Raw genomic sequence first — 57,671 nt, forward strand, 5'->3', positions numbered from 1 at the left:
TAGAAAAGGCCCTGCGCCTTTCTTTATCGTCTTATTTGACTCAAGCAAAGCACCTATGGCGACTATGGAAGGCATTGAGTCTTCGTTTGAAAAATACGTGGCGAAGTTCTTTTATTTTTAAAGTGCCAACTAGAGACGCAATCATTACCCAATAAAAAACCCCGCTTTTAATAAAAGACGGGGTTTGTCAGCGATCTGAGGCTGATCATCTCAGCCTTTTTATTTTTCCAACAAGTGTTAAGTATCACACACTTAGTTTACACGCCCAATAGTTCCACTTCGAAAATCAAAGTCGCATTCGGAGGAATCACGCCACCAGCACCTCGTGGGCCATAGCCAAGTGCTGCCGGGATCGTCAATACACGGGTGCCGCCAACTTTCATACCTTGCACGCCTTCATCCCAACCTTTGATGACTTGACCTGCGCCTAGAGCGAATTCAAATGGTGTGCCACGATCTTTGCTGGAATCGAATTTTTTCCCAGCGCTGCCATCGGCGTTTTGTAACCAGCCAGTGTAATGCACTAGAACATTGTTGCCGGCTTGGGCTTCGGCACCAGTGCCTTCGACTTTGTCTTCGTATTGTAAGCCGCTGACGGTAGTGATTTCAGACATAGGTTTTCCTTGAATAGAATAAGGTTAAATGAAATTTCCGGTCTGCATTTTAGATGAAATCTGCCGGGCTTTGGTTTTTTTGACTCGTATCCTTGTCGCCAAGGCAAGGTAGAATAGTCCTGTGGCGATTGTCGCTTGCGTATTTTTATGTGACTACAAAGGTTGATTGATGAATTTATCTGCGGTAATGCGTTCCTGGGCACGTGCAATAGCAACGCAATTTCGTTTCAAGATTCTACTCTTGAGCATTATTCCCCTGATTGTATCTTTGATAGCTTGGGGTGGTTTGATGGCATGGCGCCTGCAAGCAATATTCGATTTTTTTCAAGATTACTTTTCTAATCATGAGAGCTTCTCCAGCATTAGTCAGATATTAAACTCACTTGGCTTACTGGCACTGAAGACCGTCATTGTGCCTTTAATTTCGATGTGGGTATTATTGCCGTTGGTGATCTTTACTAGTCTCTTATTTATCGGTGTGTTGGTGATGCCTATCATTGCTAAGCATGTCGGTGAACGCGATTTTCCTACTGTAGAAAAAGTGCAGGGCGCATCGTTTTTGCGTAGCCTGGGATTTTCTCTTGGCTCATTCTTTTTATTTGTGTTTGCCTGGGTCGTGACTCTACCACTGATTTTTATTCCACCCATTTATGTCTTGATTCAGCCTTTGTTATGGGGATGGCTGACCTATCGTGTGATGAGCTACGACGCATTAGCCATGTTTGCCACGAAGGATGAGCGCGTCGCACTGGTGGCAAATCATCGAGGATCTTTGTTGTTGATCGGTTTAGTAGGGGGTTGGTTTGGCAGTTTACCGTCGATGTTGTGGATGGGTGGCGCCATGTCGCTAGCCTACGTCGCATTTTTTCCGATTTTCGTCAGCTTGGCAATTTGGACATATCTGTTAATTTTTATATTCACAGGTTTGTGGTACCAGCATTATTGTTTAGAGGCTTTGCAGCAGATGCGTCAACAGGCAAAGGCAACACAGAGCGCATTGCAGGAAAATGACAAACTCATCGCGTTATAGGAGAAAAGTATGGCAATTGGATTAATCGTCATTGGTGATGAAATTTTATCTGGTAAGCGAGTTGATCAACATTTACCCAAAGTGATCGCTTTGCTCAAAGAGCGTGGCCTAAGCTTGGATTGGGCTGAGTATGTTGGCGACGATAGGGCGCGCATTACTGCCACCTTGCAACGCAGTTTTGCCAGCGGCGATGTGGTATTTAGTACTGGTGGTATTGGCGCTACCCCTGATGATCATACTCGTCAGTGTGCGGCAGCGGCATTAGGTGTTCCTGTGGTTTTGCATCCGGAAGCCAAAGAGTTGATTCATCAACGGATAGTTGAAATGAATTTGACCCTCGATATGCCAACGGATTTGAATGGACCGGATTACTTCCGTCGCTTACAAATGGGTGAGTTTCCGGAGGGCGCCGATATTATTCCCAATCCATTTAATAAAATTCCCGGGTTTGCTATTAAGCAGCATTATTTTGTGCCCGGCTTTCCCGTGATGGCGTGGCCGATGATTGCTTGGGTTTTAGATACCTATTACGCACATCTGTTTCATCAGCAGCCACAAGCAGAACAAGCGGTGCTAGTGTTTGAAATTGCAGAGTCGACCTTGACGCCTCTGATGGAAGCTCTGGAAGCAAAATATCCTTTGATTAAAGTTTTTAGTTTGCCTAGTGTCGGGAGTGACAGCATGCGCCGACATATCGAGTTGGGTGTGAAAGGGGAGCCCTCACAAGTCGCACTAGCTTTTGCTGAAATGCTGTTAGGGTTGGATGGGTTCAGGGCCGAATATCAGATCATCGAGCGATCAGATTGATTTAATGAAATGGAGTAAGTATGCCTAAGATTACATTTACGCTAATTTCGACTAAGGACGCATTAATTGCGTTTGGCCCCATAGCCTTAATGGTGATCGCAGTCATTTTTGCAGCGTATTATGTGGTTGATCCCGCTCCGGGGCGAACTTTGGACTTTAGTGCCGGACAAGAGAATAGTGCATACGAGTCGTTTGCCAATCAATATGCAGAAGAACTTAAAAAAAATCAGATTAATCTCCGCGTACATGAATCGCAAGGCTCGCAAGAAAATCTACAAAAAATCGCTGACCCAGATACGAATATTGATATTGGCTTTGTACAGAGCGGTTCTACCAACGAGACTGAGGCGCAAGCACGCGGCTTGATTTCTTTAGGAAGTCTGTTTTATGAACCGATCTGGATTTTTTATCGAGCTAAAAACGAAATCAGTAATTTGTCCTCATTTAAAGGCAAACGTATCAATGTTGGCCCCGATGGTTTTGGCGTGCGCCGATTATTTGCTCAAATTCTGTCGGTCAATAATCTCGAGGAAAGTGACATCTCGATTCAGCAACTAGAAAATACGCCAGCAACTGTTGCATTTCTGAACTCGCAAGTGGATGTGTTGGTGATGAGCTCGGCCTCTGATTCTGTATTGGTTCAAATGCTTTTGCAGACGCCTGGTGTGAGATTGTTTGATTTTGTACAGGCCGAAGCATACACTCGTCGCTTTCCTTTCCTGTCCCATGTAGTTTTGCCACGTGGTATCGTGGACATGGGCAAGGATATTCCAGCACGCGATTATCATTTGATTTCGCCGACCGCGACCTTGGTCGCGCACGAGAGTCTGCATCCCGCCTTGATCAGTTTATTTTTGCAGGCGGCCAAGAAAATTCATGGCAGTGGCAATTGGTTTAGTAAGCAGGGCGAGTTTCCTTCGGATCGCTATACTGAAATCGCGGTTGAACCACAAGCCGAGAAATTCTATAAAAATGGCCCGCCATTTTTGCAGCGTTACATGAGTTTTTGGATGTCCAATTTTCTGGAACGTATGTGGGTACTGCTCATCGCATTTGGCGCCCTAGCTTTGCCTCTCTCGAAAATCATTCCTCCTCTGTATGTGTGGCGGGTTCGTTCACGCGTGTATCGTTGGTATGGCCAATTACGTGCAGTTGAACATGCTCTGGATGAGGCAACACCCAAGCAGCGTAAGCAAATTGCGCAAGAGCAGTTGCAACGATTGGATGCGATTGAGCGTAAAGTGAATCAGATTTCAATTCCCTTATCTTATGCAGAGGAATTGTATGGCTTACGTAGCCATATACAGTTTGTACGCAAACGTTTGATGGGAGATTGAAATAGCCCCATCAGCACAGAGACACACGAAACGACAAGATGGAGGGGAGTATCTTGTCGTTTCACAGGTAAGAGTGTGTCTCTGTACGTCAGTGGTTCGGTGCTGATTGTTGCTAACTACTGCAGATATTCTGTTGATATTGATGGTCTTAGCAGTTTGTTGCTGGCGTCATCAACTTGGGATGCAGTGTCGGTACTTTCGCGAAAGAACACCAAAATTACTTGTGCGGTCTTATAGGATTGCATGCTAGGTATAGCATGTCGGTACTTTGTTTGCATTTTGAACTTTTTTGTTCAAAGTTTTCGCAAGGGTAGAAGTAAGTCGCGCAGATTGTTGTGATCGATTTCATACATCAACGCCAGCAGATGCCCAAGCTCGCCACGTGGAAAACCTTCACGGGCAAACCAACCCAGATAATGACCCGGTAAGTCCGCCAGCACCCGACCTTCATATTTGCCAAACGGCATAGTTTTTGTAACTAGTGACATGAGATCTTCGGTTTGCATAGCGCTTCATTCGGTTGAGGTCGAGCTTTAACGTGAAAAATTTTGATGTGCGGATGCTACAATTCTTGCCAATCTCCCCATTTTATAGAAACACGCTCATCATGCCTATTCAATCGACTTCCTCCTACCCAACCCCTTACGAGTTGGGTAATCAAAACCAAACGACGACGTGGGAAAACTGTATTCCTTTTTATGAAAAATTGGCTCGTGATTTTCCACAGATCTTACGTTTTGAACAAATAGGAGTGTCGGATAGTGGCGTTCCTATGCACGCTGGTGTGATTACTGCGGATGGGGTCTTTGATCGTGAACTGTTAAAATCTACAGGGCGTCCTGTCTTCTTCAATAATAATGGTATTCATCCCGGAGAGCCTGAAGGCATCGATGCTTGCATGGCCTTGGTGCGCGATTTCTGTTTGCAAGCTGAACGTCGCGCGGCTTTAGGCGATACAGTATTTTTGTTTATTCCGATTTATAACGTGGACGGTAGTTTAAATCGTCAAAACACCTCGCGTGTGAATCAAGATGGTCCTGAAATGTTTGGCTTTCGTGCCAATGGTCGTAATTTGGATTTGAACCGTGATTTCATTAAATGTGACAGTCTCGCGGCGCAGGTGTTCAATCAGTTTTTCACTATGTGGGATCCAGACGTCATGGTCGATACTCACACGTCGAATGGTGCTGACTATAGCTACACCATGACCTTGATTCAGACGCAAGCCGACAAATTGGGGGATGGCCTGGGTCCCTTTTTGCGGCATAGTATGTTGCCTGCAATTTATGCTGAAATGGAGCAGCGCGGCTGGCCGACTTGTCCTTATGTGAATCCGGTCAAAATTACACCAGACGACGGCATCGAAGACTTCCTGGAAGTACCACGTTTTTCCACTGGATTTGCAGCCTTGCATCACACCATCGGTTTCATGCCCGAAACACATATGTTAAAACCATATGCCGATCGTTATGAATCCATGCGTGCCTTGGTCGAAGTGGTACTCGACTTTACCATTGCAAACGCTGCACAAATTCAAACTTTACGTGCGCAAGCGCGTCAGGCAGCGGCGCAAAAAACACAATGGCCGGTGAGTTGGAAAGTAGACCGTTCGCGTCCCTCAAGTTTCAGATTTCGAGGCTATCAAGCGGTATATATCCCAAGCAAAATCGGTAGTTATACGCGCTTGTCTTATGATCGCAATCAGCCTTGGGAAAAAGATATTCCATACTTTGATCATTTTGTTGAAGATGTGGTGGTTAAAACACCGAAGGCTTATTTGATTCCTCAAGCATGGCGCGAAGTGATTGAACGCTTGCATTGGAATGGCGTGGTTCTGCAACGGATTACTGTGGATCAGGAAATGCGAGTGCAAACTTATCACGTCAAACATGTCACATCGCGGGCGTCCGCTTACGAAGGACATCTATTTCATGATGAGATGGAGTTGACGACGCAAGTCGAAACCCTGCAGGCGCGCGCTGGTGATTACTTGGTCGATCTTGGTCAGCCAAATGCCCGATACGCCATAGAAACACTGGAGCCTCAAGCGCATGATAGTTTTTTCCGTTGGGGTTTCTTTAACAGCGTGTTGGAAAAGAAAGAAGCGTTTTCTGACTACGTGTTTGAGGACAGCGCCTATGAGATGTTGCAAACAGAGCCAGAATTGGCGGCAAAGTTCGAACTTTGGAAGGCTAAGCATTCAGAAAAGCTAGCGAATCAGGAAGAAGTGTTGAATTTTATTTTCGCGAATGGACGTCGTTTCCATGAACCAGAATGGCGTCGTTATCCAATTTACACGGTTATTTAAGATGGCCATTGTTTTCTTCGAATACATGTTGCAACCGAGGTTTTGGATTGCCCATGATGAACATGGCTATTGGTTAGTGCCTGCCAAAGAGGGCGGTTGGCACGAACGGTCACCGTTTGTCGGGCATGCCATCAATTTGATACCGTTAGTCGATTTTGATGGTATCGATTTAGACTTGCCAGATGAAGAGAAAACCTATTAATTCGATGACAGAATTAGTCACAATAAATTGAAAATCCAATTTTGTCGTAAATCCAGAACACAGCTTTTGTCTGAATTTTAACTTCGAAAACTTTTTCTGCATTTTTCGCATTTAATTCTTTGCACAGGAAGAAGAACTCACTAGAATCAAGCTGTTAGGCAAAATTGTTTGTCGAATTTAGGAGACTACTATGAAGAAAATGTTGGTTGGTGCATGCTTGGGTTTAGCCTTGCTTGGAAATGCTTGCGCTGTTGAGGCGGCAAAGCCTGTTGATACCTCTGTTGATGGTATTTTTTCTGCTTTGACAAATAGCCGTAATTTGCAAAAAACAGTGGATCAATTGATTGCCAATGGCGCGAATCAACATTCTGTGATTTCAATCGCAGCGGCTGCTGGTATTCCACAAAGTAAAATTATGAAGTTGCAAGTATGTGTGAACTCTGTTTCAGCAGACGCTACAACTTTAGGCGCAACTTGCATGCGTCCAAAAACAGTTATGACCGCTTACGAAAGTGGTTTAAATGATCCATTGGCTTACTTGCCTGCAACGGCTGCTGGCAAAAAAGCGAAGAAGTAATGTGAGTCGTTTTAAGAAAAAAGCAGCTTCGGCTGCTTTTTTTTCGTTTTACATTTTTAAGTTTATTGTTATTGAAGCTTTTTGCTGATCGCAGATCAAACAATGCGCTTCAATCAGTTACAATGAATTCAATATTTTTTTTAAAACACCCACATGTTTAGAGCTGTACGCATTTTTATTTTGTTGTTCATTCTGGCAACTGTTAGTTATTCTGCTTATCGCGCAAAAGCGCAATCGGTGGAATGGAAGTACACCTTAATGGTGAATATTTATCCGATAAATGGTGATGGTAGTGCCTTGAGTGATGCTTATATTAAGTCATTGACGCTGGATGAATTTCAGTCGATAGAGCAATTTATGTTGAGTGCCGCCGAGCACTATGGCAAAAAACAAAATGCCTCAATTCAGATCCGGTTGCAAAATACACTAACGAGCAAACCTCCAGCCCCGCCTGAATCCTCGAATGTGTTGGAGGTGATGTGGTGGAGTCTGCAGTTTCGTTGGTGGGCCTATTGGCATGCAAAGGTTCAAGGGCCAGGTACGCAAGTGCGCTTATTTGTGCAGTACTTTGATCCGCAAAAAACACAAGTTCATCGCTCAACCGCTTTGCAAGAAGGTTTGATTGGGCAAGTCAATGTGTTCGCCAGTAATGACATGCGTGAAAAAAATAATGTGATCATTGCTCATGAATTTTTACACACCTTGGGCGCGACTGATAAATACGATTTACGTACGGATTTCCCGAATTTTCCGGATGGCTATGCTGAACCTGAGAAGCAGCCTTTACATCCGCAAAATTTGGCTGAAATCATGGGTGGACGGGTTCCAGTTAGTGAGTATGATGCTGTCATTCCCAGACACTTAAATCGTGTCGTGATCGGTGCAAAGACCGCTCAAGAAATTAATTTTTTACCGAAATCGAATTAATTAATTGTTGAACTAAGAGGAGTAAATCATGAGTTCTCCAGAGATGTTATTAGACGTTTTGCGCACGGAATTGCGTAGAGTGGGTATGACCTACAAGCAGTTAGCGCGCTTGATCGAGATGAGTGAATCTAGCATTAAGCGCATGTTTGGACAAAAGGATATGACCTTATCGCGCATGGCGCAGATTTGTAAGGTCTCTGATATTTCCTTGGAAGATGTCTTGCGTCAGGCCGCCGATGTGACGCCACAGGCTGATAACCTGACCTTGGCGCAAGAGCGGGCGTTGATGGATAACCCGAAGTTATTGTTAGTCGCTATTTCATGTCTTGGACATTGGACTTTTGAACAAATCATTGAAACTTACACCCTCACAGAAGCGGAATGTATCTTGTGCATGATCGAACTCGATAAGCATGCATTGATAGAATTGAAGCCAATGAATCGTTATCGCCTGCGCGTCTCTCCAGCTTTCCGTTGGCGGGCAGATGGACCAATTCAAGCTTTCTTTAAAGAGGTGGTCGTGGCCGATTATTTCAATGGGAGTTTCGACGGGCCGGGTGAAACTTTGATGTGTGTGCCGGCCCGTTTATCCAAAAACAGTGCACAAGAGATTCAGCAAAAACTTCAGCAATTGACGGCAGAGATCGCGCGCTTACAGCACGAAGATCGCCGCCTGCCGGCTGAAGATAGAGATGGATATACATTGATGCTAGGTTTCCGTTCTTGGGAATTTTCTGCATTTACAGCCCTACGTCGTCCTGCTACGATGGCCAATACTAAAGGACGGGTGGTTCACCAAATTGGTCCTAAGAACAGGTAAAAACTAGAGCCGCTGCCCTGCGTCGTGCCTGCACCAATATAGAGTGGACCGAAGCGCGTATCAAACGCCACAAACGTGCTGGCTGCACGTTTGATTTTACTAAATTTGACGGCTTCTTTTTCGCCAAAGGTACCACCAAGTTCGGCAGAAAATCCGAGTCGAACCGCGCCACCAAGCGCAGCAGGCATACGTCCGATCCGATGTGCCATTACGAGTCGACCGAGAGCGACCGTCTTATTGGACAAGGAATCTGCTGGCGTACCGGATAGTCGCAAAAAACCTCCTAGCGATAGCGGTGCAAAATCGCCTTGCGAACGTGACCATTCTCCGTAGATATGACCAGCCCATTCGCCGCGTTGAAAGGCAGACATGCCCACTATTGATGAGTTTAGAATCGCTTTCTTATTTCGGTCTTGATCTAGGGCGCGCTCAGATTCCCAGGTCAAGTAGTGGCCTCGGGTCGGGTAAGCCAGTGAGTCTAAAGAGTCGATTCGAAAACGTAAAAATTCAGTGGTTTGAAACACTCTGAGCTCTTGTCCTGTTTCTTCTGGCAATATTTTTTTAACTTCAATTCTTTCGCGCCTGACGCCGAGTTGTACATCACCCCAATTGCCGATCTGACGCCCAATTGGCAAAACAACACCGTTTGTTTTATAGCCATATCGTAGCTGTTTTCTTCCTTCTGTGAATAGGTCAGCAGAGGAAGAGTTGCTTTGAAATGATGGCGCAAAATACCATTCACTTCCGACTCCAAGTGGTTGGAAAAATTGTGCCCCGAAAATTCGATCTGATCCGACTTTCGCAATGAAGCGCGCTTCTCCACCCCAACTGTTTTGCGATGCGGCGACGTGCATGGCACCAAGAGAAAATTTATGGGTGTCACTAAAATCGCTTGATAATTCCATACCAAGTCGCAGTCGGTTTTTGCTCCAGACCGCTTCATGTGTCTTGATAACGACATCACGCTCATCAAGTCTGTCTTCGATTTCAACTTCAACATGGTCGAGGTCACCGCGTCCATATAATTTGCCAGTCACTTGTCGTATTTTTTCTTCGCTGGCGACTTCGTTTAATTGCAGACCTGACTGCTTCAAAAGAATATCGGGATTAATTCTCTGCGTTCCCTGAATTTCGATACTGGTGATTTTGAGTGCCTTATCTGGCGTGCTACTTTCCGCTGTACGTAGTTGTTCGTAGCGACGATAGTCTTCAGGTGAAGCTTGTAGGTGTCGAAGTTGGGTTTCCAATTGTCTTGTGGCGATATCGCCTGCCAGCATGGCATTGTGATGTTCATCGAAATCAAGAAAGTCGATGCCATTTAAATTTGGCGCAATCAAAATATCTCTTGCACGCAGTTCTTTGAGAGATCGCTGCACATTTTGTTCTGTCAAGATCTGCAGCATTTGTTGTGCGACACTAATTGCACTTCCTAATTCTTTTTCCTGTGCTAGTGGCGTTCCGACATTCACGGCAATCACGATATCGGCTCCCATTTTTTTTGCCATATCAATTGGCAAATTGCGTACGAGTCCGCCATCGACTACCAAGCGTTTGTTGATATGCACCGGAGCAAACATACCTGGTACGGCTAGAGATGCACGCAGCGTGATAAACAATGGCGTATCCGTGAGTTCGACCATTTCACCTGTGACCAGATCGGAAGCGACTGAGCGAAACGGGATTGGTAAATGATTGATGTGTTCGCTTTTCATGCCGTTTGGCAGAAGGCGGGTAAGAGCCAATTCGAGAGCCGAATTGCCAGCAGCAGATGGTGGAAGTGTGATGCCCGATCTGGTCACTGCGAACTCGATGCGAGAAGGAAGATTCACATCTTCTTCGCGACGCCGAAAGTCTAGTGCGTCACGCGCTGGGCGATCGGCAAGCACAGTTTCCCATGAGGTATTTCGCACGATATCTTCAATATCTTCGACTTTGCGTCCAGCAGCATAGGCGCCACCGACCACTGCGCCCATGCTAGTTCCCAAGACAAAATCAATCGGAATGCGCATTTCTTTTAATACCCGTAAAACCCCGACATGCGCGAAGCCGCGTGCACCACCCCCAGATAGAACTAATGCGACTTTTGGTCTTTCCTTAATCGCAGGTGTGTGTTCCTCTAGCTGTCTGATCTGAGCCTGGACTCCACTATGCAATATGCAAGAACCGCAGAGAAGAGCAGTGATAGTCACATTTTTCAAGCGTGGATGGATTGCCATGGTTACCTACTTCGAAAAACAATAAGTTGAAGAAAAATCAATCGGAATGATGCGAGAAAGATCAGTGATGCGATCGGATTGCCAAGATCGACTTGGTTGAATCGCTAAAGTCTAAAACAAATTTTGCATGCTTTCTAGAAGCTGCCAGTGAATTGATATCGACTGCCTGGATGCCACATGGTCACGATCGTGGCAATTTGGTTTTGTGATCTGGTCTTTCGGTGCAGGACCAGACAAGCTTCTTTGCTCGAAATGTGCAACATATCGGCAATTAGTTTTGGTGGCATTACAGCTTCGATGCTGTAGTCCACTCCTTGGAGAGGGGCGACTGCCATTAAGTATTCATTTGGTGTTTTGATGGCAAAATCTTGGGCTAAATAATCTTGTGCCAATATCGAATTGACCCAGCGGTCTTCAACCTGAATCGCGACGTCATTTTCAAAATGGACAATCACCGAATGGAATAATTTCTGTCCAAGCTCCACTTGAAATTGTTGAGCAAGTGATTCGCTTGCTTCGACTTCGATTAATTCGTGTAGTTCGCTTCTGTGTGCATGACCTCTGGCTCGTACTTCCTCGGCGATGCTTTTGATGGCCACTAATGTTGCTTGGTATTTTTGTTGGGCGACGTAAGTGCCGGATCCTTGTATGCGATTGAGAATTTGTTCGCTGGTTAATTCACGAACTGCGCGATTGACTGTCATTCGCGATACCTTGAACTGTTGCGCAAGTACGGCTTCGGACGGAATAGCATCGCCCTCTTTCCAAGTGCCAGCTTGAATTTCTCGCAATAAAAAATCTTTAATTGTTTGAAAGGCGGGTATCGCTGTGGGCACGTTAATCATGGTGATGACAATTCTTTAGATGTATTTTGCTAAGTAAAAAGGTTTTCAACATTTTCTCACACAATCAAAAAAAGTCGCTTGCAAAAGTTGTATATACAACTTAAACTGCGCAGCATACATAGTTTTTGTCCTATTCGCCTTGATTTCATATAGCGTTAGAGTATCGAGGCGTTTTTAAATTTGACCCTTTAATTTGACCCTAAGGAGATGAAATGAATAATGATCCACGCTGGGATGCAAGTCGTGAAATCCGCGCACCACGCGGCGCTGAAAAAGTGTGTAAAACTTGGGTAGCCGAAGCGGCCTACCGCATGATTCAAAATAATCTCGACAAAGAAGTTGCAGAAAATCCTAAGCACTTAGTCGTGTACGGCGGTATCGGTCGCGCTGCACGTAACTGGGAATGCTATGACCAAATTTTGGCAAGTTTAAAAGACTTGGGTGAAGACGAAACTTTGTTGATTCAATCGGGTAAGCCAGTCGGGATTTTTAAAACCACCGAAGACTCTCCACGCGTGTTGATTGCGAATTCTAATTTGGTACCGAAGTGGGCGAATTGGGAACATTTTAATGAGCTCGACCGCAAGGGCTTGTTTATGTATGGTCAGATGACCGCAGGCAGTTGGATCTACATCGGCACCCAAGGTATCGTGCAAGGCACCTATGAAACTTTTGCGGAAGCCGGTCGTCAGCATTTCGGTGGTGATTGGGGCGGTCGTTGGATTTTGACGGCAGGCTTAGGTGGCATGGGTGGCGCGCAGCCATTGGCGGCCAGTTTCGCTGGTGCAGTCTCTTTAAATATTGAATGCCAACAATCAAGCATCGATTTTCGTTTGCGTACTCGTTATGTTGATAAACAAGCGAAAGACATCGACGATGCGATAGAACTGATCAAATATCACACCGAGCGTAGAGAGGCGATCTCGATTGCATTGTTGGGTAATGCGGCGGAAGTTTTGCCAGAGTTGGTCAAGCGTGCCAAGGCTGGCGGTATTAAGCCAGATTTGGTCACAGATCAAACTTCGGCACATGATTTGATTAATGGCTATTTGCCTATCGGTTGGACTGTTGATCAATGGAAGGCAGCACAGCACGATGTGAGCCAACATGCGAAATTAACGGCGGATGCAGCGCAAGCATGTGCGGTACACGTGCAAGCCATGTTAGATTTCCACGCGATGGGCATTCCTACTGTTGATTACGGTAACAATATTCGTCAGGTCGCCTTCGATACTGGCGTTAAAAACGCTTTTGATTTCCCAGGTTTCGTGCCGGCATACATCCGTCCTCTGTTCTGTGATGGCAAAGGCCCATTCCGCTGGGTAGCGTTGTCTGGTGACCCAGAAGATATTCGTAAGACTGATGCCAAAATTAAAGAATTGTTCCCTGAAAATAAAGGCGTGCATAAATGGCTGGATATGGCGGGTGAACGGATTGCCTTCCAAGGCTTGCCAGCACGTATTTGCTGGTTAGGTTTGGGTGAGCGTCATATTGCTGGTTTAGCATTCAATGAGATGGTGAAAAACGGTGAATTGAAAGCACCGATCGTGATTGGTCGTGACCATCTTGATACCGGTTCTGTCTCTAGTCCAAATCGCGAAACTGAAAGTATGAAAGACGGTACGGATGCGGTATCTGATTGGCCGTTATTGAATGCACTGTTGAATACTGCAGGTGGCGCGAGCTGGGTTTCTTTGCATCACGGTGGTGGCGTAGGGATGGGTTACTCGCAGCACTCAGGCATGGTGATTGTTGCTGACGGCACAGAAGCAGCGGCAAAGCGTTTGGCACGCGTCTTGGTTAATGATTGCGGTTCTGGCGTCATGCGTCATGCGGATGCAGGTTACGAACAAGCCGTGGCATGTGCTAAGCGTAACGGCTTGCAATTGCCGATGATTAAATAATTTGTTTTCTGCCACATAGGCGCAGAGTACGTAGAGAAAAGCGATTAGCGCGTTAGTGTCATTCCCGCGAAGGCGGGAATCCAGTGACTTTGGTGGAGCAATCGAAGACACTGGACTCCTGCCTACGCAGGAGTGACCAACAAAAAACTCTGCGTACTCTGCGCCTCTGCGGCAAAAAGAATGTAAAGATAAAGGACACCAATATGAGCACAACATTCACCATCCAACCAGGTCAATTCAAACTCGCCGACTTGCGTGCGATCTGGAAACAAGCTTTTAAATTAGCTTTGGCCGAATCTGCCTACGCGGCCATCAACGAATCATCTGCGACCATTGATCGTATCGTCGCAAAAGGTGATGCGGCTTACGGGATTAATACCGGTTTTGGTAAACTCGCGAAAACCCGTATCCCTGATGAAGATTTAGAACTGCTGCAAAAGAATTTGATCCTGTCGCATTCGGTTGGTTCCGGCGAATTGATTTCTGATGAAGTCGTGCGCTTGATTATCGCGATGAAAATTGCGAGTTTAGCGCGTGGTTTTTCTGGCATTCGAGCATCCGTGATCGACACCATGATCGCGGCTTATAACGCGGGCATCATGCCGGCGATTCCTGTTAAAGGTTCAGTGGGTGCTTCTGGCGATTTAGCACCTTTGTCACACATGACTTTAGCGATCATGGGCGAAGGTCAGGTACGTGTAGATGGTCAGATGGTCGATGCCAAAGCAGCGTTGGCAAAAGCAGGTATCACACCAGTCGTATTGGCAGCGAAAGAAGGCTTGGCCTTGATCAACGGTACGCAAGTTTCAACGGCATTGGCATTGAATGGTTTATTTTTGGCCGAGCGTTTGCTAGAAGCTGCAACCATCACTGGTGCTCTGTCTGTCGATGCAGCAAAAGGCAGCGATGCGCCATTTGATCCACGTATTCATGCAGTGCGTGGCCAGCCTGGTCAAATCGCGACCGCGAATATTTATCGTACTTTGTTGAACGGCAGTGAAATTCGTCAATCCCATTTGGTGAACGATGAACGTGTTCAAGATCCATACTGCTTGCGTTGCCAGCCACAGGTAATGGGTGCATGCTTGGACATCATCAATAATGCCGCGAGTACTTTGCTGACAGAGGCGAATGCCGTCACCGATAATCCTTTGGTATTTGTTGATACGAATGAAGTGATTTCTGGCGGTAATTTCCACGCTGAACCAGTGGCGTTTGCCGCTGATACTTTAGCGTTGGCAATTGCAGAAATCGGTTCCATTTCCGAGCGTCGTATCGCCTTGTTGATTGATTCATCTATTTCTGGTTTGCCACCATTTTTAGTACCGTCATCTGGTTTGAATTCTGGCTTCATGATTGCCCACGTAACAGCGGCAGCATTGGCATCCGAGAATAAATCGCATGCGCATCCAGCTAGCGTCGACACGATTCCAACTTCTGCGAACCAAGAAGATCACGTCAGTATGGCAACGTTTGCTGGTCGTCGTTTGCACGAAATGGCACACAATACCGCGACGATCGTTGGCATAGAATTGCTAGCGGCTGCTCAGGGTGTAGATTTCCATCAACCATTGAAAACTTCGGATAAATTGACGATTGTGCACCAGTTGTTGCGTACAAAAGTTGCGTTTTACGATAAAGATCGTTTCTTTGCACCAGATATTGAAGCGGCGAAATCTTTAGTCGTCGAAGGTGCTTTGAGCGCACAATGCGCTGACTTGTATTCGCATTTGTATTTGGCTTAATTTTCCGCTTTTTTTACCGCAGAGGCGCAGACTAAGTAGAGTGATTCAAAAAACTCTGCCTTCTCTGCGCTTTTACAGTTTACATATTGATCTGAGTTGACTTTTTTTGAGAGTAAGCATGCGCAAATGGACCGCAAAAGATTACCGCACGATGCCGTGGAAAAACGGTGGCGGCAGTACCACCGAATTAGCGATTTTCCCTGAAGGCGCGGGAATGGATCACTTCGTTTGGCGTTTAAGTACCGCGACTGTTGCGCAGAATGGACCTTTCTCGCATTTCGCACAAATCGATCGAAGCTTGGCAATTTTGACTGGTGCAGGATTGATGTTGAAAACTGACGCGGGTAGCCACGCAGAAAGATCGATCACGCTGACGCAAGAAAGTTTGCCGCATCGTTTTTCTGGCGAAGATAATATTCTTGCCGAGCTATTGGATGGTACCGTCGTTGATCTGAATTTGATGACGCGGCGAGATGCGTGTCAGCATTACATGCAACGCTTGAGTGCTGGTGAGCATCTGATCAATGCAGAAGATGCTCAACAGATTTTGCTCTTCTGCGAAAAGGGGCGTGCGCAATTGATCAAGCAGACACAACTGGAAGCGGGTGATTTAGTTTTACTGGAAGAGGAACATGAAGCCAGTGGGATTCGTTGTCATATTGAAGCGGAAGAGGGCAGCCTTTTGTATTTAATGCGCATTAGTTTTTTAAATCATCATGAACAGCGTGGAGGCTTGCATGGGCTTGTTTAATTGGGATAGCCTTTGGCTCAATGTGCATCTTGCCACGATGGAGTCTGGCAATGGTTACGGCATCATTCGTGATGCGGCAATTGCCGTCAAAGATGGCAAGATCGCTTGGTTAGGTGCAGCGAAAGACTTACCAAACGACTACGCAGCGCCAATTACGCACGATGGACAAGGATGTTGGTTGACACCCGGTTTGATCGATTGCCATACGCACATGGTGTATGCAGGCAATCGCAGCAATGAATTTGAAGCACGATTAAATGGCGTCGCCTATGAAGAAATTGCACGTCAGGGTGGCGGCATCGTGTCGACTGTTAAAGCCACACGTGCCGCCAACGAACAAGAATTAATGCAAGCAAGTTTGCCACGTGTACTCAGTAGTTTGCGTGAAGGTGTGACGACGTTAGAAATTAAATCTGGCTATGGACTCGACACCGACACAGAAGCAAAAATTTTGCGTGTTGCGCGGCAAATTCAACGTGATTTGCCCGTTAGAGTTACTACGACATTTTTAGGCGCACATGCTTTGCCACCTGAATTTGCTGGCCGTGCTGATGATTATATTGATGAAGTCTGTGAACGCATGTTGCCGGCGATTGTGGCGGAAGGATTGGCGGACGCGGTCGATGTGTTTTGCGAAAAGATAGGTTTTACGCCAGAGCAAACTGAGCGTGTGTTTCAAGCTGCACAAGCGCATGGCTTGCCGGTGAAGTTACATGCAGAACAATTGTCCGATCAGGGCGGCGCAGCATTGACCGCCAAGTATCGAGGACTATCTGCCGATCATTTGGAGTACTTGAGCGTTGAAGGCATTGCCGCGATGCAAAAGCAGGGTACCGTCGCTGTTTTATTACCTGGCGCATTTTACTTTCTACGTGAAACCAAATACCCGCCACTAGCTGCTTTGCGTGAAGCGGGGGTGGCAATCGCTTTAGCGACCGATTGCAATCCAGGAACTTCTCCAATGACGTCGCCATTGCTCACGATGAATATGGCGTGTACCTTGTTTCGTATGACACCTTTAGAAGCTTTGCAGGGAGTGACTCTGCACGCTGCGCGAGCCCTTGGACTGTATGAGAAGGTTGGCAGTTTGCGTGTCGGAAAACAGGCTGATTTTGCGCTTTGGAACATTGAGAGACCGGCAGATCTGGCCTACATGATCGGTGTGAATCCTTGTGCAGGCAGCGTTTTTGCTGGGCAATACAGAGCCTTGAATAAATGATGGCGAGCGATCATATCGTGGACTGCAAGACCCTGAGCCTGTGGATATTGTAAATACTGCGATGTTTCTTGTTGGAAAAAATTCACGGCTAAACAAAATTGCTTTGATAACATTTGTCGTCGGGCTATCATGAGGGAATTCGGCTTTATCGCTAATTTGTAGTACAGGTGAATTTTCTTGCTGGTTTGGTATTTTTGTTAGGGGACGAATATGACTGGGAAGTCAATCAGTAAGATCTTGTATGTGGAAGACGATCTTGATATTCAAGCGGTTGCACAGATTGCTCTGGAAGTTGTTGGTGGTTTTACCTTAAAAACTTGTAGTTCTGGCGCTGAAGCCATCGCCGCAATCGAGCAAGGTTTTGTCCCTGATCTTTTATTACTTGATGTCATGATGCCAAACATGGATGGCCCTACGACGTTGGGAGAGCTTCGTAAGCAGCAGACGACGTTGTCAACCCCGGTGATTTTCATGACGGCCAAAGTGCAGTCTAGTGAACAAGATTATTATTTTACGCTTGGTGCGATTGGGGTGATAGCAAAGCCGTTTGATCCTATGACTTTAGCAAGTCAGGTACGCGCGTTATGGGAAAAGGTGAGTTAATTGACAGATCGGGATCAGGAGCTAAACGATGCATTGAAGGCACTCGCGCAGGTTTATATCGCCAAGCTTCCTGCTAAATTGGAAGAAATCGTAGCCTCCACTCAGCAATTTCAGCATGATCCTTCTGATCGGGAAAACTACATTTTGTTGCATCGTTTACTTCATACGATGGCTGGTTCGGCTGGTACTTTTGGCTTTCCTCAAATGGGGGAGTTAGCCCGTGAGTTGGAAAAAACAATCAAAGAATTTATCTTCGGGAAGGCTTGGAATTCAAATCAAATAATAGACTTTTGTCAAAAGGTGAAGAACTATGTCGATGAATTTATGCCCTCACAATCGAAAATTGACGAACTTGATAATCAGATTTCCGGGGCCAAGAGTATTAAGCAGGAAGCTGAGCGTGAGGCTCATAAAAACTTAATTTTTTGGGCGGATCAGGAGGATGACAAAGTCACTGAGATTATTCAAATGTTGGAACAATTTGCATTTGAAATTCAGCATATCCATGATCTTTCACAACTTGAAAGACTTTTGCAAGAGCGACAGCCAGCATTGTTAATTATTGATGCGGATTTTCAAAATCAACATTTTGCTGGTACCGATGAAATTCTGCGTCTCAGAGCGCGGGGAATGTTTTTACCCCCCGTTTTATTTACCTCAAAAACCAATAGTTTTTTGAGTCGCTTACGATCAGTGCGTGCCGGTGGTGATGCGTTCTTTTTAAAACCTATCGATTTGTTGGCATTGACGGAATGTATCGAGGAGATTTTAGATCGACCCAATCCTCCTTTGTATCGCATTATGATTATCGATGATGATGTGGATTTGGCTCAGTATTACAGTCGTGTACTCAATGGCGCGGGCATGGTGACTCATGTCCTCAATGATCCCGAACTGGTGTTGGAGGACATGGCAAATTTCCGACCAGAGTTGATTTTGATGGACGTTTATATGCCGACTTGTGATGGCGTCGAACTTTCAAGAGTCATCAGGCAAGACCCTTCTTATCTTGATGTCCCGATTGTATTTTTGTCGAGTGAAAATAACTTGCAAAAACAAATAGCCGCAGTGAAGGTTGGCGCGGATGACTTTCTGAATAAGCCGATTTCTCCTGAGCTTTTAACCTCATCCATCTCGACACGTGCCGAGCGCTATAGGGCGTTGCGCACTTTGGTAATGCGTGACGGTTTGACTGGTTTGTTTAATCATACAGCTATTAAAGAAGATCTAATCGCAAAAATGTCTAGCGCAAGTCGCAGCGTCACTTGTGTAGCCGTTGCGATGTTGGATCTGGATAACTTTAAAAAGGTGAATGACACCTACGGACACCAAATTGGGGATCAAGTATTACGGACTTTGTCACACTTATTAAGACAGCGCCTACGTAAAAGTGATGTGGTGGGGCGTTATGGAGGCGAAGAGTTTATTATTATTTTCCCCAATACGACCTCAGATGTGGCGCGTATGGTTTTAGATAAGGTACGAATAGCATTTGGCAATATCCATCATGCAGCGGAACAAGGCGAATTTTGTGTGGGATTTTCTGCAGGGATTGCCGACTCTCGTCAAACCATTAGCCCAGATGATTTGTTGGCGATTGCAGACGCCGCTTTATATCGGGCAAAACACAGTGGCAAAAATAGGATTGTACTGGGCGACCAATAGTGTTCAACGCCCATAAAAAAGCCCATGCATTGAACAGCATGGGCTTTTTTGAGGGAGTGAGCGGCCAGATCTAGTTTTTAAGCAAATGGCTTGCTTTGATTTTAGACTCTAACACTTTCCCTTTACGCGCACGCTTACCTATGTGTAGTGCAAGCCCACTTGCGCTCAGACTCACTTCTTGAGGTTTGGCCGCACGACCAATGCCTGTGACTTTGACACCTTTTTGACTGATCGCAGTCGCAGCAATCAACTTTTCTTTCGCCTCCAATTCCATCAAAATTACGCCACGTCCACCGCTGGATAATTGTTTGATTTCGGTTAAACCAAATACAAGCAAACGGCCTTTTTCAGACAAGCAGGCAATTGCACTGGCGTCTTCAGAAATTGTTGTTGGTGCCAATGGTTCATCGCCTTCATCTAAAGTCATAAATGCTTTACCCGCCTTCATACGACCGACCATGTCACTGAGTTTAGCAGTGAAGCCATAACCTGCTGTGGAAGCTAATAAGAGTGCAGTGTCAGCTTTTCCAGCAAAGTAATGCAAGATGCGCGAACCACTCGCTAAGTCGATCAAAGTCGTGACCGGCACGCCATCACCCCGTGCGCCAGGCAGGGCAGAAACAGGCACGGAATACACGCGACCGTTTGAGCCAAATACTAAGAGCTGATCAACAGTACGGCATTCAAAGGTACCATACAAACTATCACCGGCTTTGAACGTGAATTGAGCAGGATCGTGTTCATGTCCGGTGCGAGCGCGTACCCAGCCTTTTTCGGAGATCACTACTGTCACTGGTTCATCGATGACTTTCTGTTCGATAGAAGCGCGTTGCGCTTCTTCAATCACCGTGCGGCGTGAATCACCAAACTGTTTTGCATCGGCTTCGATTTCCTTGATGATGCATTTCTTCATTGCTGAAGGATCATCCAAGAGATTTTGCAAGCTGGTTTTTTCGTTGCGTAAATCTGCCAATTCTTGCTGAATTTTGATAGCTTCCAAGCGTGCCAATTGGCGCAAGCGGATTTCTAAAATATCTTCGGCTTGGCGATCCGATAAGCGGAAAGCGTCCATCAACGCAGGCTTAGGCTCATCCGATTCGCGAATGATCTTGATGACCTTATCGATATTTAGCAGTACCGCTTCACGGCCTTCCAAAATATGAATACGGTCATTGACTTTTTTTAGCTTGAATTGAGTACGGCGCGTGACAGTCTCAAAGCGGAAAGTGATCCATTCGGTCAAAATATCGGAAAGAGGTTTTTGACGTGGACGACCATCGCCACCGATCATCACCAGATTCAGTGAAGCTGAGGTTTCGAGCGACGTATGTGCTAACAACATTTGCATGAATTCGGCTTGATCTTGATTCTTGGATTTCGGCTCCAAGACCAAGCGCACCGCCGCATCCTTGCCAGATTCATCGCGCACGGCATCGAGGACCGACAACATCACTTGCTTCAAACTGACTTGTTCTGGCGACAGAGATTTCTTACCCATTTTAATTTTAGGGTTGGTAATCTCTTCAATCTCTTCCAATACTTTTTGTGAGGAGGTGCCTGGTGGAAGCTCAGTAATCACCGCTTGCCATTGACCGCGTGCCAGCTCTTCTATCTTCCAACGTGCGCGCACTTTCAGACTGCCACGACCGCTGGCATAAATATCGCTGATCGCAGCTGCTGGCGTAATGATCTGTCCACCGCCCGGGAAGTCCGGACCAGGGATGAATTCCATTAACTCAGCATGTGTGGTTTTAGGATTGCGAATCAAAGCGACCGCTGCCTTCGCCACTTCGGTCAAATTGTGCGAAGGAATTTCAGTCGCCATACCGACCGCAATACCAGATGCGCCATTCAGTAGGACGAAAGGCAAACGACCTGGCAATAAAGTGGGCTCTTCATACGAGCCATCATAGTTGGGCTGAAAATCAACCGTGCCAAGATCTATTTCATCGAGCAATAATTTAGAGATAGGTGTGAGGCGCGCTTCGGTATATCGCATCGCCGCAGCGCCGTCGCCATCACGTGAACCGAAGTTACCTTGCCCATCAATCAATGGGTAGCGCAAGGAGAAATCCTGCGCCATACGCACCATCGCGTCATACACAGACTGATCGCCATGTGGATGCAGCTTACCGAGTACGTCACCAACCACGGTTGCCGACTTGCGTGGCTTGGCTGTTGAGTTTAAACCGAGTTCATTCATCGAATACAGAATCCGACGTTGCACAGGTTTTTGCCCATCGCTGACATCGGGTAGCGCGCGACCTTTGACCACAGAAATCGCGTAATCAAGATAAGCGCGCTCAGCGAAAGTCGCCAGCGTCAAGGTCTCGCTATCACCATCATTGCCACCATTATTGTTCGGGGCTTCGTCAAATAAATTTGCTTGTTCGCTCATAATTTGCTTTTGAGTTTATTCTTTAATTAATTCTTTTTGCTTGATTGAGAGATATTTAAAATCATGTTTTGCCGCAGAGGCGCAGATTACGCAGAGAAAAACTTTTGAGATCTCTTACGTTCCCGAAGAGTAAAGACACTCATAAAAAAACTCTGCGCTATCTGCGCCTCTGCGGCAAAGTCTTTTGACCTAAATGTCCGCCTCAACTTCATTTCCGTGTTCTTCTAACCATGCTTTTCTCGCAGAGGCTTCGCCTTTGCCCATCAGCATATTAAAACGTCCTTCAGAAAATTCTTGATCGAATTCGCCAAGAGATACCGGCAACAAACGGCGCGTATCAGGATTCATCGTGGTTTCCCACAATTGGTTGGCATTCATCTCACCCAAACCTTTGAAACGGGAGATTGCCCATGCACCATCTTTGACGCCGTCTTTACGCAATTTATCTTCGATCGCCGTTAGTTCACCCTGATCGAGCGCATAAATTTTTTGTGCTGGTTTTTTACCGCGCGCTGGCGCGTCAACTCTAAATAGAGGAGGGCGGGCGATACAGATATGGCCGCGCGCAATCAACTGCGGGAAGTGTTTGAAGAACAGTGTCAATAACAAGACTTGAATATGTGAACCATCGACGTCCGCATCAGAAAGAATGCAGATTTTGCCGTAGCGCAGATTCGTTAAATCGATTGTATCGTTGACGCTGTGTGGATCAACGCCGATTGCGACCGCGATATCGTGAATCTCATTGTTCGCGAACAGGCGATCTCGTTCAGATTCCCAAGAATTCAAGACTTTACCGCGTAGTGGCAGAATCGCTTGGAACTCTTTGTCACGCCCCATTTTTGCTGAGCCACCTGCGGAGTCACCTTCGACTAAAAATAACTCATTGCGCGTGATGTCATTTGATTCGCAATCGGTCAATTTTCCAGGCAAAACCGCGACACCAGAGGATTTTTTCTTCTCGACTTTTTGCAGAGAACGCAGACGGGATTGCGCTTGCTTGATCACTAGTTCGGCGAGTTTTTTACCTAGCTCTACATGCGAATTGAGCCAAAGCTCTAAAGGTGGTTTGGAAAAACTCGATACTAAACGTACTGCATCACGTGAATTCAAACGCTCTTTGATTTGTCCTTGGAATTGCGGATCTAAGACTTTGGCGGACAACACAAAAGAGGCGCGGGCGAACACGTCTTCCGGTAAAAGCTTTACGCCTTTTGGCAGCAGGGAATGCATTTCAGCGAAGCCCTTTACCGCACCAAATAAGCCTTCACGCAAGCCAGATTCATGGGTGCCGCCAGCCGGCGTTGGAATCAAATTCACATACGATTCACGAACGACGCCACCATCTTCGGTCCATGCTACGACCCAAGAAGCGCCTTCACCTTCAGCAAAACCATCAGCGTCAGCATTGGCAAATTGTTCGCCTTCAAACATAGGGATCACTAAGTCGCCATGTGAAGCTTGCGTTAAGGCTTCAGTTAAGTAACCACGCAAGCCCTGGTCGTATTGCCAAGTTTGGCTTTCACCGGTTTTTGCGTTAGTGAACGTGACTTTAACGCCTGGCAGTAGAACCGCTTTGGAGCGCAGTAAGCGTTGCATTTCTGGAATAGAAATCGCCGGCGAATCAAAATATTTTCCATCTGGCCAAACTGAAACGCGGGTACCATTTTTCTTGTCGCCACGACCTAAAGGCTGAGTGCTCAATGGTTCGATCACATCGCCATTGGCAAACACGAGATTATGCAATCCACCTTCACGCCAAACGGTAATCTCTAGACGTTTGGAGAGCGCATTGGTGACGGAGACACCGACGCCATGCAAACCGCCGGAGAAGGCGTAAGCGCCGCCTGAGCCTTTGTCGAATTTGCCGCCAGCATGCAGGCGAGTGAACACGATCTCTACCGTAGGCACGCCTTCTTCTGGGTGTAATCCAACTGGAATGCCGCGGCCATCATCCTCTACGCTGATGCTGCCATCGGAATTGAGCGTAACTTGGATATTCTTACAATGGCCACCCAATGCTTCATCCGAGGCATTGTCGATAACTTCTTGAATAATATGCAGAGGGTTTTCGGTGCGGGTGTACATCCCAGGTCTTTGTTTGACCGGCTCCAGTCCCTTCAGGACACGGATGGATGATTCGCTATAGTCGGATGGGGTTGTGGTTTTTTTAGTTGCCATGCGATGAAATGGGTGAAATATTAATGTATTAACTTGCTTATTTGCTTTTGTCCGAGTCCAAGCGACGAGTTTCTTTTTTTATCGTACACGGAAAACTGAGGATTTGACGAATTATTGTAATGTGAAACACTGGTTTTATGTACAGTTAATTTAATTCTTTGTGATGTGAAAGCAAAAAAGAAGGTCAACATGATGTGTTGTTTGCGTAGGTTGGTGCTGAGCGAAGCGAAGCCCAACAATGACTCGCAACGGTAGTCTTCTAATTCCGAGCTAAATAGTTCAAGCAACATGAATGATTTGCGTTAAGAAAAAATTACTTGCTTATCTATTTACTCAATAAACGCATCCCCTGCTCCAACCCAGATAAGGTAATCGGAAACATACGATTACTCAGCAACTTGCGCATGATATCGATCGATTGGCGATATTGCCAAATGCCTTCCGGTTCGGGATTGAGCCACAGATACTTAGGAAAATGCGAAGTGAAACGCTGTATCCAAGTGGCGCCAGCTTCTTCATTGTTGTACTCGACTGATCCACCGGGTTGGAGAATCTCATACGGACTCATCGTCGCATCGCCGACAAAAATTAACTTGGTATCGGGGGTGTATTTGCGTAGTACGTCCCAAGTTGGGAATTTTTCTGAATGTCGGCGGTGATTGTTTTTCCACAGATAGTCGTAGACGCAATTGTGAAAATAATAGAACTCCATGTTTTTGAATTCTGTTTTCGCTGCGGAAAACAGTTCCTCAATCTGCGCGATGTGATCATCCATAGTGCCGCCGACATCGAATAACATCAGAACTTTGATATTGTTTTTGCGTTCGGCTTGCATTTTGATATCGAGGTAGCCCGCATTGTTTGCCGTCGCTTTGATCGTTGCATCGAGGGCTAATTCCTCCTCTGCTCCTTGTCGTGCAAATCGACGCAGGCGGCGCAGAGCTACCTTGATATTGCGTGTGCCCAGTTCACGTTCGGTGTCGTAATCTTTAAACGCGCGCGCCTCCCAAACTTTCACAGCGGAGCGCCTTTCGCTTTTACCACCGATGCGTATGCCTTCAGGATTGTCACCGCCATTACCAAAAGGCGACGTGCCACCTGTGCCTATCCAACGATTACCACCCTCGTGCCGCTCTTTTTGTTCTTCGAGTAATTGTTTAAGCCTGTCCATCAGTTTATCGTAGCCGAATTTTTCTAATGCGGCCCTTTGTTCATCCGTCAGTTCGCGCCCAAGACGTTTCTTGAGCCAATCGAGTGGAATCTCAGGATGTTTCTCAAAAATTGTGTTGATTCCTTTAAAGTACAGACCAAAAGCGCGGTCAAACTTGTCGTAATTTGCTTCATCTTTGACCAAGATAGTACGCGACAAAAAATAGAATTCGTCGACCGAAGTGCCAACCACGCCTTCTTGCATAGCTTCAAGCAAAGTCAGAAATTCCTTAATTGACACCGGGATTTTGGCGTCTTTGAGAGTGAAGAAAAAGTCGATTAACACGGGTTATTCTCTCAGGTTGATATGTCGGAAGCTGCGCGCTTGAGTTTAAATTCCAGATTCGCTTTCACGCCAATCCATTCGTGTTTGAGTATGCTGTAGACCACAGTGTCGCGTACTCGGCCGTCCGGCAAAACCATATGACTTCGCAGCACGCCATCGCGTTTGGCTCCCAATCGTTCAATGGCTTTTTGTGAACGTTGATTCAACCAGTCGGTGCGAAACTCCACTGCATTGCAGCCAAGTATTTCGAATGCATGGGCTAATAACAAAAGTTTGCATTCGGTATTGATTGCGCTGCGTTGATAGGATTGTGCATACCAAGTGTAACCAATCTCGAGTCGCTTATTGGCGCTATCAATATTGCAATATCGTGTTGTGCCGATTACTGTGTTTTGAATCTGATCAAATACCGTGAAGGGCAGAGCTAGTCCTTTATCACGTTGCTCAGAAGCGATCGTGAACCAAGCCGTTAGATTTTCTGGCGAAGGCACTGAGGTGAAGAACAGTTCCCATAGCCGACCATCGCTGGCTGCTGCTTGAAGACCGGTAAGATGATCTTGCGTAAGTGGCGTAAGTCTGGCGTGTTGGCCGGTAAGTGTGATGCTGCCTGGTGACATCGTAGCTCCTATGGAAAGCCTGGGTGCTTGATTGCGATTGGGTTCTGCAGCGCTTATTGTAATGCTTGGGATAATCTCGTGAGTTGGTAGTAAGTTTCGGTTTATTATTGATTTTGCAGTCTTATGGCGCTTGGAATCAATAAAAGCGAGAAGCGGCTTGCGCATGGTTTTAAAACCAGTTATACTGCAAAGCTGTACAGAATTTTGCGGCGCGGCCATGTAGGTAGGAACTTACATCTTGAACCCGTCGCGTTGACCACGTTTAGGAAATCTCATGGCAAATACCGCACAAGCACGTAAACGTGCTCGTCAAGCAGTTAAACAAAATGCACACAACTCTAGTCAGCGTTCGACTTTGCGTACAGCGATTAAAGCTGTTCGTAAGGCAATCGAAGCTGGTGATAAAGCTGCTGCTGCAGTGATCTTTCAGAACTCTGTTTCTACGATCGATCGTATTGCTGACAAAAAAATCATCCACAAAAACAAAGCAGCTCGTCATAAGAGCCGTTTAGCTTCTGCATTGAAAGCATTGGCTTAATTGTTTTTGCCTTGCGCCGACATCGTTAGTGCAATTGTAGTAAATAAGTTGACTGCCTTGTAGTCAACTTACGACATAAAAAACCGCAATTTTTATTGCGGTTTTTGTCTTTTCTGCTGCGTTGGAATTTGCTTTGATAAACAAGAATACGTGTGTTTTTGCTTATTGAGCATTTGTTGCCAACGGAAGCCCATCTACTTTTTGTCCGGCCATAATTTGACGCTGGTTGTACCAACCTGCGTTCATTTCTAAGGCATATCGCGCTTTGCTTTTTGCGCAGGTGGTTTGTTCGCTATTGGCTCGCATTTCTTCAATGTTGATGATTTTGCCATGCTCATCGATAAACGCAATCGATAGTGGAATTAAGGTATTTTTCATCCACATGCAATAGTGATCCGCTTGTGTGAACTGGAACATCATTCCTTGATTTTCAGCAAGCGATTCGCGGAACATTAGACCACGTTGGCGTTCTTCCGCGGTGCGTGCAAGTTCTGCGTCGATTGCATAGGTGCCAATTTTGAATTGTTGCCGTTCTAAAGTTGACTCTGCCGCTAACGCTTCACGAGCGCAGACTATTGAGCAAAATAAAAGTAGCAAGTTGTTGTAAGGGATCTTCAGCATGGATAGTTTTGACGTATGGTAAAAATGGCTTGTAGTCTGACTATCCTCATAAAAAATCGTTCAATTTAATTGTGATCGGGTTTTAGCCAACGATATCTATTGCTTCACCTGGCAATAACGGATGGCTGGCAAGGCTATATTCCCCGATGCCACTGCGAATCAAGCGCAATGTTGGTAAGCCAACAGCGGCTGTCATGCGTCGAACTTGGCGATTTTTTCCTTCGGATAAAATAATGCAGAGCCAGCTAGTTGGGATGTTTGCCCGCTCACGAATAGGTGGATTGCGTGGCCAAATCCATTCTGGTTCAGCGATTCGCACAGCCTTGCAAGGAAGCGTGGTGAAATCACCGAGGTCGAGTGGTTGTGTAAGACGAATAATTTGTTCAGGTGTCGCATTACCTTCGACTTGCACTAGATAGGTTTTAGCTTCTTTCCAATCAGGGTGACTGATCTTATGCTGTAGTTTTCCGTCATCCGTCAGTAACACCAAACCTTCGCTGTCAGCATCAAGTCGACCCGCTGGATAAACATTCGGCGTTTTAATGTAATTTGCTAAAGTTGCGCGAGTCGGATGTGATGAAAATTGACACATCACGTCGAAGGGCTTGTTAAATAAGATAAGTTTCATTGATCTAATCGGTAATTCGGTAAAAATGCACGCTAAAAGCGTTCGAAAAGTGGAATCGCGAGTGTCGCAAAATTATGGCATCAAGTAAAATAGTAGTGCATAATACGAAATGGTGGTCTTCTGTCTTATATAAGAGTTTGCGTTTTTAGTGTTGTTATAGCGCGAATTTTGTATCTGACATCGAGACATGTTAACAGTAAAGCGCGATTCTACATTTACCAATGCATAGTGTAGCGCTTGATCGCACGTATCCACGGAGAAAACGATGTATCAACATATTAAAGTGCCTGCAGAAGGTCAAAAAATTACCGTCAATGCAGACTTCTCATTGAACGTTCCTGAAAATCCAATTATCCCTTACATCGAAGGTGACGGTACTGGTGTTGATATCAGCCCAGTCATGATCAAGGTTGTTGATGCAGCGGTAGCAAAAGCGTACGGCGGCAAGCGCAAGATCAGCTGGATGGAAATCTACGCGGGTGAAAAATCCACTAAAGTGTATGGTCCAGACGTCTGGTTGCCAGAAGAGACTTTAGGCGCGTTGAAGGACTACGTTGTTTCGATCAAAGGTCCTTTGACAACGCCGGTTGGCGGCGGCATCCGTTCTTTGAACGTGGCTTTGCGTCAAGAGTTGGATCTGTACGTTTGCTTGCGTCCAGTGCGTTATTTCAAAGGCGTTCCTTCACCAGTACGTGAACCAGAAAAAACTGACATGGTCATCTTCCGTGAAAACTCAGAAGACATCTACGCTGGTATCGAATTCGCACAAGGCTCTGATCAAGTCAAAAAACTGATCAAGTTTTTGCAAGACGAAATGGGCGTGAAGAAAATCCGTTTCCCAGAAACTTCTGGTATCGGCGTAAAACCAGTGTCTATCGAAGGTACGGAGCGTTTGGTACGTAAAGCGATCCAATACGCAATCGACAATGACAAGCCATCCGTGACGATCGTTCACAAAGGTAACATCATGAAGTACACCGAAGGTGGCTTCCGTGATTGGGCATACGCATTGGCGCAAAAAGAATTCGGCGCAGAATTGATCGATGGCGGTCCATGGTGCAAATTCAAGAATCCAAAAACAGGTAAAGACATTATCGTTAAGGATTCCATCGCTGACGCGTTCTTGCAGCAAATCTTGTTGCGTCCAGCAGAATACAGCGTTATCGCGACATTGAACTTGAACGGCGATTACATCTCTGATGCATTGGCTGCGCAAGTTGGTGGTATCGGTATCGCTCCAGGTGCGAACTTGTCTAACTCTATCGCCATGTTTGAAGCAACTCACGGTACAGCGCCGAAGTATGCTGGTAAAGACTATGTGAACCCAGGTTCATTGATTCTCTCCGCAGAAATGATGTTGCGTCACATGGGTTGGTTGGAAGCGGCTGACTTGTTGATCTCTGCAACTGAGCGCGCGATCACAGCCAAGAAAGTGACTTATGACTTCGCCCGCTTGATGGAAGGCGCTACGCAAGTGTCTTGTTCTGGTTTTGGTGATGTAATGATCGAGAACATGTAATTTTAAGCGTCGTTAAATCCAATTCTAGGGTGTAGCTCGTTGTTGCACTTGCTCGCCATACTTAGGTATGGCTGCGCTTTGTGCCTAGATCTGCATCCCGATAATTGAATTTTCCGAAGCTTAAAACTTCTGATATGTTCCATTTAAAAAAAGCCGACTTCTGTCGGCTTTTTTGCTTTTGATGAGTGATTTTGATGTTAGCTTAGAGATCGCTTGCTGTTGTTGTTGTTGTTGTGGATTCTTCTTTCTGCTTCGGGACGATCCAAAGTGAAAGTATGAGTACCGGAATCGCTGAGATGATTACCCACAAAAAGAAATTTTTGTAGCCGAGAGCTGCTTGAATATCTCCGCTAAACGTGCGGAATAAAACCAAACCTAGCGCCATAAAACCAGTGCCAAAGGCATAGTGCGCTGTTTGATATTTGCCGACGGATAGAACCTGCATCATGTAAAGAATGAGGCCCACAAAGCCAAATCCAAAACCAAAATTTTCGATAAAGATAGCGCCGGTGATGATAGTTAAGTCACTGGGCATCGTACTTGAGAGGAAGTAGAAAGCTAGGTTCGGAAGATTCATGCCGATAATTAAGAAAACCATGCCCCTCCGTAAGCCCAACCATCCAGCAAAATAGCCGCCTATGATACTACCGACAATAAAAGCGATTGTGCCTGCAGCACCATAGGCCCAGCCTACTTGAGCGGTGGTTAAGCCAAGTCCACCTGCCGCACGTGAGTCTAGAAGAAATAATGGCGCAATCGTTGAAACTTGAGCTTCTCCGGCACGGAACAATAAAATAAATAATATGCTTAACCAAACGCCGGGCTTCTTGAAAAAATCAACGATGACTTCAAGCAAAGTTGCGAATCCTTCTTTGATTGATGTCGGTGCCGAGTTTGTTTTTGGATTCGCAGGTAATGCCCAAAGATGATAGAGAGCGATGAGAATCAAGCCAACGCTCATGATGGCAAAAATGATTGACCATGCTTGCTCGGGGGGGAGTTTCATTTTTGTTTGAAGATCTCCAGCAAGAACGACGAGACCTCCTGAAATGACGAACTTTGAAGCATTATAAAAAGCACCTTGCCACCCGGCAAATGCAGTTTGTTGTTTGGTTGAAAGGCTAGCGATGTAGAGGCCATCGGCCGCAATATCGTGGGTAGCCGAAGCGATGGCGACAACGCCGAGTAAGGCTACTGTCACCGCAATGGTGTTCGGAACTTGTAAGGTCAATGCAATTAGTCCTAGTGCAACGCCACCAACAATTTGAAACAGCACTACGAAGAATCGCTTATTGCTAGATGTCTCTAGCAATGGGCTCCAAAGTGGCTTGAATGCCCACGCCAGCACCAAAGTGCCGGTCCAGTGTCCTATCTGTTCATTCGAAATTCCCATGCTTTTCAACATGACGCCAGCGACTATCAGTACTACCCACAAAGGAAGCCCCTCGGCGAAATATAAAGTGGGCACCCAAGTCAGTGGGTGGCGGGCTTTGCTATCGTTCATGTAAGAAATCTCCGGTTGAATTTGCTGTACGACATCGATGTCAAATACTGTCGATGAAATTTAGGACTTGTCTGTAAATAGTTGGAAAAGGTGGATCAATGATGGCAAGTGGATTTGCTGACTTCCCGCCAGCATCGATTTATCGTTTTGACTCCAGTTTCGGCGTGACAAATTTCGAATAGCTAGCAACATACTAGGCTCGCATGTCGAGGTCAACTGGTTTTACAAAATTAATGCCACTTAAGTACCAATATACAACTATACTTTAGTCAGCTATTATTTTAAATACGAAATTTCGCTGTGCTTTTGATTGCCTTGCTTGTTGAAAAACGCTTTCGGTCGATGCTGATTGTGGTTCGAAATTTCCCTAGTTGTTGATGATTTTTAGGAATATAGCGCAACTGGTATTGGTAGGGATTTCATTTATTTGATCGTAGGTGATCGGTTTGGGAATGCAGAATAGGGCTTTTGGCCCAGCGGTACTGAAGAGAGGTAAGTATGATTTTTTTGATGAATTGGAATTGACATGAGTTTGAGTAAGCAAGCAAGTCCACGATTTTTATCGATTGATGCATTGCGCGGCTTAGCCGTTGCAGCAATGTTGTTGGTGAATAATGCCGGTGACTGGAATCATGTGTATTGGTGGCTAGAGCACGCGACTTGGCATGGTACAACGCCGGCCGATTTCATTTTCCCAGTCTTTTTAGTGATTGTCGGTGTGTCTTTACATTTGGCGATGACACCAAAATTGGAACGAGGTGTGCCTGCGAACGACATGGTGGTAAGTATTGTGTGGCGTGCCAGTAAAATTTTTGCGCTTGGGATTGCATTGCATTTAATTGCAATGGTATTAATCCCAGGGCGTGAATTTCGATTGCTTGGTGTGCTGCAAAGGATAGGAATATGTTTCTTACTGGCTGGTATGGTCATGATCTACATTCGATCCTTACGGCTGCAATGGATGCTTATCATTGGCCTACTTTTAGGGTATTGGGCCTTGTTGGCCTTTGCTGGCTCTTACTCACCGCACGCGAATTTGGCAGATCAAATTGACACCAGAATTTTGGGGCAACTTGCCTATAGTTTTGATCCAAAAACTGGGCTCGCACAAGAACCAGAGGGTATTCTTAGCACATTACCCGCCGTAGTTTCTGTCCTCTTGGGTCTGCAGGCTGGCGCAATGTTGAGACAGGCTAAACCGCAAAGGTTGTGGCAGATTGGCGTACCCATGATTCTCTTGGCATTAATATGGGCCACTGCCTTGCCCTTAAATAAGAATATGTGGACGTCTTCTTTTGTTCTCTGGACGGCTGGTTTCGCATTTTTGTTGATTTGGTTGATGCATCAATTGATTGATATCGCCAAATTCCCTGCATTTGGTTTGAGCTTTGGTGTCAATGCTATCGCCGCATACGCTGGTTCTTGGGTTGCGACTTGCCTGTTGGCCGCCACTGGTTTGATGGATGTCTTTTATGCAAATTACTTTACTAAATTCTTGAGCCCAATTTTTGGTGCCTATATGAGTTCTCTTTTGTTTGCTTTGATGTTTACTGGAATCTTTGCAAGCTTGATGCTGATTTTGCGCGTTCGTGGATGGCGTTTTTCAATTTAGAATCGAAACGTAGATAGTCTTGGCGGGGAGAGGAACGTCGCGTTGATATGTTTGAAAGTGTTGTGAAGATTGATCTTGGACTTGAATAAAAGCAGGCATCTTAGTCATACTCTGCTAGGATAATAGTAAGTGCCAATGCCTTAGCCCGATCGGCACACGCGTCGTTCACCTATATCTCTGGGGTAAGACATGTCGAATAAACGCATTTCGATGTCAGATATTGCGCTGGGACAGCCATTGCAATGGGATATCTTTGGCGTTGATGGTAATTTATTGCTCCGGCGGGGCTTTGTTGTGAATAACAGCCATCAGGTTGAAGCTCTCATCGCACGTGGGTTGTTTGTTGATGGCGAAGTCCTTGACCAGATTTCTCGTGACAAAAAAATTCCCAAGAACGTAGAGCATCCTTCAGTCCTCAGAATAATTTCTCAAGTTCGTAATGATTTACGTACCTTATGCTACAACATTGTGAGCGAAGAAAGTGCAAGAGAAAAAATCTTAGTACTCGCGAAATTACTCTTTGTCGCGACGCAACTCGATACCGACGTTGCTTTGGGTTGCATCCTATTGCACCAAGAAGGCAATTATTCTGCGCGACATTGTGTGGATAGCGCTGTGGTGTCGATTGTCGTTGGTAAAGCTTTGAAGAAAAGTGAAGAAGAACTGATTTATTTGGCCGCCGCATGTTTGACAATGAACTTGAGTATGCTCAGGCAACAGGAGCGATTGCAAGAAAAAAGCGGCAGTTTGAGTGCTGAAGATCAAGAACTTATTTTTCGTCATCCTCAAGAGAGTGTGCAGCAGTTGATGGCGGCAGGTATTTGTGATGAAGGTTGGCTGTCTTGGATTTTGCATCATCACGAAAATGAAGATGGCAGCGGTTATCCGTGCAAAAAGCGCAGTGCAGAAATACCCCAGAATGCCAAGATCATGTCCATCGCAGATCGTTATTGTGCCCGCGTTTGTGCTCGCAGTTATCGCAAATCGATGTTGCCCAATGCCGCTTTACGCGATATTTTAATCGGAGGTAAAACGACAGTGGATTTGATGCTGGTGACGCTGTTTATCAGAGAATTGGGGACGTATCCAATTGGTACCTTTGTCAAGTTGGAGGATGGTGAGATTGGCGTAGTGACGAGCAAAGGAGGGACTACCACAACACCCTACGTGCATAGTTTGATTGGTCCTCGTGGCGCCCCATTATCTATGCCAATTAAACGCGATACCCAAAAAACTTTGCATTCGATTCGTGAAGTATTGCACCGTGATCAGGTTTTAGTTCGTTTCACCATGCGACATTTGTGGGGCGAGATCGCGGCACAATAAGTTTATTGAGTACTATTCAAATCCGCACAATTTTATTCAGAGCAGATAATCAAATGATGCAAAATAATTTTGAAAATAATGCAGAGACTGACAGTGATGGTGGTGCCGCAACGCAAGGAAGATACTTTGATCTTGTGTACATCTTCTCTGCAGATCCACAGTACGCACAAGACGTCGCAAATGCGTTGAGTGTCTACAATCATGAAGTGCTAGGGTTTTCTGATTTGGATGAATTGCGTTCAGCGATTTTGGTGCGGGCACCAGCAGCGTTGGTATTGGATGTTGATTCCGATAGTGGGAAAGTTGTAAAAGAGTCGATGGCGTTAAGAGTCATTACGAGTTTTCCAGTGATCTATATTTCTTCCAATGATCAATTTGAAGATCGTCTTTTGGCTGTTCGTGAAGGGGCTGAAGGCTACTTCATCAAGCCGATCGACCCTCAAGCTTTGAGCGTCAGAATAGACGAGAAAATAGCGCAAAATACCGTCCGTTCTTATCGAATTTTGGTGGTAGACGACGACGAGTTTTTTTTGAGTTTTTTTGATGCTGTATTAAGCAGTGCTGGCATGCACGTTAAAGCATTAATGGATCCAACACAGATACTTGATGCGATCAAAACCTTTAAGCCAGAGCTCATTCTCACAGACTTGTACATGCCTCTGTGTAGCGGTATAGAAATGGCCAAAGTCATTCGCCAAAATAATCATTATTTGGATATTCCTATCGTATTCTTATCTTCTGAAACAGAAATGCAGAAGCAATTAGGTGCGCTCGAAACTGGTGCCGACGAATTTTTAACGAAGCCAATTGATCCGGAAAAGTTAATTTCTTCTATTTCGATACGCGCAGAGCGCTACCGTAATTTGCGCAAGAAAATTTAACCCAGGTAAAGATTTATGCAAAGTTAAGCTTCATACAGGCAAGGCGTTAAGGATAAAAAATCCCAACCGAATAGTTGGATGCCTTTATTGTATTCAGTTCAAAGTGCAATTTATGATCACTTTCACTGCGCGCAGGAATACCTTTGACCACTTCAGCACTATTGTTGAGGTATTCGATTGGCGGTATGAACTTGTGCAGGACGATTTTGCCGCGTGCATCTTTCAGAACCAATTCTGCAACTGGCCATTCTTGTGAGGTGGTACTCTTGTTTTGTATCTGAAACGACAGGGTATTTATTTTTAATTCATCGTGTAAAACCAATAGTTCGCTACCTGTGATTTCCAGCATGCGACGTTCGGCAGGTAATTTGATCTGACAAGATAGTCGCTGGCAAGCTTGAACTAGATACGGTTTAACTCCTGGAAATTGAGCGGCGATTGCGGATCGAAAAAAGAAGGTGCTTTGTGCTAACGCGCCAATGATCAATAATACGCAGCCGACTGAGTAGCCTAAGGTTTGCCATTTGCCATAACGTCGTTTTTTCTCAGCAAGTAAGACAAAGCCAGGTGTGGCGACTTCAGGATCTTCCTCGAGTTCTACCTTGTTATCTGTGGTGCTTTCTAACAGTTCTTTATGACGTGATACTGTTGGTTTCTTAGTCAGCTGAACCGTCTCAGTCGCGTTGAATTCCTCAGAAGGCTGCGGGGATTCTAGTATAGATTCTTGATCAAAACTCGGCTCATCTTTCGACCACTCTTTGCTATCTTCATCAAGTATTGCTAATCGGTTTTCTATTTCTAATTGATGTAGCTGATCGGCCTGCTCAACTAAATCACGTTCTTCCTGAGTCAATTCAAATTCAATTTTGCTAGAAAGTCGTGTTTCGGCATTCGTTTTTGTAGCTTGTTCAAGGCCTAGTGTTGGCTCTATCGTTTCCAGATGTGTGGAAACCTGTTGAAGCATCGCGTCTTTTTGCATAGCTTCGTTATCACTGTCTGATTCATCAGGATCGAATTGTTCGACAAAATCAAAGTCACTTGATGTTGTTTGTGCAGGTGTGGTTGTTTCTGAATCGTCTTCTGGTAAAAACTCACTTGTGGTTTCAGATGTCAAGTCTGTATTGGTAGTGAGTGGGTTTTGCTCAGATTCGAGCAGCGCATCTTGTTCCTCATTCACAACGACTAGGGTTTCTTGAAGTGTGTTTGGCAGTTCTTGTGTTGGTGGCGTGTCTGACGGTTCTGGTGCTAAAGCCGCAGCAGTCGCGGTGCTTATGATGCTGAGATCCGGACTTCGCAAATCTGAATCGATGGATGGGGTGTGACCCGCTTCGCCAATTGTCTCAATTATTTGTTGTTCTTCTGGCACTTTGGTTATTGGCGCCTGACGAGGTGCTTCGCCAGGCGCTAATAGATGCTCGATTCCATTGAAGGTTTGTTTACAGGAGCCGCAACGCACTAAACCAGCATGCAGCTTGAGTTGGTCATTTGCGACCCGGAAGCTGGTGTAGCAGTGAGGACATTGGGTTGCGAGCGCCATGATGTAGTCTGGGTTGAGAATAATTAACTAGCTATCGCGTCAAGGCGGCCATGCAATGCTACCCAGCCTTCACGTTCTTGCCAGACACTTAATTGAATGAACGGCGCATACGCTGCTGCAACTTCTTCCGCCTGACGCGCTAACACGCCAGATAAAATCAACGCACCACCAGCGGCAACTCGTCCCGACAACATTGGTGCCATCAGTTTTAATGGGCTGGACAAGATATTGGCGACCACCACGTCGAACTGTTGTGAGGCTGGATATTTTTCGCCAAATTCTTCTGGCAAAGAAAACTCAATGTCACATTGATTGCGTTCTGCATTGAAATTGGCTGACTCGATTGCTTGCGGGTCGATATCGACACCGATGACTTTATCTGCTTGTAATTTCTTTGCGACCATTGCCAAAATGCCTGAGCCGCAGCCGTAATCGAGTACGGATAAGTTTTGTGGTGCGTGTGCTTCCAGCCATTCCATACATAAACGTGTCGTTGGGTGGCTTCCCGTCCCAAATGCGAGGCCAGGGTCCAATTCCAGCACTAAGGCGCTAGGATCTGGTACTTCATGCCAGCTAGGCACTACCCAGATGTTTTTGCCGATATGAATGGGCTCGAATTGGGATTGGGTTAAACGAACCCAGTCTTGTTCTTCGACATTACGAGTGGTAAAGGCGGGTACTTCCGCAAGCTTTATTGAGGCTGCTGCAGCTGCGACTAATGCAGCATGATCAATATCGGTATCGGCAAGTGCGACCACACGGCTGCGCTCCCACGCGCGTTCGGTGATTTCCATACCTGGCTCACCGAACAAAGGTTTTTCAGCATCGGTACCTTCGTCCGCATCTTCGACGGAAACCGATAAAGCACCCGCATCCATTAACGCATCGGATAGATTTTCCGCATGATCGCGTGCAACTTCAATGATGATTTCTACCCAGGCCATAATGTGCTCTCAAATTCAAAAAACATGTTCGTGCGCGACAAAGTGGCGACGATTTAAATCAAAAAACGCGATTGAATATAGTATCTCAATCGCGTCGTGGAAACTACCTGACTAGCTATGCACTACAAAGTTTATTTTGCTTTCTTTGATAGCACAGGCATATCTGCTAATTTATGTTCAAGGTAGTGAATATTCGTACCGCCTTCGATAAAGCGTGCATCGACCATTAATTCGCGATGCAATGGAATATTAGTTTGTATTCCTTCCACTACCATTTCAGACAAAGCAATTTGCATACGACGAATCGCTTGTTCACGCGTTGCGCCGTAAGAGATAACTTTACCAATCATCGAATCATAATTTGGCGGCACGAAGTAACCAGCATAAGCGTGTGAATCTACGCGAATACCAGGTCCGCCAGGTGTGTGCCAAGTTACGATACGACCTGGCGATGGCGTGAACTTAAACGGATCTTCGGCATTGATACGACATTCGATAGAGTGACCACGCAATTCGATATCGGATTGTTTGAAGCGTAGTTTGTCGCCGAAGGCGATGTGAATTTGCTCTTGTACAATATCCACGCCAGTAATCATCTCAGTTACTGGATGTTCAACCTGGACGCGGGTGTTCATTTCGATGAAGTAAAATTCACCATTTTCATACAAGAACTCAAACGTACCAGCGCCACGGTAGCCGATCTTACGGCAAGCTTCGGCACAACGGTTGCCGATTTTCTCGATCGTTTTGCGTGGAATGCCAGGGGCAGGTGCTTCTTCGATGACTTTTTGATGGCGGCGTTGCATAGAACAATCGCGCTCACCTAACCAAACTGCATTGCCGTGTTGGTCCGCTAAAATTTGAATTTCCACGTGACGTGGATTTTCCAAAAATTTTTCCATGTAGACTTCAGGATTGCCAAATGCAGCACCCGCTTCAGTCTTGGTCATCGTTACCGCATTCAATAGCGCTGCTTCGGTATGAACCACGCGCATACCACGACCACCACCGCCACCAGCTGCCTTAATAATGACAGGGTAACCAACTTTTCGTGCGGTTTGCACGATGACTTTTGGGTCATCTGGCAAGGCACCTTCAGAGCCTGGTACGCAAGGTACGCCCGCTTCGATCATGGCATGTTTAGCTGAAACTTTATCACCCATTAAGCGGATAGATTCAGCACGTGGGCCAATAAACACGAAACCAGATTGTTCAACACGCTCGGCAAAATCAGCGTTTTCGGATAAAAAGCCATAACCCGGATGAATCGCTTGCGCATCAGTCACTTCTGCAGCACTGATAATCGCAGGCATACTTAAGTAACTGAGGTTGGATGGTGCAGGGCCGATACAAACAGACTCATCGGCTAACTTGACGTATTTGGCTTCGCGATCAGCTTCAGAATGAACGACCACAGTCTTGATACCCATTTCGCGACAGGCGCGCTGGATACGGAGGGCAATTTCGCCACGATTGGCGATCAGGATTTTTTCAAACATAATATATTTTGCTTTGGCAGAGGTTGCAGCCCGGGAGCTTAGGAGCAGTCAATGTTGATTTCGCCAGAAATCCTAGTAATGTAGTAGCTGGCGAAGCAAACAGCATCATCAAGCTGCGCGAGCAGATATTAACCAATGATAAACAGTGGTTGACCAAATTCAACAGGTTGGCCATTCTCGACCAGAATTTGTTTGATGCTGCCAGTGAAGTCACTTTCGATTTCATTCAATAATTTCATCGCTTCGATGATGCACAAAGTTTCGCCTGCGCTGACGTTTTTGCCAATATCGACAAACGGAGCGGAGCCCGGTGAGGCAGCGCGGTAAAAAGTACCAACCATCGGTGATTTAACCACGTGACCTTCGATTGCGGCAGGTGCAGCTGGTGCCACAGGTGCGGCAGCTGCTGCTGGTGCAGCCGGTGCTGGCATTCCTTGTTGCATCATGCCTTGCATTTGTGGTTGCATCATGACCATTTGGCTTTGTTGCACTGGTGCAGATTTCACGATACGAACTTTACCTTCGCCTTCGGTGACTTCTAATTCTGAAATGTCAGATTCAGCAACGAGATCGATGAGGGTCTTGAGTTTTCTTAAATCCATGTGAAATCTCCTAAAAGTGGTGCATCTGAGCGTACTTTTGGTCGCTTAAATGCTGTTGTTGGAATAGACGCAATTCATGTTTGTGTGATGAATGTATGTTAATTGCGTGAAGATGCGAGAATTTAAAGGTTTTTTAATGCAAAGTCAATCGCAAAGCGATATCCATCCGTGCCTAGGCCACAGATAATACCTTTTGCTATATCGGAAAGATAAGAATGATGTCGAAATGCTTCTCTTTGGTGAATATTGGAGATATGCACTTCAACAAATGGAATAGCGACTCCCGCCAAAGCATCTCGTAAAGCAACGCTGGTATGTGTGTAGCCGCCCGGATTGATTACAATTGCATCGATTTTTTCCGTGCGTGCTGCGTGAATTCGATCAATCAAAGCGCCTTCGTGATTACTTTGAAAGCACAGAAACTCACCGTTTGCTGCCTTTACTTGTTGCTCTACTGCATTTTCTATGTCACTAAGTGTTTGTTTTCCATACACTTCTGGTTCGCGAGTGCCTAATAAATTCAGGTTGGGACCATTGATGAGCAAGATCTTGCGTGCCATAGAATTTGATGAGTTTGCCGAAGTTGCAGGCATTTTGCCGTCAATTGCTCCTAATTGGCAAGCAAAAATCCAGTATCTTTTTATTTTTTTGTATTCAGTCTTTGAATATCTGCTCGTAATTCAGGCATTTTCAATCGCCCTGTATAGGCCTTCAAAACCTTTCCTTCGGGTGAGATCAAGACTGTAAATGGGAGTCCGCCCGCTTTGTTGCCCATCGCTTGTGACAAGCTTGTGCCATCCATTCCTGCCGCAAAAACAGGATAGCTAATTTGATACTTTTTTGTGAAATCGGCAATGTTGCTGGGTGTGTCGATGCCTAGTCCAAGTAATTGTACGTTTTTACTCACTAAATCTTTTTGTAATTCGACTAACTCTGGCATTTCTTCTACGCAAGGTTTGCACCAAGTCGCCCAGAAATTCACCACCAGAAACTTTCCTTGCCATTGTTTTATGGCTTGTGGTTTCGCGCTAGCATCATTGAGCGTGAGTCCGAACAATTGTTGAGCTGCACTATCGGTCGCTGGTGCTGGTTCGAATTTCTTGGCACCTAAAGTCGCGCCCAAGCCAGTAAAAATTAAGCCAATGAAGATAGCAGAAATGGTAAAGCGTTTATTCATGATGTGGTTTCGGTCTCTGTTAATGTTTTATTGTTGATCAATTAATGTTTGCAAGTTGGCTAAACTGCCGCGTTCATTTTTATCTGTGTGACGAAGGTCATCGATGTCATGCACTAATAAATGAACGCCTTCATTTTTATAGAGGAAACTCAAAGTCTCCAACGCTTCGCCACGTTTGCCCTGATGTTCTGAGACTTCGTAATCAATCCCCAAATTCAGTAAAAAGATAGCAACATCTTTGCTATTGTCCGTGTAAAGATGTAGGTGGATGTCTGAATGTTCGCCTGCGGTGCCATTGAAAACTGCACCAATCACATAGGGGTTGAATTGAGCCAGTTCTTGCATCAATAATGCAGCTAGTTGTCGCAAATGCAATAGTCGTGCTGGTTGACTGTCGGCGAAGAACAAGGCTTGATACTCACGCACTTGCTGTTCGATCTGTGCATTGTCGGGCAAGATATTGCCGTTTAATTTCTGATTGCCAAGCAGCTGTTTGACGGCACGGCGCTTGGCCGTGCCATATTCCGCACCTTCTTCAGCGATAAACTTCGCCGCCAGTGAGGCGATCTCATCGCGTATTTGGGCAACTGAGTCGCCATCATTGAAAATAAAATTCGTCATTTGCGCATCATATCGCATTCGGTTTAGTCCTGTCTGTCAGGCAGCTCAGGTAGAATTGCGGCAATTGAAAAAAATTGGTCAAATTGAATCGGATGAGCAGGTGCGCACTTGCCGCGTTCTTGATCATGCATCTTGGAAAGTTGGCATTGTTTTATGCATATTCATATTTTAGGTATTTGCGGTACCTTCATGGGCGGACTGGCAGTATTAGCTAAACAAGCTGGACATCGTGTTACGGGGTGTGACGCGAACGTGTATCCGCCGATGAGCACGCAGCTAGAATCCCAAGGTATACAGCTGATCGAGGGATTTGATCCAGCGCAGCTTGATTTGCAACCTGATTTATTTGTGATCGGTAACGTGGTGTCCCGCGGTAATCCTTTGATGGAAGCCATTCTGAATCGTGGCTTGCCTTATGTTTCAGGTCCGCAGTGGATCGGTGAGCAACTCTTGCGCGACAAATGGGTGTTGGCAGTGGCGGGTACGCACGGCAAGACGACGACCTCATCGATGCTAGCTTGGATTCTCGAATATGCGGGTTATGCACCGGGTTTCTTGATCGGTGGCGTGCCGTTAAATTTTGGCATCTCCGCGCGTTTGTCTGGTGATACCGTTGAGGGCGCTGGTAATACATCGGATTTCTTTGTGATCGAAGCCGATGAATACGATACGGCCTTCTTCGATAAGCGCAGTAAATTTGTGCACTACCACGCAAAAACAGCGATTTTAAATAACCTGGAATACGATCATGCGGATATTTTTCCAGATGTCGCGGCGATAGAAACACAGTTCCATCATTTGGTTCGTACTGTACCCAGCATTGGTCGCTTGGTCGTGAATGCGAAAGAACAAACTTTAGAACGCGTAATTCAACGCGGCTGCTGGAGTGAAAAAGAATTTTTTACTGATGTTGCCTCAGATGCGAATGCGGAATGGTCATTAAAGCTAGGCGAATCAGAGGATTTTGAAGTGTATTTCAAATCCGAGTTACAAGGGACAGTGCGTTGGAATCTCAATGGTGCACATAATCGCTTAAACGCTTTAGCGGCGATCGCTGCGGCACGTCATGTCGGCGTTGCACCAGCGACTGCTATTGCTGCTTTGTCTGAATTCATTAATGTGAAGCGTCGCATGGAAGTGCGTGGCGAAATCGCTGGTATTCAAGTGATTGATGATTTTGCACATCATCCGACGGCAATTGCAACGACGGTTCAAGGACTGCGTCGCAAAGTTGGTTCTGCACGTATCTTGGCTGTGTTGGAACCGCGTTCGAATACCATGAAAATGGGGGCGATTAAGCAAGCTTTGCCCTTAAGCTTAGAGGACGCAGATTTGGTTTATGTGTACGGCGCACAGAGTGGTAAAGATGCGATTCATTGGGACTTGGGTGAGACCTTTTCCTCATTGGGCAGTAAAGTCAAAGCACATCATCAATTGGATGCCCTTGTCAGCGACATCGTCAGCGAGACGCAGGAGGGTGACTCGATTCTAGTGATGAGTAATGGAGGTTTCGGTGGTGTGCATCAGTTGTTGCTCGATGCCTTGGCGCAGAAATTTCAGACTCAGAAGCCAGAATAAGCTGATAGACATCAAGATGATTTTGTATTTACACGGATTTCGCTCTTCTCCTAGCTCGTTTAAAGCGCGCTTGTTAGCACAGCATTTTGCTGCGATTGGGCGTGCGGATGAGTTTATATGTCCGCAATTACCAGCTTCTCCGGCCCATGCGATAGCCTTAGCACAGCAATTGATTGATCAATATCGCGGAGATCGTTTGGTCTTGATTGGATCTTCCTTAGGTGGCTATTACGCGACTTATCTGGCTGAGAAAAATCATTGCAAGGCAGTTTTGGTCAACCCAGCCGTAAAGCCCCCAAGAGATTTGGAAAAATATGTCGGAGTGACGACCGCATTTCATAGCGACGAGCCGTTTGAATTTAAACATGCCTATGTCGATGAGTTGAAGCAATTTGTGGTCGACAGAATTTCGCAGCCAGAACGCTATTTCTTGATCGCAGCAACTGGGGATGAAGTATTGGATTGGCGTGAAATGGTCGCGCATTATCCAATGGCGAGACAATTGGTTATTCAAGGTAGTGATCATGGTGTTAGTGAGTTCGCTGATTACCTTGAGACCGTGATGGCGTTTTGTGATGCTGAGTAAAACCTATGTGACAAGACCAGCGTTTGCCCGTTGGCAGCGCCATATCAATGCGGTACAGGCTTCGCCCGTGATGGTTGATTGGTTAACGAATAGAGCATCGCTCACGGCACGTTTGATTGCGCATAGCAGTCAGTTTCGGGTGCAGCGTCTGTATCAGGGGCGGGCAATGTGCTTGCATGATGAATACGCTGAAATTGGATTGCTCAAGCGTCAGCAAGTTGTAGAGCGCGAAGTCTTGTTGCGTTGCGATGAAGAGGTTGTTGTGTACGCGCACACGATTTTGCCTTTGTTCGCGAATGCGCACGATTGGCCTGCTTTTGCTAGTTTAGGGAATCGATCATTGGGGACGACTCTGTTTAATGATCCCTTGGTAAAGCGGGGTGAATTACATTATGCGCGATTAGGTGCATCACATCCATTGATGCGGCGAATTGCAGGTTTACATTTGTTGCCAGTGGCCTCGGAAAGTTTGTTGGCACGGCGCTCAGTATTTATCAGACACGGCGCAAAATTATTGGTGACAGAAGTGTTTCTGCCATCAATTACGCAGTTGCGGCGAAAGCCAGTCTGAAGACCCGCAAACTATCTAAAAAAGAACAATTGAATTTTTAAAAGACAGACAGAATGAATTTATTTTTTGAAGAATCTGGTGATTTCAAAGCGGGCAGTGTGTTATCGCAAGCCGGTGAAGCGTATCAAGTGGAATTAGCCAGCGGTAAGCGAACCAAGGTGAAGGCTAAGGATGTTTTGCTCCAATTTAATTCGCCCGATCCAGCTAGCTTACTTGAGCAAGCCAAACAACAAGCAGCGGACATTGATCTGGAGTTCTTGTGGGAAGTCGCGGGTCAGGAAGAGTTTGGTTTTGCTGAATTAGGAGCGGAATATTTTGGTCATGCTCCGCAGCCAGTGGAAGCGGCTAGTTTGATTTTTGCCTTGCATGGCGCGCCATTTTATTTTTACAAAAAAGGTCGTGGTCGGTATAAGGCTGCACCAGAAACTGCACTCAAAGCGGCCTTGGCCGGGATTGAAAAGAAGAAGCAACAAGCGATCATTCAAGCTGCCTATGTAGAAGAATTGAAGCAGCTACGCTTACCTGATCAATTCAAAACACTGGGTTTGCAGTTATTGTTTAAGCCTGACAAAAACAGTATCGAATACAAAGCTTTAGTGGAAGCCTGTTCTGCATTGCAAATGAATCCTGCGCGTTTGATGTTAGCTAGCGGTGGTTTGAAAAATGCCAAAGACTTTCATCTTTCCAAATTTTTGTTGGAGCATTTTCCTAAAGGTGCTGGTTTTCCGCAAACTGCTTTACCAAGTCTGCCACAGGATTTGCCGGTGGCGGATGTGCGCGCGTTTTCGATTGACGATGTGACGACGACAGAGATCGACGATGCCTTTTCTATTGCAAGGATTGATGCTGCGACCGTTAAAGTTGGGATTCATATTGCGGCACCGGCTTTAGGCATTCAACGTAACGATGCCTTGGACATGATTGCGCGTAGTCGTATGTCAACCGTGTATATGCCAGGCGACAAAATCACCATGTTGCCTGATGAATTGGTCGAAATTTATACCTTGGGTGAAGGTCAAACTCGACCTGCAGTGTCCTTGTATGTGATGGTAAATACAGAAGACTGGAGTATTGTCAGCACCGAGACCAAGGTCGAAGCTGTTCCTATGGCCGCCAACCTGCGACATAATTTGCTTGATGCCTTGGTGACTGAAGAGAATTTGGCCAATGACGCCGGCGAATACGCACACAAAGCAGATATCGCTTTGTTGTGGAAATGGGCACAGGTGTTGGAAGCTGGGCGCATGGCGAAGCGCGAAAGTTTTGGCTTAAAGCCTGAACAAACCAATCGTGTCGATTTTAATTTTTATGTCGAAGACGATGTAGTGAGTATCGTGCGTCGTAAGCGTGGCGCGCCTCTCGATAAGATCGTTGCTGAACTAATGATCTTGGCCAACAGTACATGGGGTAAGTTACTTGCGGATCACGGTATTCCGGGTATCTATCGCGCACAGGGTGGTGGTTCTGGTGGTTGGGCAGCCAAGATGCAAGTGCGTATGGTTACACATGCCGCGCCACATCAAGGCTTAGGCGTCGATCAATATGCATGGAGTACATCTCCCTTGCGTCGTTACACCGATTTAGTCAATCAATGGCAAATCATTGCTTGCGTACAGCATGGTGTCACAGCACCCCTAGTCGCACCGTTTAAACCAAAAGATGCAGATTTGTTTGCGATCGTTTCTGGCTTTGATGCCGCTTACGCAGCCTATGCTGACTTCCAGACGAATATGGAACGCTATTGGTGTTTGCGCTGGTTAGGGCAGGAGAATCGTCATCAAGTCGATGCTGTTGTATTAAAAGATGAAGTCTTGCGTTTGCTCGAAATTCCCCTGATTATTCGTCTGCCCGGTATGCCGCAGATGGTGCGAGGCGCACAAGTGCGTCTAGAGGTGATTCGTTGGGATGAATTAGATTTGAGTATTGAAGTACGTTTACTTGAAATGCTCACGACTTTGACTGAAGAAGATTTAGAAGAAGCGCCTGAAGATGAGCCTGAAATTGTAGCGGATGTAGATACTGATGATGGCGCAGCGACTGTCGAATCGACAGAAGGTATCGATAACTTGCCGCTGCAAGAATCGAATTCGGTTGCCGAGGGTGCAGAAGATATTGTTCAAAATTCAGATGGTGTGGCGTAAGTCGAATAGAAATGCAGCGTGGGATTTAATTTGTGAAAATAGTTCTCGATAATTTGATTTTAAGTGCCGCGATCTTGGTATCGGTACTGTTTCATACCATTTTATTGATGGTGCATTTTGTCATGCCCAAAGCGGAGGCAGTTGCAGCAGAAGATCCGGGCCTTGAAATTATTTTGGTGAATGCTAAACACGCCAAACGTCCTATGCAAGCGCAAGCTTTAGCGCAAGTGAATTTGGATGGTGGCGGAGCAAATGATGAAGGTCGGGCGAAGTCACCTTTACCTGACATGCGCAGAACTGAAGATGGCGATAGTGTTTTGGTAGCGCAACGAAAAGTTCAAGAGTTAGAAGAGCGACAAAAACAGTTAATCGATCAAGTGCGTAATGAAACCCGATTTAAATCGCAACGCGTGCTCGACAAAAAACAACTAGAAGAAAATCAGCAGGCAGAAAATGGCCGTGATCAACTAGATAGCAACAAAATGCTCGCACGTTCGATTGCCGAAATATCGCAAACCATCGAAGATCAAAATAAGCGGCCACGTAAAACTTTTTTATCGCCAAGTACGCAGGCGGTAGGTCATGCGATTTACTACAAGGCATTGCAGAAAAAAGTTGAAGAAGTTGGCACCCTCAACTTCCCGCAGGTAAATGGTAAAAAAATGTATGGCGAAGTAATTATTTATATACCGATTTTTCAAGACGGCACAATCTACGAAAAAGGTGGTGGACCGAAAGTGGAAAAAACTTCGGGCAATCGCGCACTTGATGCGGCTGCATTGAAAATCATCAGAAAAGCTGCACCGTTTGGTAACTTCCCACCGAATATGCGTTCGAAAGATAAAGATGATATCTGGATCGTGATTACCCGTTTTAAATTTACTCGCGAACAGCAGTTAGAAACGGAGATGCGCGGAGGTCAGCAATGAGTTTAGATCTTGCTCACTACTGTGTTTTCGGGAACCCAATTCATCACAGTAAATCGCCGCTGATCCATGCGATGTTTGCGAAACAGACTGCGCAATCTATGGATTACCAAGCCAATTTGGTACCGCTCGATGGCTTTGCTGCATCGGTGCAGCAGTTTATGAATGCGGGTGGTAAGGGCGCGAATGTGACCGTGCCGTTCAAATTGGAAGCCTACGCATTGTCAGATCAATTGAGTGCGCGCGCGGCTATGGCGGGTGCGGTTAATACGCTCACATTCTCTGATGGCGCGATCGTTGGTGATAACACCGACGGCATTGGTTTGGTGTGTGACATTACGAAAAATGCTGCGACGCCGATTCGTGGTCGTCGTGTTTTGTTGTTAGGCGCTGGTGGTGCGGCACGTGGTGCTTTATTGCCTTTGTTGGAGGAGCAACCAGCAAGCTTGATGATTGCAAATCGGACTTTGTCGAAGGCGCTAGATTTGGTGCAGTTGGCAGTATCCTCAGACGGGTCGAAATGCCAAATCGAAGCCAAAACTTGGGAACAGTTGGACTCGAGTTTTGACTTGATTATCAATGCGACTTCGGCCAGCTTGCAAAGTGAAGTGCCGCCGATTCCTGCTAGTGTTTTTGCTAGTCCATGTTTGGCATATGACATGATGTATGCAGACACGCAAACAAGTTTTAATCGCTATGCCCAACAATATGGTGCTGCAACACGTGACGGTCTCGGGATGTTGATCGAACAAGCCGCTGAAGCATTTTTTATCTGGCGTGGTATTCGGCCTGACACTAAGCCGGTGTTTGATTATTTTCGTTCAAAAGAGGGCGCCTAAATGAAGTTAAAACGCATTCTGTTTTGGATAGTTGTATTGCCGATTAGTTTGTTTTTGCTACTCCAGCTCTATTTCTTGATCCAGATTATTTGGTGGCGCAGTTTTAATCCTGATTCAACAAGTTTTATGCGCAAGCAGGAAGCGATCTTGCAAGAGAAAGACCCTAAATTTACCTTGAAACATAAGTGGGTCGATTATTCGAAGATATCGAGAAATTTGAAGCGTGCGGTGATTGCATCCGAGGATGATGGTTTCTCTGATCATGAAGGTGTCGATTGGGATGCAATGCAAAAAGCCTTTGAGAAAAATCAGAAAAAAGGCAAAGTGGTTTCTGGCGGTTCAACGATCACACAGCAGTTAGCGAAGAATTTATTCTTATCCGGTGAACGTAGTTATTACCGCAAAGGGCAGGAATTAATTATTACTTTTATGTTGGAAATGTGCATGGACAAAGAGCGCATTTTTGAAATTTATTTGAATTCGGTTGAATGGGGTATTGGTGTTTTTGGTGCGGAAGCGGCAGCGCGGCATTACTACGGCATCAGTGCAGCAGCCTTGTCGCCTATGCAGGCAGCGCGTCTTGCTGTGATGTTGCCGAAGCCAAGATACTATGACAAGAACACAGGCTCAGCGTATTTGCAAAGGCGCAGTGAAGTTATTTTACGTCGCATGAACTCGTCAGAGTTACCAGCGCGATAAAGGAGTTTGAGATGATCAATGTATTCGTTTTACACAATGGACGATTGAGCCAGATACATATCGAGAGTCGGGAAGATCTTGAGAATACTTTGCCCGTTTGGGTTGATTTAACCGATCCGAATGAAGAAGAGCGTGAATGGGTCAAAGGCATTTATGGCGTCACTTTGCCCGGCGAAGATGAGGTTAAAGATATTGAAGCGTCTGCGCGTTACTACGAAGCTGATAATGGTGACCTGCATTTGCGCACCGATTTCTTGATCGATGATGATGACGATGATGAGCCAGCACGTACGGTGACGGTGGCGTTTATTCTGGCGCGTGAAATTTTGTTTTCTGTGCATACGGTTGATTTGCCCGTATTCCGATTAGTGAGGATGCGCGCACGTTCGCGCCCTGGCTCGATCGCTGATTACAAAGACGTGCTGATGGATTTATACGCGACAGATGCAGAGTACTCTGCTGATGCACTCGAAGGCATTTACCAAAATCTCGAAGATGTTAGTCGTGCAGTCTTGCAAAAAGACTTCTCAGATCAAGATGCTGCTGTCGCCTTGAACGCGATCGCGCAAGAGGAAGATTTGAACGGTAGGATACGCCGCAATATGATGGATACGCGGCGCGCAGTCAGTTTCTTAATGCGTGGGCGTTTGCTTAATGCCGAGCAGTTTGAAGAAGCGCGTCAGATTTTGCGCGATATCGAATCATTGGATGGTCATACCTCGTTCCTGTTCGATAAGATTAACTTCTTGATGGATGCCACCGTCGGTTTCATTAACATTAACCAGAATAAGATCATTAAAATTTTCTCAGTCGCTTCGGTGGCATTTTTGCCGCCCACTTTGATTGCGAGTATTTACGGTATGAACTTCAAAGTGTGGTTCCCTGAATTGGATTGGAGTTTGGGTTATCCGTTCGCTTTAGGGTTGATGTTGGTTTCAGCGATCACGCCATTTTGGTATTTCAAGCGTCGTGGCTGGCTCAAATAATTATGAATAATAGACTTTTTGCTACAACTTTGTTAAGAATTGTAAATGTCTGATTTTTAGTTGCAAATTTCCTTTCAGGAATATTTTGGCTGTTGTAAAATCAACCAGATCAGCTTTTTCCTCGGGGAAAAATAAAGAGCTAGCTGCAGACGGATGCACTTCACTGAATAGCATTTGGCGGAGCTTATAGTGTAATGGTAAGGATTACGATGGTGGCAAACGCATGACTCAGCAAGAAGATCTATCACCTCAATCTAGCAAGCCAAGTAATAACACTGGATTCGGCTCGGGTATTCGAGAGGATATTTTGCATCGAGATCCTTTGCTTGATTGCTTGGTTGAACTGACCAGAATTCATGGGCGTCCCAGTACCCGTGCAGCATTAACCGCTGGTTTGCCGCTACCCGCTGCAGGATTGACGCCATCCCTGTTCGCCAGGGCCGCAGCACATGCTGGCTTTTCTGCCAAAGTTGTGCGTCGAGACTTATCGAAAATCGATGCGGCCTTAATGCCAGTGATTTTACTGCTCAAGAATAATGAAGCTTGCTTACTGCAAGGCTGGAGTAGTGATGGTGAGAGCGCGCAGTTGCTGATGCCTGATTCTGGGCAGGGCGCGGTGAATCTTAGTCGCGAAGAATTATTGGCACGTTATACCGGTGTGGCGATTTTTTCACGACCGCATTTTCGCTTCGATCGGCGTACGCCGCCTTTGGTTCAAGTTCCTCAGCGCCATTGGTTTTGGGGCGCTGTCTTGGAACAAAGTCCAATCTTTAAAGATATTTTGGCGGCCGCACTGCTAATTAATTTGTTTGCGCTGGCGATGCCGTTGTTCACCATGAATGTCTACGACAGGGTGGTGCCTAATTTTGCGATACAGACTCTGTGGGTTTTTGCTGGTGGGATTACTTTGGTCTTGTTGCTCGACTATGGTATTCGGGTATTGCGCGGACATTTTATTAATTTGGTGAGTAATCGAATTGATCTAAAACTGTCCGGCTTAATCATGGAACGCGTGTTGGGCATGCGTATGTCTGAGCGTCCAGCGTCCGTCGGCGCTTTTGCTTCAAATCTTCGCTCATTCGAGACTGTACGGGACTTCATCGCCTCTGCGACGGTGACGGCTTTGATCGATTTACCGTTTGCGATTTTGTTCTTAGTTGTATTGGCGTGGATTGCATGGCCTATCGTGTTGCTGCCACTTCTCGGCATTATTTTGGTCGTGATCTACAGCTACATGGTGCAGCACAAGATGCGCGAGTTATCTGAAACGACCTTTCGTGCTGCGGCTTTACGAAACTCCACCTTGGTCGAAAGTCTGACTGCCTTAGAAACGATCAAGGCGCACGGTGCAGAAAGCCAGATGCAAGAAAAGTGGGAAAAAACTACCGCGTTTCTTGCCAAAGTGAATTCTGAACTCAAGCTGTTGTCTTCGTCTAGCATCAATGGCGCCTCAACAATTCAGCAGTTGGTGAATGTGGCAGTGGTGATCGCCGGTGTTTATTTGATTCAAGAAAAAATGATGTCCATGGGTGGCTTGATTGCTGCAACGATGCTGGCTGGTCGTGCTATGGCGCCGGTTGCACAGGTAGTGGGATTGATGCTGCAATTTGAGGGTGCGAAAAATTCTCTCGAATCCTTAGAGAAAATTATGGCGACGCCAACGGAACGCAGTGATGAAACTGCCTTTGTTCACAGACCAGAGATCAAGGGGCAGATTGAATTTCGTAATGTTTTCTTTAGTTATCCGGGGCGTACTGAAGAAGCTTTACGCGGCGTTAGCTTTAAGATCGCACAGGGTGAGCATGTAGTTATTATTGGTCGGATTGGGTCTGGTAAATCGACATTAGAAAAATTGATTCTAGGTCTATATGCACCAACGAAAGGTGCAGTATTGTTAGATGACGTCGATTTGCGGCAACTAGATCCGGCGGATTTGCGTAGAAATTTGGGTTACGTAGAGCAAGATTCAATGTTGTTCTATGGAACTTTACGTGAAAATATTACGATTCGTGCGCCGTATGCAGATGATCGCGCTGTTGTTGCAGCGGCGGAATTAGCCGGATTGACTGAGTTTGTGAATAGCCATCCTGAAGGTTTTGATATGGCAATTAGCGAACGCGGTGAATCAATTTCTGGCGGACAGCGCCAAAGCATTGCCATCGCACGTGCTGCCTTACTTGATCCGCCAGTGCTCTTGCTTGATGAACCTACCAGTGCAATGGATTATCCATCTGAGGCGCAATTTAAAGACCGGATTGGTCGTTATGGCAAACATAAGACGATGATTATTGTGACCCATAGACCTAGTTTGATGGATTTAGCTACGCGTATCATTGTGCTTGATCATGGTGTGGTTGTTGCGGATGGTCCACGTGATAAGGTGATGCACGCGCTGCAAACAGGTCAAATTGGAAGAGCAAAATTATGAAATTTTGGCAGCGATTTGGACTGGGTGTCTTATCTGTTTTGGAACGTCTGCGCTTGCGCTTAGGCATGACGCCGGGTGGATGGTTGCAGCGCTGGAATGATGATGTCGGTTTGCCAGAATCTGATTTTATGCGTGACGCGGACAGCATCATTGCACAGCAGGAGCCATTGCGTGCGCGTGTGCTGTTGCGGGCAGTGATTGTCGTTTTTGTGTTGTTTGTGGTGTGGGCGGCCTTTGTTCATGTGGATGAAATTACCAAAGGTGAAGGTAAAGTCATTCCGTCACAGCAGCTGCAAGTTTATCCAAGTTTAGATGGCGGCATTGTCACGGATATTTTGGTAAAAGAAGGGCAAATTGTGAATGAAGGTCAGATTCTTTTACAAATAGACCCCACTCGTTTTGAAGCATCGGTGAATGAGAATCGAGCATTATATTTGTCATTGACAGCAAAGGCAGCGCGTTTGCGGGCGATTGGTGAGGGGAAGGCATTTATCCCACCGCCCGAAGTCGTGACAGAAGATCCAACAACTGCGCAGGAAGAGCAAAAGCTATATGAGACAGCCACCTCGGAATTAAATGCGCAGGTTTCTATCGCCAGACAACAATATGAGCAACGTAGTCAAGAGCAGGCGGAGGCGATTGCACGTCAGAAGCAAGCAACAAATGCCTACGAATCTAGCCAAAAAGAACTAAGCGTGACTAAGCCTTTGCTAGCTACTGGAGCTGTTTCTGAAGTGGAATTGCTGCGTTTAGAGCGTGATGTTTCACGTTTTAAAGGTGAGCGAGATGTCGCCACCGCACAGATTGCCCGTTCTGCTGCCGCGATGTCTGAGGCGATGCGTAAGATTCAAGAGGTGGAGCTAGCGGTGCGTAATAATGCGAGTAAAGAATTATCCGAAACGATGGCGCGTTTAAACTCATTGATTCAGAGTGGCACGGGTCTGGCGGATAAGGTCAAGCAAACCGCCATTCGTTCGCAGGTGCGTGGTACGGTGAAGCGTTTATTGGTGAACACGGTAGGTGGTGTTGTTCAACCTGGGCGCGACGTTGTTGAAGTTGTGCCTAGCGACGGTAAGTTGATTCTAGAGGCAAAAGTTGCGCCAAAAGATATTGCGTTTTTGGTGCCGGGACAAAAAGCTGTCGTAAAATTTTCTGCTTATGACTTTGCGACCTATGGTGGGCTAGAAGCTAAGTTAGAACATATAGGTGCGGACTCCGTTACGGATGAGCGCGGCAATACTTTTTACACCGTCAGAGTCACAACGAATAAGGCAACCTTGGAGGGCGGGCAGCCTATCATTCCTGGTATGGTGGCAGAGGTGGATATTATTACCGGTAAAAAAACCATACTTTCTTATATGTTAAAACCAGTCTTGCGCGCAAAACAAGCCGCATTTACCGAGCGCTAGGTGATGAAATTGTTTGAGACCAATTGTGTAACTACACATGTTTTCTTTTCCGAGACTATGCAGGTTCCAGTGGAATTGCAGAAGAGTTTTCCTTCCATTCGAGCGGTTTCCAGCCTTGATTTTGCTACGGCTGAAAAGTCAATTGTCTGGCTTCACTTGAACTCAAATCAAACGATAGCGCAACAACTGGCGCCGGTGAAGCAGTGCGCGCAGCAATCGCTGATTGTCGTCATGAGTGATATTCCAAATGATTTAGAGGCACTTGCATCGTTTTCGATGTTGGCGAAAGCTTACTGCAATACCCATGCAGGCGCTGAGGTTCTGCTAAATATCGCGAGCGTTGTTGAGCAAGGTGGCATTTGGATTGGTGAATCTATCATGCAAAAATTGCTAGGTGGTGCGGTATTGGAGGCGCCACAAATCGAGCGTGCGATGGGTAAATGGTCTAAAGTTTTGACTGGTCGTGAATTTGAAGTCGCAAAGGCAATTGCAATTGGTTTAACAAATAAGGAAATTGCCCTAAAAATGCACATCACCGAACGTACAGTTAAAGCCCATGTCGGGGCTGTCTTGGATAAATTACAGTTAAAAAATCGTTTACAATTGGCTTTGCTTGTAAAAGAAGGTTAAATCCGGTTTTCCTAGTACCTAGGTACAATTACTCAAAAGAAATGGATTTGTTAGAGTCTGGATATTCAATTTATCCGTCTGGAGACTCGCAATGGCAAATTCAACAAACATTATTGGCAAAGTAGTCGCACTTCAAGGTCAGGCAATCATAAAGTCGCCAGACGGTAAGCAGCATGTGCTGAAAGTTGGCGATGTTGTCTATGAAAACGATGTGATTGTTGCCGCACCAGGTGCACAAGTCGAATTAGCGTTCGACTCTGGCCATAACTATCTAGTTCGCCAAAATGAAACCGTCACTCTGGATGCTAGCGTGTTTGCTGCCAGTCAAACAGACATCGCCAAAGCCGCATTATTGCCGGCAGATTCTTCACCGCAAAATATCGCCAACGCGGTTATTGGCGAAAATAGTCTCGATAAATTATTGGAAGAAACAGCCGCTGGTTTAGGTGGTGGTGATGCAAGCGACGGTAGCAGCTTCGTTAGACTTGAGCGTATCGCTGAAAATGTCACACCGAGCTCCGGCAATGCGGTAGTGACGACTGAAACGGTGGCTGCAGCACCAGCGTCGGGGAATGCTACCCAGCAAGCAACTGATTCAACCTCTGTTGTCTCAGTCACATCGGGTAATGTGGCCGAGGGTGGTACACGGGACTTTGTAGTCAGTTTGACTGGCAATAATTTAGCACCTGCAGCTCTTAGTTTAGCTTTGCTTTCGGGATCAGCTACGGTCGGTACCGATACCGCAACGCAATTGGTTTCGGTTGATGGCGGTCAGACTTTCTCCCCTTTAAATGGCAGCGTGTTGGTGCCGGCTGGCGTGACGACCGTGATTGTTCGTGTCGGTGCAGTCAACGATGGCGTAATTGAAGGTACCGAGAACTTCACATTATCCGCTAGTACATCGAGCAACACTTCGAGCGTGACGGCGCAGGGCTCCATTGTAGACGGCGCTGTCCCGGCTGTCAGTATTAGTGGTCCTATCAGTGTGAATGAAGCCAGTGGTACAGCCACGTTTACGGTGGTGTTAAGCGAAGCAAGTCCAGCATCCGTTTTGGTGAATTTCAACACGAATAATGGCTCTGCAATTGCTGGTAGTGATTTCACAGCGACGACTGGCAGCGTGACATTTGCGCCAGGTGAGACGAGTAAAACCATTACGATTACTATTGCTGATGATGCGGTGTTTGAGGGTAATGAAAGCTTCCAGGTGAATTTGTCGACGCCAACCAATGCCACAATAGGCAATGGTAGTGTCGTTACGCTGATTCAAGATGATGGTACCGGTACAGGCGGTACGAATGATGACCGTCCAGTGGTTGTAAGTGTTTCTAGCCCAAGTGTGAGCGAGGGTGGTAATTTAGTTTTCTCAGTTAATTTAAGCGGCACGAGTACCACGCCAACGACCGTAACGGTGACGCCGACTTCTGGTACTGCAATTTTAGGAACTGACACTGGTGTGCAGCAAGTGTCTACCGATGGCGGTGTCAGTTGGAGCACTTTGGGTGGTTCAGTTGTCGTGCCTGCTGGTGCCACGAGTTTTCAAGTACGCGTTGCTACCACCAATGATGGTCTGGTGGAAGGTTCAGAGACGATCAATTTATCTGCTGCGACCGCGCGCAATACCAGTCCGGTAGTTGGCGTCGGTACGATCACTGATGGTGCTATTCCAACTGTCAGCATTACTGGTCCTGCGGATGTGAACGAAGCTGCAGGCACCATTACTTACACGATTAGTTTGAGCGCAGCCAGTGTAGCTCCAGTTAGTGTTAATTATGCTTCTGCTAATGGTAGTGCATTAGCGCCAAGTGACTATGCGGCGATCGCTGGTAGTGTCACGTTTGCGCCAGGTGAAACGACCAAGACCATCACAGTCGCGATTACTAACGACACAGTCTTCGAGGGCAATGAGAATTTCCAAGTGAATTTGTCGACGCCTACTAATGCGATCGTAGGTAATGGCAGTGTTACTACGGTAATTCATGATGATGGCACCGGTCTAGGTGGCAGTAATGATGATCGCCTTACCGTAGTGAATGTTTCTAGTCCAACTGTCAGTGAAGGTGGTAATTTAGTCTTTTCGATTACCCTAAGCGGTACTAGCACCACGGCAACGACGGTGTCTGTTACGCCCTCTTCTGGTTCGGCGATTTTAGGGACTGATACCGGCTTACAAGAAGTGTCCACAGATGGTGGAGCCACTTGGAGCACTTTAGGTGCTGCGGTGAGTGTACCTGCTGGGGTGAGTGGCTTTCAGGTTCGAGTCGCAACGATTAATGATGGCCTGATTGAAGGTTCCGAGACGATCAATTTGGCGGCAGCAGCCGCACAAAATACCAGCGCCGTAGTGGGTGTCGGTACCATCCTTGATGGTACTGTGCCAAGCCTGAATATTTCAGGCCCTGCAGATGTGAATGAAGCTGCGGGCACTGTCACGTATACGATCAGTTTGAGTGCAGCTAGTGTGGCGCCAGTCAGTGTTAATTATGGAACCGCGAATGGTACTGCGTTAGCGGGTAGTGATTACACCGCGATTGCTGGTAGCGTGACCTTTGCACCTGGTGAAACCAGCAAGACTATTACCGTGGCGATTACCAATGATACGGTGTTTGAAGGTAATGAAAATTACCAAGTGCGTTTATCGAACCCAACTAATGCAACCATAGGTAATGGCATTGCTAACACGGTGATTCATGATGACGGTACTGGCGTTGGTGGTGGCGACGATGACCGTTTGATCGTGGTGAATGTCTCTAGTCCTACTGTTGGTGAGGGTGGTAATTTAGTCTTTTCAGTGACGTTAAATGGCACGAGTACCACGCCGACGACCGTGAGTGTCACGCCATCTTCAGGTTCCGCAATTTTAGGTACCGATACCGGTTCGCAACAAGTATCTACGGACGGTGGTGTTACATGGAGTACGTTGGGTGCGACAGTGACTGTGCCTGCCGGCGCGAGTGGTTTTCAGGTGCGCGTTGCGACTATCAATGATGGTTTAATTGAAGGCCCTGAAACCATTAATTTAGCTGCGGCGACAGTGCAAAACACTAGCCCGGTAGTGGGCGTCGGGACCATCATTGATGGTGCTGTGCCGACCGTCAGTATTAGTGGTCCGACCGATGTGAATGAGGCCGCGGGAACGATTACATACACCATCAGTTTAAGTGCCACAAGTGCCGCTGCGGTTAGTGTGAATTATGGATCGTCGAATGGAACGGCATTGGCTGGTAGTGATTATTCAGCGATCGCTGGTAGTGTTACTTTTGCACCAGGTGAAACGACCAAGACGATCACGGTAGCGATTACTAATGACACGGTGTTCGAAGGGAATGAAAACTTCCAGGTGAGTTTGTCTGCGCCGAGCAATGCGACCTTGGGTAATGCTAGTGTTAATACAGTGATTCATGATGATGGAACCGGCACTGGCGGTAATGACGATGATCGTTTAACCGTGGTAAGTGTTTCTAGCCCAACTGTGACAGAAGGTGGCAGTTTAGTTTTCTCAATTAACTTAAGTGGCACTAGTACAACGCCAACGGCAGTCAGCGTTACACCATCTTCTGGTACCGCCATTTTGGGTACGGATACCGGCTTGCAAGAGTATTCGACCA

Annotated in this window: 49 protein-coding genes (1 of these 49 running past the window's edge); 31 read left to right on the forward strand and 18 right to left on the reverse strand. The window is 46.2% G+C overall.

The annotated features are described in order from the left end of the window. Positions 1 to 257 precede the first annotated feature (257 nt). A complete protein-coding gene (locus tag H8K52_RS17205; protein ID WP_186924146.1) occupies positions 258 to 614 on the reverse strand; it encodes an FKBP-type peptidyl-prolyl cis-trans isomerase in 357 nt (118 codons plus the stop codon). A 169-nt stretch (positions 615 to 783) separates the two neighbouring features. Between H8K52_RS17205 and H8K52_RS17210 the strand changes: the two genes are divergently transcribed. Genes H8K52_RS17210 through H8K52_RS17220 form a run of 3 tightly spaced genes read left to right on the forward strand, consistent with a single transcriptional unit; the run spans position 784 to position 3,788 of the window. After that, complete coding sequence (locus tag H8K52_RS17210; protein ID WP_186924147.1) at positions 784 to 1,644, forward strand: EI24 domain-containing protein; 861 nt, start codon at positions 784 to 786, stop codon at positions 1,642 to 1,644. A 9-nt stretch (positions 1,645 to 1,653) separates the two neighbouring features. Continuing rightward, a complete protein-coding gene (locus tag H8K52_RS17215) occupies positions 1,654 to 2,451 on the forward strand; it encodes a competence/damage-inducible protein A (protein ID WP_186924148.1) in 798 nt (265 codons plus the stop codon). Between the two features lie 20 nt (positions 2,452 to 2,471). Next, positions 2,472 to 3,788, forward strand: a complete 1,317-nt coding sequence (locus H8K52_RS17220) for a TAXI family TRAP transporter solute-binding subunit (RefSeq protein WP_186924149.1) — start codon at positions 2,472 to 2,474, stop codon at positions 3,786 to 3,788. A gap of 293 nt (positions 3,789 to 4,081) precedes the next feature. Here the strand turns inward: H8K52_RS17220 and H8K52_RS17225 are convergent, their stop codons facing one another. After that, positions 4,082 to 4,294: a DUF3820 family protein gene (locus H8K52_RS17225; protein WP_186924150.1), complete on the reverse strand. Its 213-nt coding sequence runs from the start codon at positions 4,292 to 4,294 to the stop codon at positions 4,082 to 4,084. A 101-nt stretch (positions 4,295 to 4,395) separates the two neighbouring features. On the opposite strand from H8K52_RS17225, the gene H8K52_RS17230 reads away from it, so the two are divergent. The 5 genes from H8K52_RS17230 (at position 4,396) to H8K52_RS17250 (ending at position 8,622) form a co-directional block, all read left to right on the forward strand. Next, the gene (locus tag H8K52_RS17230; RefSeq protein WP_186924151.1) at positions 4,396 to 6,096 is read left to right on the forward strand and encodes a M14 family zinc carboxypeptidase; all 1,701 of its coding nucleotides are present in this window, start codon (positions 4,396 to 4,398) and stop codon (positions 6,094 to 6,096) included. A gap of 1 nt (position 6,097) precedes the next feature. Then, positions 6,098 to 6,298, forward strand: coding sequence for a hypothetical protein (locus H8K52_RS17235; RefSeq protein ID WP_186924152.1), 201 nt, complete (start codon positions 6,098 to 6,100; stop codon positions 6,296 to 6,298). A gap of 190 nt (positions 6,299 to 6,488) precedes the next feature. Continuing rightward, positions 6,489 to 6,875: a hypothetical protein gene (locus H8K52_RS17240; protein ID WP_186924153.1), complete on the forward strand. Its 387-nt coding sequence runs from the start codon at positions 6,489 to 6,491 to the stop codon at positions 6,873 to 6,875. A 153-nt stretch (positions 6,876 to 7,028) separates the two neighbouring features. Continuing rightward, positions 7,029 to 7,802 carry a hypothetical protein gene (locus H8K52_RS17245; RefSeq protein ID WP_186924154.1) on the forward strand — a complete coding sequence of 258 codons (774 nt, stop codon included), beginning with the start codon at positions 7,029 to 7,031 and terminating at the stop codon, positions 7,800 to 7,802. A gap of 28 nt (positions 7,803 to 7,830) precedes the next feature. Then, positions 7,831 to 8,622 (forward strand): helix-turn-helix domain-containing protein, encoded by a 792-nt coding sequence (locus tag H8K52_RS17250; RefSeq protein WP_246464653.1) that lies wholly within the window; start codon positions 7,831 to 7,833, stop codon positions 8,620 to 8,622. Here the strand turns inward: H8K52_RS17250 and H8K52_RS17255 are convergent. Both H8K52_RS17255 and hutC read right to left on the reverse strand, forming a co-directional pair. After that, positions 8,595 to 10,838: a patatin-like phospholipase family protein gene (locus tag H8K52_RS17255; protein ID WP_186924155.1), complete on the reverse strand. Its 2,244-nt coding sequence runs from the start codon at positions 10,836 to 10,838 to the stop codon at positions 8,595 to 8,597. The genes H8K52_RS17250 and H8K52_RS17255 overlap by 28 nt on opposite strands. Before the next feature lie 134 nt (positions 10,839 to 10,972). Next, the gene (gene hutC, locus H8K52_RS17260; RefSeq protein WP_186924156.1) at positions 10,973 to 11,683 is read right to left on the reverse strand and encodes a histidine utilization repressor; all 711 of its coding nucleotides are present in this window, start codon (positions 11,681 to 11,683) and stop codon (positions 10,973 to 10,975) included. Positions 11,684 to 11,895: 212 nt separating this feature from the next. Here hutC and hutU point away from each other — a divergent pair, with 212 nt between their 5' ends. The 6 genes from hutU (at position 11,896) to H8K52_RS17290 (ending at position 19,570) form a co-directional block, all read left to right on the forward strand. Then, on the forward strand, positions 11,896 to 13,587 hold the full coding sequence (hutU, locus tag H8K52_RS17265; protein ID WP_186924157.1) for a urocanate hydratase: 1,692 nt from the start codon (positions 11,896 to 11,898) through the stop codon (positions 13,585 to 13,587). Between the two features lie 203 nt (positions 13,588 to 13,790). Beyond that, positions 13,791 to 15,332 (forward strand): histidine ammonia-lyase, encoded by a 1,542-nt coding sequence (hutH, locus tag H8K52_RS17270; RefSeq protein WP_186924158.1) that lies wholly within the window; start codon positions 13,791 to 13,793, stop codon positions 15,330 to 15,332. A gap of 118 nt (positions 15,333 to 15,450) precedes the next feature. After that, positions 15,451 to 16,083 (forward strand): HutD/Ves family protein, encoded by a 633-nt coding sequence (locus tag H8K52_RS17275; RefSeq protein WP_186924159.1) that lies wholly within the window; start codon positions 15,451 to 15,453, stop codon positions 16,081 to 16,083. Then, positions 16,070 to 17,302, forward strand: a complete 1,233-nt coding sequence (hutI, locus tag H8K52_RS17280; RefSeq protein WP_186924191.1) for an imidazolonepropionase — start codon at positions 16,070 to 16,072, stop codon at positions 17,300 to 17,302. The genes H8K52_RS17275 and hutI overlap by 14 nt, the downstream gene beginning before the upstream one ends. Before the next feature lie 210 nt (positions 17,303 to 17,512). Further along, positions 17,513 to 17,905, forward strand: a complete 393-nt coding sequence (locus H8K52_RS17285) for a response regulator (RefSeq protein ID WP_186924160.1) — start codon at positions 17,513 to 17,515, stop codon at positions 17,903 to 17,905. Beyond that, positions 17,906 to 19,570 (forward strand): diguanylate cyclase, encoded by a 1,665-nt coding sequence (locus tag H8K52_RS17290; protein ID WP_186924161.1) that lies wholly within the window; start codon positions 17,906 to 17,908, stop codon positions 19,568 to 19,570. A gap of 70 nt (positions 19,571 to 19,640) precedes the next feature. Here H8K52_RS17290 and parC read toward each other — a convergent pair whose 3' ends face one another. From parC to H8K52_RS17310, 4 genes are all read right to left on the reverse strand, one after another. Then, positions 19,641 to 21,968, reverse strand: coding sequence for a DNA topoisomerase IV subunit A (parC, locus tag H8K52_RS17295; RefSeq protein ID WP_186924162.1), 2,328 nt, complete (start codon positions 21,966 to 21,968; stop codon positions 19,641 to 19,643). A gap of 189 nt (positions 21,969 to 22,157) precedes the next feature. Then, positions 22,158 to 24,149: a DNA topoisomerase IV subunit B gene (locus H8K52_RS17300; protein ID WP_186924163.1), complete on the reverse strand. Its 1,992-nt coding sequence runs from the start codon at positions 24,147 to 24,149 to the stop codon at positions 22,158 to 22,160. A 325-nt stretch (positions 24,150 to 24,474) separates the two neighbouring features. Beyond that, complete coding sequence (locus H8K52_RS17305) at positions 24,475 to 25,644, reverse strand: hypothetical protein (protein WP_186924164.1); 1,170 nt, start codon at positions 25,642 to 25,644, stop codon at positions 24,475 to 24,477. Between the two features lie 11 nt (positions 25,645 to 25,655). Beyond that, a complete protein-coding gene (locus H8K52_RS17310) occupies positions 25,656 to 26,261 on the reverse strand; it encodes a GNAT family N-acetyltransferase (protein WP_186924165.1) in 606 nt (201 codons plus the stop codon). A 274-nt stretch (positions 26,262 to 26,535) separates the two neighbouring features. Between H8K52_RS17310 and rpsT the strand changes: the two genes are divergently transcribed. Continuing rightward, a complete protein-coding gene (gene rpsT, locus H8K52_RS17315) occupies positions 26,536 to 26,799 on the forward strand; it encodes a 30S ribosomal protein S20 (RefSeq protein WP_186890178.1) in 264 nt (87 codons plus the stop codon). Positions 26,800 to 26,961: 162 nt separating this feature from the next. Here the strand turns inward: rpsT and H8K52_RS17320 are convergent, their stop codons facing one another. Both H8K52_RS17320 and H8K52_RS17325 read right to left on the reverse strand, forming a co-directional pair. Then, positions 26,962 to 27,420: a DUF192 domain-containing protein gene (locus tag H8K52_RS17320; protein WP_186924166.1), complete on the reverse strand. Its 459-nt coding sequence runs from the start codon at positions 27,418 to 27,420 to the stop codon at positions 26,962 to 26,964. Between the two features lie 82 nt (positions 27,421 to 27,502). Next, on the reverse strand, positions 27,503 to 28,048 hold the full coding sequence (locus tag H8K52_RS17325) for a pseudouridine synthase (RefSeq protein ID WP_186924167.1): 546 nt from the start codon (positions 28,046 to 28,048) through the stop codon (positions 27,503 to 27,505). A gap of 265 nt (positions 28,049 to 28,313) precedes the next feature. Here H8K52_RS17325 and icd point away from each other — a divergent pair, with 265 nt between their 5' ends. Beyond that, on the forward strand, positions 28,314 to 29,567 hold the full coding sequence (gene icd, locus H8K52_RS17330) for an NADP-dependent isocitrate dehydrogenase (protein ID WP_186924168.1): 1,254 nt from the start codon (positions 28,314 to 28,316) through the stop codon (positions 29,565 to 29,567). A 202-nt stretch (positions 29,568 to 29,769) separates the two neighbouring features. Here the strand turns inward: icd and H8K52_RS17335 are convergent, their stop codons facing one another. Continuing rightward, on the reverse strand, positions 29,770 to 31,071 hold the full coding sequence (locus tag H8K52_RS17335) for an MFS transporter (RefSeq protein ID WP_186924169.1): 1,302 nt from the start codon (positions 31,069 to 31,071) through the stop codon (positions 29,770 to 29,772). Between the two features lie 526 nt (positions 31,072 to 31,597). Between H8K52_RS17335 and H8K52_RS17340 the strand changes: the two genes are divergently transcribed. The 3 genes from H8K52_RS17340 (at position 31,598) to H8K52_RS17350 (ending at position 34,890) form a co-directional block, all read left to right on the forward strand. Then, complete coding sequence (locus H8K52_RS17340; RefSeq protein WP_186924170.1) at positions 31,598 to 32,683, forward strand: acyltransferase family protein; 1,086 nt, start codon at positions 31,598 to 31,600, stop codon at positions 32,681 to 32,683. A 189-nt stretch (positions 32,684 to 32,872) separates the two neighbouring features. Beyond that, positions 32,873 to 34,009: an HD-GYP domain-containing protein gene (locus H8K52_RS17345; RefSeq protein WP_186924171.1), complete on the forward strand. Its 1,137-nt coding sequence runs from the start codon at positions 32,873 to 32,875 to the stop codon at positions 34,007 to 34,009. A gap of 56 nt (positions 34,010 to 34,065) precedes the next feature. Continuing rightward, positions 34,066 to 34,890 (forward strand): response regulator, encoded by an 825-nt coding sequence (locus tag H8K52_RS17350; protein WP_222613821.1) that lies wholly within the window; start codon positions 34,066 to 34,068, stop codon positions 34,888 to 34,890. Between the two features lie 46 nt (positions 34,891 to 34,936). Here the strand turns inward: H8K52_RS17350 and H8K52_RS17355 are convergent, their stop codons facing one another. The 7 genes from H8K52_RS17355 to H8K52_RS17385 form a co-directional block, all read right to left on the reverse strand. Further along, on the reverse strand, positions 34,937 to 36,427 hold the full coding sequence (locus H8K52_RS17355; RefSeq protein ID WP_186924173.1) for a DUF3426 domain-containing protein: 1,491 nt from the start codon (positions 36,425 to 36,427) through the stop codon (positions 34,937 to 34,939). Positions 36,428 to 36,450: 23 nt separating this feature from the next. Further along, on the reverse strand, positions 36,451 to 37,371 hold the full coding sequence (gene prmA, locus H8K52_RS17360) for a 50S ribosomal protein L11 methyltransferase (protein ID WP_186924174.1): 921 nt from the start codon (positions 37,369 to 37,371) through the stop codon (positions 36,451 to 36,453). A 131-nt stretch (positions 37,372 to 37,502) separates the two neighbouring features. Next, positions 37,503 to 38,870, reverse strand: a complete 1,368-nt coding sequence (gene accC / locus H8K52_RS17365; RefSeq protein ID WP_186924175.1) for an acetyl-CoA carboxylase biotin carboxylase subunit — start codon at positions 38,868 to 38,870, stop codon at positions 37,503 to 37,505. A 128-nt stretch (positions 38,871 to 38,998) separates the two neighbouring features. Beyond that, a complete protein-coding gene (accB, locus tag H8K52_RS17370) occupies positions 38,999 to 39,472 on the reverse strand; it encodes an acetyl-CoA carboxylase biotin carboxyl carrier protein (RefSeq protein WP_186924176.1) in 474 nt (157 codons plus the stop codon). Between the two features lie 122 nt (positions 39,473 to 39,594). Beyond that, complete coding sequence (gene aroQ / locus H8K52_RS17375; protein ID WP_186924177.1) at positions 39,595 to 40,032, reverse strand: type II 3-dehydroquinate dehydratase; 438 nt, start codon at positions 40,030 to 40,032, stop codon at positions 39,595 to 39,597. An 80-nt stretch (positions 40,033 to 40,112) separates the two neighbouring features. After that, positions 40,113 to 40,649, reverse strand: a complete 537-nt coding sequence (locus H8K52_RS17380; protein WP_186924178.1) for a TlpA family protein disulfide reductase — start codon at positions 40,647 to 40,649, stop codon at positions 40,113 to 40,115. Between the two features lie 27 nt (positions 40,650 to 40,676). Further along, a complete protein-coding gene (locus H8K52_RS17385) occupies positions 40,677 to 41,270 on the reverse strand; it encodes a hypothetical protein (protein ID WP_186924179.1) in 594 nt (197 codons plus the stop codon). A gap of 153 nt (positions 41,271 to 41,423) precedes the next feature. Here H8K52_RS17385 and mpl point away from each other — a divergent pair, with 153 nt between their 5' ends. The 12 genes from mpl to H8K52_RS17445 form a co-directional block, all read left to right on the forward strand. After that, the gene (gene mpl, locus H8K52_RS17390) at positions 41,424 to 42,848 is read left to right on the forward strand and encodes a UDP-N-acetylmuramate:L-alanyl-gamma-D-glutamyl-meso-diaminopimelate ligase (RefSeq protein ID WP_186924180.1); all 1,425 of its coding nucleotides are present in this window, start codon (positions 41,424 to 41,426) and stop codon (positions 42,846 to 42,848) included. Positions 42,849 to 42,864: 16 nt separating this feature from the next. After that, positions 42,865 to 43,434, forward strand: coding sequence for a YqiA/YcfP family alpha/beta fold hydrolase (locus H8K52_RS17395; RefSeq protein ID WP_186924181.1), 570 nt, complete (start codon positions 42,865 to 42,867; stop codon positions 43,432 to 43,434). Then, on the forward strand, positions 43,424 to 44,005 hold the full coding sequence (locus H8K52_RS17400) for a chorismate--pyruvate lyase family protein (RefSeq protein WP_186924182.1): 582 nt from the start codon (positions 43,424 to 43,426) through the stop codon (positions 44,003 to 44,005). Before H8K52_RS17395 ends, H8K52_RS17400 begins: the two co-directional genes overlap by 11 nt. Positions 44,006 to 44,058: 53 nt before the next feature. Next, positions 44,059 to 46,146, forward strand: coding sequence for an RNB domain-containing ribonuclease (locus tag H8K52_RS17405; protein ID WP_186924183.1), 2,088 nt, complete (start codon positions 44,059 to 44,061; stop codon positions 46,144 to 46,146). Positions 46,147 to 46,178: 32 nt separating this feature from the next. Then, positions 46,179 to 47,075, forward strand: coding sequence for an energy transducer TonB family protein (locus H8K52_RS17410; protein ID WP_343044237.1), 897 nt, complete (start codon positions 46,179 to 46,181; stop codon positions 47,073 to 47,075). After that, positions 47,072 to 47,911, forward strand: a complete 840-nt coding sequence (aroE, locus tag H8K52_RS17415) for a shikimate dehydrogenase (RefSeq protein WP_186924184.1) — start codon at positions 47,072 to 47,074, stop codon at positions 47,909 to 47,911. Before H8K52_RS17410 ends, aroE begins: the two co-directional genes overlap by 4 nt. After that, positions 47,912 to 48,610, forward strand: a complete 699-nt coding sequence (gene mtgA / locus H8K52_RS17420; RefSeq protein ID WP_186924185.1) for a monofunctional biosynthetic peptidoglycan transglycosylase — start codon at positions 47,912 to 47,914, stop codon at positions 48,608 to 48,610. An 11-nt stretch (positions 48,611 to 48,621) separates the two neighbouring features. Continuing rightward, entirely contained in the window at positions 48,622 to 49,596 is a 975-nt protein-coding gene (gene corA / locus H8K52_RS17425) for a magnesium/cobalt transporter CorA (protein ID WP_186890966.1), read from the forward strand. Between the two features lie 223 nt (positions 49,597 to 49,819). After that, the gene (locus H8K52_RS17430) at positions 49,820 to 52,024 is read left to right on the forward strand and encodes a type I secretion system permease/ATPase (protein ID WP_186924186.1); all 2,205 of its coding nucleotides are present in this window, start codon (positions 49,820 to 49,822) and stop codon (positions 52,022 to 52,024) included. Beyond that, on the forward strand, positions 52,021 to 53,433 hold the full coding sequence (locus tag H8K52_RS17435) for an HlyD family type I secretion periplasmic adaptor subunit (protein WP_186924187.1): 1,413 nt from the start codon (positions 52,021 to 52,023) through the stop codon (positions 53,431 to 53,433). Before H8K52_RS17430 ends, H8K52_RS17435 begins: the two co-directional genes overlap by 4 nt. A gap of 156 nt (positions 53,434 to 53,589) precedes the next feature. Next, positions 53,590 to 54,063: a response regulator transcription factor gene (locus tag H8K52_RS17440; RefSeq protein WP_186924188.1), complete on the forward strand. Its 474-nt coding sequence runs from the start codon at positions 53,590 to 53,592 to the stop codon at positions 54,061 to 54,063. Between the two features lie 91 nt (positions 54,064 to 54,154). Beyond that, on the forward strand, positions 54,155 to 57,671 hold part of the coding region annotated (locus H8K52_RS17445; protein ID WP_186924189.1) for a retention module-containing protein (this coding region is incomplete at its 3' end). The annotated region continues 2,811 nt past the right edge of the window; 3,517 of 6,328 annotated nt are visible.

This window comes from Affinundibacterium seohonense (assembly GCF_014284305.1).
Classification (GTDB): domain Bacteria; phylum Pseudomonadota; class Gammaproteobacteria; order Burkholderiales; family Burkholderiaceae_D; genus Undibacterium; species Undibacterium seohonense.

Excerpts from the sequence above, each read along its gene's own strand:
- H8K52_RS17205 (WP_186924146.1), bottom strand. The coding sequence starts at position 614 with ATGTCTGAAATCACTACCGTCAGCGGCTTACAATACGAAGACAAAGTC.
- H8K52_RS17210 (WP_186924147.1), top strand. The coding sequence starts at position 784 with ATGAATTTATCTGCGGTAATGCGTTCCTGGGCACGTGCAATAGCAACG.
- H8K52_RS17215 (WP_186924148.1), top strand. The coding sequence starts at position 1,654 with ATGGCAATTGGATTAATCGTCATTGGTGATGAAATTTTATCTGGTAAG.
- H8K52_RS17220 (WP_186924149.1), top strand. The coding sequence starts at position 2,472 with ATGCCTAAGATTACATTTACGCTAATTTCGACTAAGGACGCATTAATT.
- H8K52_RS17225 (WP_186924150.1), bottom strand. The coding sequence starts at position 4,294 with ATGCAAACCGAAGATCTCATGTCACTAGTTACAAAAACTATGCCGTTT.
- H8K52_RS17230 (WP_186924151.1), top strand. The coding sequence starts at position 4,396 with ATGCCTATTCAATCGACTTCCTCCTACCCAACCCCTTACGAGTTGGGT.
- H8K52_RS17235 (WP_186924152.1), top strand. The coding sequence starts at position 6,098 with ATGGCCATTGTTTTCTTCGAATACATGTTGCAACCGAGGTTTTGGATT.
- H8K52_RS17240 (WP_186924153.1), top strand. The coding sequence starts at position 6,489 with ATGAAGAAAATGTTGGTTGGTGCATGCTTGGGTTTAGCCTTGCTTGGA.
- H8K52_RS17245 (WP_186924154.1), top strand. The coding sequence starts at position 7,029 with ATGTTTAGAGCTGTACGCATTTTTATTTTGTTGTTCATTCTGGCAACT.
- H8K52_RS17250 (WP_246464653.1), top strand. The coding sequence starts at position 7,831 with ATGAGTTCTCCAGAGATGTTATTAGACGTTTTGCGCACGGAATTGCGT.
- H8K52_RS17255 (WP_186924155.1), bottom strand. The coding sequence starts at position 10,838 with ATGGCAATCCATCCACGCTTGAAAAATGTGACTATCACTGCTCTTCTC.
- hutC (WP_186924156.1), bottom strand. The coding sequence starts at position 11,683 with ATGATTAACGTGCCCACAGCGATACCCGCCTTTCAAACAATTAAAGAT.
- hutU (WP_186924157.1), top strand. The coding sequence starts at position 11,896 with ATGAATAATGATCCACGCTGGGATGCAAGTCGTGAAATCCGCGCACCA.
- hutH (WP_186924158.1), top strand. The coding sequence starts at position 13,791 with ATGAGCACAACATTCACCATCCAACCAGGTCAATTCAAACTCGCCGAC.
- H8K52_RS17275 (WP_186924159.1), top strand. The coding sequence starts at position 15,451 with ATGCGCAAATGGACCGCAAAAGATTACCGCACGATGCCGTGGAAAAAC.
- hutI (WP_186924191.1), top strand. The coding sequence starts at position 16,070 with ATGGGCTTGTTTAATTGGGATAGCCTTTGGCTCAATGTGCATCTTGCC.
- H8K52_RS17285 (WP_186924160.1), top strand. The coding sequence starts at position 17,513 with ATGACTGGGAAGTCAATCAGTAAGATCTTGTATGTGGAAGACGATCTT.
- parC (WP_186924162.1), bottom strand. The coding sequence starts at position 21,968 with ATGAGCGAACAAGCAAATTTATTTGACGAAGCCCCGAACAATAATGGT.
- H8K52_RS17300 (WP_186924163.1), bottom strand. The coding sequence starts at position 24,149 with ATGGCAACTAAAAAAACCACAACCCCATCCGACTATAGCGAATCATCC.
- H8K52_RS17310 (WP_186924165.1), bottom strand. The coding sequence starts at position 26,261 with ATGTCACCAGGCAGCATCACACTTACCGGCCAACACGCCAGACTTACG.
- rpsT (WP_186890178.1), top strand. The coding sequence starts at position 26,536 with ATGGCAAATACCGCACAAGCACGTAAACGTGCTCGTCAAGCAGTTAAA.
- H8K52_RS17320 (WP_186924166.1), bottom strand. The coding sequence starts at position 27,420 with ATGCTGAAGATCCCTTACAACAACTTGCTACTTTTATTTTGCTCAATA.
- H8K52_RS17325 (WP_186924167.1), bottom strand. The coding sequence starts at position 28,048 with ATGAAACTTATCTTATTTAACAAGCCCTTCGACGTGATGTGTCAATTT.
- icd (WP_186924168.1), top strand. The coding sequence starts at position 28,314 with ATGTATCAACATATTAAAGTGCCTGCAGAAGGTCAAAAAATTACCGTC.
- H8K52_RS17335 (WP_186924169.1), bottom strand. The coding sequence starts at position 31,071 with ATGAACGATAGCAAAGCCCGCCACCCACTGACTTGGGTGCCCACTTTA.
- H8K52_RS17340 (WP_186924170.1), top strand. The coding sequence starts at position 31,598 with ATGAGTTTGAGTAAGCAAGCAAGTCCACGATTTTTATCGATTGATGCA.
- H8K52_RS17345 (WP_186924171.1), top strand. The coding sequence starts at position 32,873 with ATGTCGAATAAACGCATTTCGATGTCAGATATTGCGCTGGGACAGCCA.
- H8K52_RS17350 (WP_222613821.1), top strand. The coding sequence starts at position 34,066 with ATGCAAAATAATTTTGAAAATAATGCAGAGACTGACAGTGATGGTGGT.
- H8K52_RS17355 (WP_186924173.1), bottom strand. The coding sequence starts at position 36,427 with ATGGCGCTCGCAACCCAATGTCCTCACTGCTACACCAGCTTCCGGGTC.
- prmA (WP_186924174.1), bottom strand. The coding sequence starts at position 37,371 with ATGGCCTGGGTAGAAATCATCATTGAAGTTGCACGCGATCATGCGGAA.
- accC (WP_186924175.1), bottom strand. The coding sequence starts at position 38,870 with ATGTTTGAAAAAATCCTGATCGCCAATCGTGGCGAAATTGCCCTCCGT.
- accB (WP_186924176.1), bottom strand. The coding sequence starts at position 39,472 with ATGGATTTAAGAAAACTCAAGACCCTCATCGATCTCGTTGCTGAATCT.
- aroQ (WP_186924177.1), bottom strand. The coding sequence starts at position 40,032 with ATGGCACGCAAGATCTTGCTCATCAATGGTCCCAACCTGAATTTATTA.
- H8K52_RS17380 (WP_186924178.1), bottom strand. The coding sequence starts at position 40,649 with ATGAATAAACGCTTTACCATTTCTGCTATCTTCATTGGCTTAATTTTT.
- H8K52_RS17385 (WP_186924179.1), bottom strand. The coding sequence starts at position 41,270 with ATGACGAATTTTATTTTCAATGATGGCGACTCAGTTGCCCAAATACGC.
- mpl (WP_186924180.1), top strand. The coding sequence starts at position 41,424 with ATGCATATTCATATTTTAGGTATTTGCGGTACCTTCATGGGCGGACTG.
- H8K52_RS17395 (WP_186924181.1), top strand. The coding sequence starts at position 42,865 with ATGATTTTGTATTTACACGGATTTCGCTCTTCTCCTAGCTCGTTTAAA.
- H8K52_RS17400 (WP_186924182.1), top strand. The coding sequence starts at position 43,424 with ATGCTGAGTAAAACCTATGTGACAAGACCAGCGTTTGCCCGTTGGCAG.
- H8K52_RS17405 (WP_186924183.1), top strand. The coding sequence starts at position 44,059 with ATGAATTTATTTTTTGAAGAATCTGGTGATTTCAAAGCGGGCAGTGTG.
- aroE (WP_186924184.1), top strand. The coding sequence starts at position 47,072 with ATGAGTTTAGATCTTGCTCACTACTGTGTTTTCGGGAACCCAATTCAT.
- mtgA (WP_186924185.1), top strand. The coding sequence starts at position 47,912 with ATGAAGTTAAAACGCATTCTGTTTTGGATAGTTGTATTGCCGATTAGT.
- corA (WP_186890966.1), top strand. The coding sequence starts at position 48,622 with ATGATCAATGTATTCGTTTTACACAATGGACGATTGAGCCAGATACAT.
- H8K52_RS17430 (WP_186924186.1), top strand. The coding sequence starts at position 49,820 with ATGACTCAGCAAGAAGATCTATCACCTCAATCTAGCAAGCCAAGTAAT.
- H8K52_RS17435 (WP_186924187.1), top strand. The coding sequence starts at position 52,021 with ATGAAATTTTGGCAGCGATTTGGACTGGGTGTCTTATCTGTTTTGGAA.